The sequence below is a fragment of the Ramlibacter aquaticus genome (genome assembly GCF_015159745.1).
Classification (GTDB): Bacteria; Pseudomonadota; Gammaproteobacteria; order Burkholderiales; family Burkholderiaceae_C; genus Ramlibacter; species Ramlibacter aquaticus.
The window spans coordinates 1-55,097 of record NZ_JADDOJ010000012.1 but is presented as its reverse complement, the minus strand read 5'-3'; the positions used below and the strand labels follow the sequence as shown (position 1 = coordinate 55,097).

Below are 55,097 nucleotides of genomic sequence, written 5' to 3'. Positions count from 1 at the left end.
TTGGCCGGGTAGATGGGCAGGCGGATGCCCAGCGGCTGCACCAGCATGGGCGAGAAGCTGCCCATGGCCATGACGAAGGCGTCGCCGCGCAGGCGCAGGAAGCGGCCGTCCGCGTCGGTGGCTTCCACGTGCTCCAGCCGCCCGCCCTGCTCGCGCAGCGCGGTGACGGTGTGGCTCATGAGGAACTGCACGCCGTCCTCGCGGCAGCGCTGTGCCAGCTCGCGCACGAACATCTGCGCATCGCCGGATTCGTCGGCGGCAGTCCAGGTGGCGCCGGCCAGCTGCGGCCGGATGTGCGCGAGCGCGGGCTCCAGCCGCACTGCTTCGTCGGCCGAGATGACCTGCCGCTCGCAGCCCAGGGCGCGCATCTGCGCGGCCGGCGCCTCGGCGCTGTCGAACTCCTTCTGGCTGGTATAGAAGTGCAGGATGCCCTGGGCGCGCTGGTCGTACTGCAGGCCGCGCGCGGCACGCAGCTCCTGCAGCATGCTGCGGCTGTAGGTGCCCAGGCGCACGATCTGCTCGATGTTGTGGCGGGTGCGGGCCGGCGTGCACTCGCGCAGGAAGGCCAGGCCCCAGAGCCACTGGCGCATGTCTGCGCGCATGCGGAACAGCAGGGGCGCATCCTCCCGGCCCAGCCACCGGAGCACCTTGAGCGGCGCGCTGGGGTTGGCCCAGGGCTCGGCATGGCTGACCGAGATCTGGCCGCCGTTGGCGAAGCTGGTTTCCGCCGCCGGGCTGGCCTGCCGGTCGACCACGGTCACGTCGTGGCCGAGCTGGCGAAGGTAATACGCAGAAGTGACGCCGAGCAGGCCGGCGCCGAGGACCACCACTTTCATGGGAAGACTCCAGGGAAGGTGTTTGCCGCGTGCGTTCACATGCGCACGCGGTTGCCGCTCCCCCTGTCCTTGGTACCTGAGAGATTCAGCACGCCGTGTCTGCGGCGGCCTTGCTCCTTCGGTGCGTCACGCCGGGCGTGACGTCTCTCCAGACGGCGATGGTGATGTGCAGTACGGGCCCTGAGCGTTCATGGGAGTTTGCGCCTTCGGGGGCCGGGCACGCGGCCCGGCACTCTCCTGCTGATCGAGAAAATCGTGGGGCGGGCGCTCAGTCCTCCAGCGCCTGGTCGCGGGTCTCGGGCACGGCCAGCATGGCGATCGCGGTCACCACGCTGGCGGCGGCCACGTACCAGGCCGGCGAGGCGGGGTTGCCCGTCGCGCCCATGAGCCAGGTCACCACGAACTGGGTGCTGCCACCGAAGATGGAGACGCCGATCGCATAGGCGATGGACATGCCGGTGGCGCGTATGCCGCGCGGCAGCAGTTCCGGGATCGCGACGATGGACGCCGTGCCGCTGATGGCCGTGAGCGCGGCCAGGAAGGCCGAGACCGCGATCAGCGTGGTGGCACCGGGCTGCGCCACCAGCAGCATGAAGGCCGGCACCGTCAGCACGGCGGCGGCGACGCGCGGCCACAGCATGGTGCCGCGGCGGCCCCAGCGGTCCGCCATCCAGCCGCCCAGCACCGAGAACACCAGCGTGGACAGGCCCACGGCGACGGTCGCGCCCATGGCCAGCGCGGGCGACAACTTCAGCGCCGTGATGGCGAAGGTGGTCATGTAGGTGCCGAGGTAGGTCGACACGGTGCCGCCGATGACCAGCAGCACCGCCAGGCCGATCACGCCGCGGCGGCGCTTGAGGCCGACGATGCCGCTGTTGGCGGCGACGCGCGGCGCTTCGTGCAGGGTCTCCGGCATGCTGTTGCGCAGGACCATGGCCACGGGCACCAGCAGCAGGCCGACGGCGAAGGGCACGCGCCAGCCCCAGGCCTGCATCTCGGCCGGCGTGAGCGACAGCGTGAGGGCCAGGCCCACCAGGCCGGCGACCAGGCTGGCCGCGCCCTGGCTGGCGAGCTGCCAGCTGGCGTAGAACCCGCGCCGGCCCTGCGGTGCGGCCTCGATGAGGAAGGCGGTGGAGGGCCCCACCTCGCCGCCCAGGGCCAGCCCCTGGACGAGCCGGCAGGCGACCACGATCAGGGGCGCCGCGAGGCCGATGGATTCGTAGGAGGGCGTGAGCGCCAGGCCCAGCGTGCCGATGGTGATGAGCGCGATGGTGAGCAGCAGGGCGGGGCGCCGGCCGGCCCGGTCGGCGAAGGCGCCTATGAGCACGCCGCCCACCGGCCGGGCAAAGAAGCCGACTCCGAACACCGCGACCGAAAGCAGCAGGCTGCCCATGGGCGTGGAGGCCGGAAAAAAGGTCCTGCCGATGTAGACGGCGAAGAAGGCGTAGGTGACGAAGTCGTAGAACTCCAGCGCATTGCCGGCCACGGTGGCCGCGACCACGCGTGCGGGCACGCGCGCGGCGCCGCTGGCGGGCCGGGCCGCGGCGGCGCCACGGCGGGCTTCGGGGGCGTGCGCAGGGCTCGCCAGGGTGTTTGCAGTCATGGGCTTGTCTCCGGTCATCGTTCGTTCGGGTGGCCCGCGGACAGGAAGCGTTCTGCCAGCAGCACCCAGTAGGCACCCCCGACCGCGACGTTGTCGTCGTTGAAGTCGTAGCCGGGGTTGTGCACCATGCAGGCACCGGCGGCATGGCCGTCGCTGCCGTCCCCATTGCCGATCAGCAGGTAGCTGCCCGGCACGCGTTCCAGCATGAACGCAAAGTCCTCGCTGCCGGTCAGGGCCGGGCCCTGCAGGGTCACGCGCTCCGGGCCCAGCAGTTCCAGCGCGACGCCGCGCGCGAAATCGGTCTCGGCCCGCGTGTTCACCAGCACGCTGTAGCCTCGGCGCCAGTCGACCTGCGCCCGCACGCCGAAGCTCTCGGCCTGGGCGGCCGCCAGGGCCTTGATGCGCTGCTCCAGCAGGGCGCGTACCTCGCGGTCCAGGGCGCGCACCGACAGTTCCAGCTTCGCGCTGGCCGGGATCACGTTGTTGGCGCGGCCGGCGTTGAAGGCACCCACGGTGACGACGGCCGCCTGCTGCGGATCCACGTTGCGTGAGACCACGGTCTGCAGCGCCATCACGATCGCGCAGGCCGCGACGACGGGGTCGGCCGCGCGGTGCGGCATCGCGCCGTGCCCGCCCGTGCCCTCGACGGTGATCGTCACGTAGTCGGAGGAGGCCATCATCGGCCCCTCGCGCAGCACCAGGTGGCCCTGCGGATGGCCGGGCATGTTGTGCATCGCAAACACGGCGTCGCAGGGGAAGCGATCGAACAGGCCGTCCTCCATCATGCGCACGGCCCCGCCGCCGCCCTCTTCGGCGGGCTGGAAGATCAGGTGCAGGGTGCCGTCGATGCGGCCCCGCAGGGCCAGGTGCTCGGCAGCGGCCAGCAGCATGGCGGTGTGGCCGTCGTGGCCGCAGGCGTGCATCACGCCGGCATGGGTGCTGCTCCAGGCGGCGCCGCTCGCCTCGTCGATCGGCAGCGCGTCCATGTCGGCGCGCAGGCCCAGGCGCCGCGTTCCCGTCCCGCGGCGCAGCGTGCCCACCACGCCGGTGCCGCCGAGGCCGGTGGCGACCTCGTAGCCCCAGGCGGCGAGTTGGCGGGCGACCACGTCCGCGGTGCGGTGCTCCGCGAAGGCGAGTTCGGGATGGCGGTGCAGGTCGCGGCGCAGGGCCACGAAGGGCGCGGCCTGGGCCTTCAGGGCCTGCAGCAGGTCATCGCGGGTGTCGGCATCGGCTTGCATCTCGTCGCCCCTTCAGCGGCTGGAATGCATGCAATTTATTGCCGCTACACCTGTGCGTCCAATGCATTGTTTTCAGGATTATGATGACTTGAACTCATACACGCGGGTGAACCCTGATGACCCTGGTCCAGCTACGCCACCTCATCGCCCTGGCCGAACACCGCACCCTGGCGGCGGCCGCGGTGGCGGTGCACCTCACCCAGCCCGCGCTCTCGCGCAGCATCAAGAGCCTGGAGGACGAGCTCGGCCAGCCCCTGCTGGACCGGGTGGGACGGCGCCTGGAGTTCACGCCACTGGGCCACGAGGTGCTGGCCCATGCGCGGCAGATGGTGGCCGACGCCGATGACCTGTCGCTGCGCTGCCGCGCCCTGGCCGAGGGCCGCAGCGGCGCCCTGCGCGTCGGCCTGGGCTCGGGGCCCGGGGCACTGCTCATGGACGCGCTGCTGGAGCAGGTGGCGACCCGCCACGCCGGCTGGCAGCTGGAGGTGGCGCGCGGCGGCACCGCGCAGCTGGTCGAGCGGCTGCGGGCGCGCGCCCTGGACGCGCTGGTGGTGGACGTGCGCTCCCTGGTGCCCGCGCCCGACCTGCAGGTCGAGGGGGTGAGCGAATTGGCTGCCGGCTTCCTGGTGCGGCCCGGCCACCCCCTGGCCGGCGCCCGTGCGGTCGGCTTCGAGGCGGTGCGGGCCTATCCCATCGCCAGCACGCCGCTGTCGGACGAAGTGGCCCGTCGCCTGGTGCAGCGCTACGGCCCGCAGGCGCATCCCGGCACCTGCGTCACCCTGCGCTGCGAGGAGATCGCCAGCCTGGTGCGCGCCGTGGAGCGCAGCGATGCGGTGCTGCTGGCGGTGAAGGCCGTGGCGCCGCAGCTGGTGGCGTTGCGCATGGCGCCCACGCTGGACGCCACCGCGCGCTTCGGCCTGGTGACCCTGGCGCGCCGCACGCCGCCGGCCACGCTGGCGCTCTTGCGCGAACTTGTCGATGCGCGCCTGCGCGATGCGGGCGGCACGCCGGCGGGAGAGAAGAGGCGGGCCGCCCCCGGGCGGCCCGCGGCCGGCCTCAGACCCGCTCGAGGATGACGGCGATGCCCTGGCCCACGCCGATGCACATGGTGCACAGCGCGTAGCGGCCGCCAGTCCTGTGCAGCTGGTTCACCGCGGTGGTGGCCAGCCGCGCGCCCGAGGCGCCCAGCGGGTGGCCCAGGGCGATCGCGCCGCCGTTGGGGTTCACGCGGACGTCGTCGTCGGCCAGGCCCAGCATGCGCAGCACGGCCAGGCCCTGGGCCGCGAAGGCCTCGTTCAGCTCGATCACGTCGATCTGGTCCAGGGTGAGGCCGGTCAGGGCCAGCACCTTCTGCGTGGCCGGCGCCGGGCCTATGCCCATCACGCGCGGCGGCACGCCGGCGGTGGCCATGCCGACGACGCGGGCGCGCGGGGTGAGGCCGTGCTTCGCGGCGCTGGCTTCGTCGGCCAGCAGCAGCGCGCAGGCGCCGTCGTTCACGCCGCTGGCGTTGCCGGCGGTCACCGTGCCGTCCGGCCGCACCACGCCCTTGAGCTTGGCGAGCGCTTCCAGGCTGGTCTCGCGCGGGTGCTCATCCTTGCCGACGACGACCGCCTCGCCCTTCTTCTGCGGAATGGTGACGGGCACGATCTCGGCGTCGAAGAAGCCGGCCTTCTGGGCCGCCACCGCCTTCATCTGCGAGGCCAGGGCCATGCGGTCCTGGGCTTCGCGCTCGATCTTGTAGTCGGTCGCGACGTTTTCGGCGGTCTCGGGCATGGAATCCACGCCGTACTTCTCCTTCATCAGCTTGTTGACGAAGCGCCAGCCGATGGTGGTGTCGTACACCGCGTTCGCGCGGCTGAAGGCGGTCTCGGCCTTGGGCATCACGAAGGGCGCGCGGCTCATGCTCTCCACGCCGCCGGCGATCATGAGCGAGGCCTCGCCGGCCTTGATCGCGCGCGCGGCGGTGCCGATCGCGTCCAGGCCGGAGCCGCACAGGCGGTTCACGGTGGCGCCCGGCACGTCGATGGGCAGCCCGGCCAGCAGGCTGGCCATGTGGGCCACGTTGCGGTTGTCCTCGCCGGCCTGGTTGGCGCAGCCGAAGATCACGTCGGTCACGGCCTGCCAGTCGACGCCGGCGTTGCGCTGCATCAGCGCCCGCAGCGGGATGGCGCCCAGGTCATCGGTGCGCACGGACGAGAGCGCGCCGCCGTAGCGGCCGAAGGGGGTGCGAACGGCGTCGCAGATGAATGCGTGTTTCATGGGTGTCTTCCTCGGGTTCCGGATTTGAACAGGCGGGCGGCTTCCAGGTCCAGCACCTCGGTGTCAGCCGGGCGGCAGCGCCGGGGCATGGCCCTGCGGCTCAGGTGGCGCGCAGTGACGTGGCGAAGGCGCACTTTCATGCATTTTCGCCGCCATTTCAGGCCGTGACCGTGCCTTCGCAGGTGCCGAAGCCGATGCGCGCGGCCCCGGGGGCCTCGCACCAGCCGCGCAGGGTGACGCTGTCGCCGTCCTGCAGCCAGGTGCGGGTTTCGCCACCGGGCAGGGCCAGCGGGTTCTTGCCGCCCGAGGTCAGCTCGATCAGCGCGGCCGCCTGGTCCAGCGTGGGCCCGGAGAGGGTGCCGGTGCCCAGCAGGTCGCCCGGCCGCAGGTTGCAGCCGTTCACCGTATGGTGGGCCACCATCTGCGCCACCGTCCAGTAGGCGTGCCGGTAGCTGGTGCGGCTGATGCGCGCCCCCCCTTCGCCGGCGGCGCGCATGTGCGGGGTCTGCAGCAACACCTCCAGCTGGATGTCCAGCGCGCCCTCGCTGCGCACGGCAGGCGCGTCCAGGTAGGGCAGGGGCCCAGGCTCGCCGGCATCGCGCTGCAGCGGCGCGCGGTAGGGCGCCAGCGCCTCCAGCGTGACCACCCAGGGCGACAGCGTGGTGGCGAAGTTCTTGGACAGGAAGGGGCCCAGCGGCTGGTACTCCCAGTCCTGGATGTCCCGCGCCGACCAGTCGTTGAGCAGGCACAGGCCGAACACGTGCTGCTCGGCCAGCTCCACCGGGATGGGCTCGCCGCGGGCATTGCCGCCGCCCACGAAGACGCCCAGCTCCAGCTCGATGTCCAGCCGCTGGCTGGCGCCCAGCTGCGGCTGCGCGGCGCCGGGGGGCATGAGCTGGCCGCGCGGGCGGCCTATGGCCTCGCCCGAGACCACGAGGCTGGAGGTGCGCCCGTGGTAGCCGATGGGCACCCAGCGGTAGTTGGGCATCAGCGGGTTGTCGGGGCGGAAGAGGCGGCCGATGTTGGTCGCGTGGTGGATGGAGGTGTAGAAGTCCGTGTAGTCGCCGACCTGGGCCGGCAGCGCGTGCTGCACCTGGGCCTGCGGCACCAGGCAGGGCGCCAGTGCCCCGGCCTCGCCGGCTCCCTCGCGCAGCGCCCGCGAGAGCGCCAGCCGCAGGGCGGACCAGTGCACAGGGCCCAGCGCCATCAGGGCGTTGAGCGTCTCGCCGGCGGCGGCCTGCAGCGCCTGGCCGGCCGCACCCGGCAGCTGCAGCACGTGCGCGGCGGCCCGCAGGTCCAGCACCTGGTCGCCGATGGCCACGCCGCCGCGCCAGGGCTCGCCGCCACCCGCGCGGCGGAAGACGGCGAAGGGCAGGTTCTGCAGGGGGAAGTCACTGCGGCCGGTGTTGGCGCTGGCCACCCAGCTGCGCAGCGACGGGTCGTGGGTTTCGTTCAGGCTCGGCATGGACGCGGCCTCAGGCGTGGCTGCCGTCGTGCATCCAGGCCGCGTGCTGGGGGGCGCGCCGGGTGCGGCTCCATTCCTCCAGCATCTCGCGCTTGACGCTGTCGAGCTTGTGCAGCATCTCCGGCGTGGCGGTGTCGGCCGCCAGTTCCAGCCGGTGGCCGTTGGGGTCGAAGAAATAGATGCTCTTGAAGATGGTGTGGTTGGTCGGCCCCAGCACCTCGATGCCCGCGGCCTCCAGCTTCGCCTTGGTGGCGAGCAGCGTGTCCATGGAGTCCACCTTCAGCGCCAGGTGCTGCACCCACTTGGGGGTGTTGGCGTCGCGGCCCATGGGCGGCTGGCCGGGCAGCTCGAAGAAGGCGAGCACGTTGCCGTTGCCCGCGTCCAGGAACACGTGCATGTACGGGTCCGGCGCCTTGGTGGAGGGCACCTCGTTCTCGGCGATGGCGAGCACGAATTTCATGCCCAGGTGCTTCTCGTACCACTCGACGGTTTCCTTCGCGTCCTTGCAGCGGTAGGCGACGTGGTGGATCTTCTGGACGAGCATGGGGATCTCCTCGGGGGTTCAGAGGTCGGCCGCGGCCGCCTCCAGGTGCTGGCGGAACAGGGCGGGGTCGCCCAGGGCGTTGGCGTTGAGCAGGGCCAGCTTGACCAGCATCAGCTCGGACTTCTGCGGGCCAGCGGCATCGATGGCGCTGGCCAGCAGGTCGTAGACGGTTTCCAGGCCGGGAATGTCCAGGGTCTGCGTCGGGGTGGGCATCGTCGTCTCCTTGGGGTTCACTGGGGCAGGGCGGCCACGAAGGCGGCGGCGAGGCGCTGGGCGTCCAGCGTCACCCAGCGTGCGCACACGTGCTGGTCGGGGCGCAGCAGGTAGGCCGCGCCGGGCGTCGCCATGCCGTAGCGCTCGCGCAGCCGCCCCTGCGCATCCGCCACGCACGCGTCGGCGCCGGCCACCGGGCCGGGCTGGCCCACGGCGATCACCTTCAGCGGCACGCCGCGCGCGCGCTGCGTGGCCAGGGCGTCCCGCAGCGCGGCGGGCAGGGCCTCGCCCGCTGCGGCGTAGAGCAGCGTGAAGCCCGGGCCCAGGTGGTCCAGCAGGTGGTCGTCGGGGCCCAGGCGCACGTCCTGCGGCGGCGCGCCGTGGGCCGGCCCGCAGCGGAACAGCGCGTTGTCGTCGCCCGGGCTGTTGAGCGCCGAGCCGCTGTACTCGTGCGGCCGCGAGGTGCGCCAGTGGTAGAGCGGGCGCACGAAGTCCTGCGTGAGCGAGAGCGAGAGCACCGCGTTGCGCAGCAGCATGAAGCCGCGCGAGGGCGGCGTCATGAAGCGCGTGCTCTTGCCGGCCTCCTCGATGATCTCGCGGGCCGCGCCCACGCGCTCGGCACTGAAGTTGGCCAGCAGGGATTCGCCCGCCAGGCCCTTGGCCACGAAGGCCAGGTGCCAGGCCAGCGACTGCGAATCCTGGAAGGCGGTGTTGGCGCCGCGCACGCCGAAGATGGGCAGCAGGTGCGCCGCGTCGCCGGTGAAGAGCACGCGGCCGTGGCGGAAGTCGGGCAGCGTCAGGGTGCGCGCCGAGTACACCGAGCACCAGTCCATCTCCCAGGGGGCGCCGGCATGGCCGATCATGGCCAGCTGGGCATCGATGCGCTGCTTCAGCGACTCGGGCCGCAGCGCCTCTTCGGGCGTCTCGCCGGGCGGCAGCTGGTAGTCCACGCGCCAGATGCCCTGCGGCTCGCGGTGCATGAGGATGGTGTTGCCCGGGTTCCAGGGCGGGTCGAAGAAGGCCAGCCGCTCGGTGGGCAGCGGCAGGTCGATGCGGATGTCGGCGATGACGAAGAAGCCCTCGTAGGAGGCGCCCTCCATCTGCAGGCCGAGCTGGCTGCGCAGGCCCGAACGCCCGCCGTCGGCGGCCACCACCCAGTCGGCTTGCAGCGTGTACGCGCCGGCGGGCGTGTCGACGGTGAGCGTGGCAATCTTGTCGTCCTGTTCCAGCCGCTCCAGCTTGTTGCCCCAGCGCAGGTCCACCAGCGGGGACGCGGCGCAGGCGTCCAGCAGGTACTCCTCCAGGTACTGCTGCTGGATGTTGTTCATGGGGAAGAAGCGGTTGTCCTCCTCGTGCGGCGCCTCCATGCGGAACACGCGCTGGCCGCGGTAGAAGGAATTGCCGAAGCGCCAGGGCAGGCCGTTCTCGACCACGCGCCGGGCCACCCCGGCCTGGTGCAGGATCTCCATGCTGCGGCGGGTGAAGACGATGGCGCGGCTGCCCTGCGAGACCTGCAGCTCGGCGCTGAGCACCACGCTGGGCACGCCGTGCGCGGCCAGGCCCAGCGCGGCCACCAGGCCGGCGGGGCCTGCGCCTACGATCACCACCGGCTTGCGCGCGTCGCGCGGGTGCGCCGTGGGCAGCCAGGGCTGGTGGATGCGGTAGTCGTAGTAGATGGAGGCGCGGGGCTCGGTCGTGGGCTGGTGCATGGGCGGGGGCTCCTCAGTGGCCGGCGTGGGCGATCAGGCGGTCGAACAGCTCGCCGAGCAGGCGCTGCTCGTCGCGGCTCAGGCAGCCGAAGATCTGCCGATTGCGTTCTTCGATGAAATCCATGGTGCGGCGCCAGGCCTTGCGCCCTTCGGGCGTGAGCCGCAGCTCCACCCCGCGGCCATCGGCGGGCGACCCGGCCTTGGTGACCAGGCCCAGGTCGGCCAGCGACTGCGCCGAGCGGCTGGCCTGGGCCTTGTTCAGGTTGGCCAGTTCGGCCAGCCGGTTCACGGACAGCGGCTCGAAGGAGCCGATGGCCGACAGGCAGCGGCCGTCGCCCAGCGACAGGCCGACCTCCTGCGGGTACAGCCGCTGGCTGTCCAGGTCGGTCAGCTTGTGCAGCAGGTGCATGCGCCAGGTGAGCATGCGGTCCAGCGGCAGGGCGCGGCTGGCGGGCATCAGTCGACCCGGATGTTGTTCGCGCGGATCACCTGGCCCCACTTGGTGCGCTCGGCCGCCGCGTACTTCGCCATCTCGGCCGGGCTGCCGGGGATGGGCTCCAGGCCCAGCACCTGCAGGCGGGCGCGCACCTGCGTGCTGGCCATGGCCTTCTGCAGCGCCTCGCTGAACTTCTTCACCACCTCGGGCGGGGTCGCGGCGGGCATGACCACGCCCTGCCATGCGTAGGCCTCGAAGCCCTTCATGCCCTGCTCGGACAGGGTCGGGATGTTCTCGAAATTGACCACGCGGCGGGGGCTGGCGACGCCGATGGGACGCAGCTTGCCGCTGGCGATGAATTCCTTGCCGCTGGCCGTGTCCACGAACATGAAGGGCACCTGGCCGGCCACCACGTCCTGCACCGCCGGGGCGGCGCCGCGGTAGGGCACGTGCGTGAGGCTGAGCTTGGCCTGGTCCTTGAAGAGCTCGGTGGCCAGGTGGTGCGGGCTGCCGGCCCCCGGCGTGGCGTAGGTGGTGTTGCCGGTCTTGCGCGCCCAGGCCAGGAACTCGGGCAGGTTCTTCGCCGGCACGCTGTTGTTGACCACCAGGATCATGGGGAAGCGCACCGTCAGGCCCACGGGCGCGAAGTCCTTCTCGGCGTTGTAGGGCAGGTGGCTGTAGAGCGCGGGGTTGGCGGCCAGGGTGGCGGTGTCGGCGGACATCACGGTGTAGCCGTCCGGCTTGGCGCGGGCGGTGTAGTCGGCGCCGATGTTGGTGGCCGCGCCCGGCTTGTTGTTGATGATGACCGGCTGGCCCAGGATCTCGGAGACGGCCTGGCCCAGCGTGCGCGCCACCACGTCGGTGCCGCCGCCGGCCGGGTAGGGCACGACCCATTCGATGGTCCGCGATGGGTAGCCGCCCTGGGCCTGGGCGAAGCTGCTGGCGGCGGCCAGGGCAAGGATGAGGCTGCGGCGCGTGAGTGAATGCATGGGCGGTGTCTCCTGGGCGGGGCGCGGTTGGCGCCGGCGGGTGTGGGAACGGGCAGGCCCTGCGGGGCCGCCCGGCTGTCCTTGATTATGGTCAAGATAGTTGCGTGCGCAACTAAGTAATTCCACGATCGCCTGGGCCCTCCGGCCGGGCCCAGGCTTGACTTTCGTCAGCACGGGCACGGCCCCGCCTGCCCATACTCGTTCGCATCACAACAGCGAAGGGGTGGAGACCATGAGAACGATTGCCTGGGCCGTCGTGACGGCCGCCACGGTGGTGGGCTGCGGCGGCGGGGGTGGTGGTGCCCCGGCGCCCGCGCCCGCCACCGGCATCGCGGAGGGCTACTACCCGGTGGCCACCGGGGCGCGCTGGATCTGGACCCTGGGCAGCGGCGACAGCGCCCAGCTCGACGTGTCCACCATCACCGGCACCCGCAGCGTGGGCGGGGCGCAGGCCTGGGTCTTCAGCGACAGCGACCCCGCCGGTGTCTTCGCACCCGTCGAGAGCTACTACAGCAAGGACAGCCGGGCCTACACCTACCGCGGCACCAACGTGGTGGCGGACTGGGTCAGCGCGGCCATCGCGCCGCTGGAGCTCATGCGCTTTGACGGCCGCTTCAGCGCCAGCCCGCTGTTCGACCAGGCCGGCCTGGACATCGGTGTGGACCTGGACGGCGACGGCGTCAGCGAGCGCGCCGACGTGAAGGTCAACGGCACGGTGGAGTCCACCGACACCCTGGTGACCGACCTGGGCAGCTTCTCGGGCACGGCCCGGCTTCGCTACGACATCGTCGGCACGGTGCGGCTGTCCACGGGCGGCGCCGTGCCCTTCACGCAGACCCTGCGCGAATGGCGCGCGCCCGGCGTGGGCGCGCTGCGCCAGACCGTGGCGACCAGCGTGGCCGGGCAGACCGACACGCAGGCCCTGGAGCTCACCGGCTTCTCGGTCAACGGCGTGTCGGGCGGCGCGGTGCTGCTGGGCGAGGTGCTGTCGCACGTGGCGCCGCCCAATTCCGACACCACGCAGCCTGGTGCGCCCGGCCTGGCCTCGGACGGGTCGGCCTTCCTGCTCGTGGGCAACCGCGCCGTGGGCACGCTGCAGCAGCCCTGGGCGACCCTGCTGGACAGCGCCGGCCAGGCGCATGCCAGCGTCCCGCTGGGCGACCCGGCCTCGCTGTGGGACAGCCCGGCCGTGGCCTGGGGCGGCGCGAACTACCTGGTGCTCAGCGGCGGCTCCAACGGCGCGCCACTGCGCGCGCAGCGGGTCAGCGCCAGCGGCGCCCTGGTCGATGCGCTGCCCGGCATCCCCCTGGCGGCTGACGGATCCGGCTTTGCGCGGGCGCTCGCCGGCGGTGCCGGCGGCTGGCTGGTGGTCTACACCCGCGTGGGCATCGCCCACACGCTGTTCGGCCGCACCGTGGATGGCAGCGGCGGGGTGGGCCCCGAGATCACCCTGGCGACCGACTTCGCCGACATGGACCCGCCCGCCGTCGGCTTCGACGGCAGCAACTTCCTGGTCGCCTGGGAGGCGGGCGCGGGCTCGGTCGATCCCGCCGCGACGGACATCCATGCCCGGCGGGTGACGCCCGCCGGTGGCCTGCCGGACATGGTCCCGCTGGTGGTGAGCGCCGCGCCCGAGGCCCAGCTCTGGCCGCGCGTGGCCTGCGACCCGGCGCGCTGCCTGGTGGCCTGGGTGGACCGTCGCAACGCCCCCGGCCAGTCCTACGGCTTCTCGCCCGGCCCCGGCGACCTGTACGGCAGCTTCGTGGACCCGACGGGTGCCGTGGTCAATCCCTCGGGCCTGGCCCTGGCCACGGGCATTACCGCCAACGCCGGCTACCCGGGTCTCGCCTTCACCGGCAGCGAGTACCTGCTGGCCTGGTCGCGCGGCGCCTATGCCGGCAACCCGGGCGGCCCGACCGGCATCTACGCGGCCCGGGTCGCGCTCGACGGCAGCGCCAGCACGGCGGCGGTGCCGGCCGGGCTTGCGCTGTCGGGCACGCCGGCCTCGTCCACCCGCTACGTGTACCCGGCCGTGGCCGCGGGCGCGACCGGTGCCATGGTGGCCTGGCTCTCCAATTCCGAAATGACCGGCATGGACAAGGCGCTGCGCGCGACCACGGTCTGGCCGCGCCTGGCGCGCTGAACGTGACGAAGCCGGCGCAACTGTGTCGCCAGGGCCGTGCGGGTGCCGGATTGCCGGGCCCGCGCGGCTTCCAACTTTAGAATGGTGCGTCGCCGGCCCGTCCGGCGCCCCTGACATTTCATCCGACCGAGACACTCCCCGTGGCTGCCGAACCCTCCAAGATCATCTACACCCTCACCGACGAAGCGCCCTACCTGGCCACGCATTCGTTCCTGCCCATCGTCCGCACCTTCGCCAGCGCCGCCGGCATCGATGTGGTCGAGTGCGACATCTCCGTGGCCCACCGGATCCTGGGTGAGTTCCCCGATTTCCTGACGGAAGCGCAGCGCGTGCCCAACACGCTAGCCGAGCTCGGCAAGAAGACGCTGGAGCCGGACGCCAACATCATCAAGCTGCCCAACATCAGCGCCTCGCAGAACCAGCTGGTGACGGCGATCCGCGAACTGCGCGCCAAGGGCTTCATGGTCCCCGAGTTCCCGGACAACCCCCAGACCGACGAAGAGAAGGCCATCCGCCAGCGCTACGGCCGCGTGCTGGGCTCGGCGGTGAACCCCGTGCTGCGCGAGGGCAACTCCGACCGCCGCGCGCCGCGCGCCGTGAAGGAATTCGCGCGCAAGCACCCGCACAGCATGGGCGAGTGGAGCCCGGCCTCGCGCACCCACGTCTCGCACATGTTCCACGGCGACTTCTACCATGGCGAGAAGTCGATGACGCTGGACAAGGCGCGCGACGTCAAGATGGAGCTGGTCACCCGCTCGGGCAAGAGCATCGTGCTCAAGCCCAAGGTGCACCTGCTGGACGGCGAGATCATCGATTCGATGTTCATGAGCAAGAAGGCCCTGCTCGAGTTCTACGAGCAGCAGATCGAGGACGCGCACAAGACCGGCGTGATGTTCTCGCTGCACGTGAAGGCCACCATGATGAAGGTCTCGCACCCCATCGTGTTCGGCCACTGCGTGAAGATCTTCTACCGTGAAGCCTTCGAGAAGCACGGCAAGCTGTTCGACGAGCTGGGCGTGAACGTGAACAACGGCATGGCCAACCTGTACGACAAGATCGCCACGCTGCCGCAGTCCAAGCAGGACGAGATCAAGCGCGACCTGCACGCCTGCCACGAGCACCGCCCCGAGCTGGCCATGGTCGATTCCGCCCGCGGCATCACCAACTTCCACTCGCCCAACGACATCATCGTGGACGCCTCCATGCCGGCCATGATCCGCCAGGGCGGCAAGATGTACGGCGCCGACGGCCGCCTGAAGGACGTGAAGGCCGTGATCCCCGAGTCGACCTTCGCCCGCATCTACCAGGAGATGATCAACTTCTGCAAGTGGCACGGCAACTTCGACCCCAAGACCATGGGCACCGTGCCCAACGTGGGCCTGATGGCGCAGCAGGCCGAGGAATACGGCTCGCACGACAAGACCTTCGAGATCCCGGAGGACGGCGTCGCCAACATCACCGACCTGGCCACCGGCGAGGTGCTGCTCTCGCAGACCGTGGAAGCCGGCGACATCTGGCGCATGTGCCAGGTCAAGGACGCCGCGATCCGCGACTGGGTGAAGCTGGCCGTCACGCGTGCGCGCAACTCGGGCATGACCGCCATCTTCTGGCTGGACCCCTACCGCCCGCACGAGAACGAGCTGATCAAGAAGGTCCACACCTACCTGAAGGACCACGACACCACCGGCCTGGACATCCAGATCATGAGCCAGGTGCGTGCCATGCGCTACACCCTGGAGCGGGTGATCCGCGGCCTGGACACCATCTCGGTCACCGGCAACATCCTGCGCGACTACCTGACCGACCTGTTCCCCATCATGGAGCTGGGCACCAGCGCCAAGATGCTGTCCATCGTCCCGCTGATGGCCGGCGGCGGCATGTACGAGACGGGCGCCGGCGGCTCGGCGCCCAAGCACGTGCAGCAGCTGGTGGAGGAGAACCACCTGCGCTGGGACTCGCTGGGTGAGTTCCTGGCCCTGGCGGTGAGCCTGGAGGACGAGGGCATCAAGACCGGCAACCTGCGCGCCAAGGTGCTGGCCAAGACCCTGGACGCGGCCACCGGCAAGCTGCTGGACAACAACAAGAGCCCCTCGCCCAAGACCGGCCAGCTCGACAACCGGGGCAGCCAGTTCTACCTGACGATGTTCTGGGCCCAGGCCCTGGCCGAGCAGACCGAGGACGCCGGGCTGGCGAAGAAATTCGCCCCGCTGGCCCAGGCCCTGGCGGCCCAGGAGGCCCAGATCATTGCCGAGCTGAATGCGGTGCAGGGCCAGCCGGCCGACATCGGCGGCTACTACTACCCCGACCGTGCCAAGGTCAGCGCCATCATGCGTCCCAGCGCGACCTTCAACCAGACCCTGGCCTCCGTCGCCGGCTGACCCGCCCGCGACTCGGGTTCCAGCCCGGCCCGGCGCCCTGCGCCGGGCTTTTTTTTGCCCGTCCTGCGGCCGGCGGCCGCTGCCGCGGGCGCCCGCCGGGGGCCCCCCGGTCCTGCATCAAGGCGTAACTTTTGTGGCTGGGCTGGGCCGGCTGGGCTGCGTGAAGATTTCACACCTCGACCTTGAGCCACGCCGCTGCGCCGCCCAGGGCGGGACCCATGGCTTACCGCTGAGCCAGCGAGGCTGAGGCTCAGCCGTTCGCGGCGTCACGGCGTCCCGGTTGTAACTTCGCCACGCCCCTCCACCCACCGTTTGTAAGTACGCGCTTCGCTTCGCAACACCCGGGGTGAACTCTCCTACAGACCTGTGGGAGACGTCCTACTAGCATCCGCCCCTGTTGCTGAGCCACCGTCCCTGCGCGGGACGCGCGCCGGCGGCGCAGGAAGACCGCGCCGCGGCCGACCGGCTCCCCGCGGCCCCCCGGGCCGCGCCTGCCTCACACGGGACCCCGAATGAAGAGACGTGAATTCAACCAGGCCGCCGGCGCGATGGCGGCTGCCGCACTGACGACCACCGCCTGCGGCGGCGGCGGCGGCGCCGGCCCGGCGCCTATCGCGGCCACCAACCCGCCCTCGGCCAGCAGCGCCACCGGTGCCGGCGCCGGCAGCGGGGCCGGTGCCACCAGCGCCACCCCGGTGCGTCTCAATGGCCTGCCCATGGGCACCAACCTCTCCGGCATGGAATGGGCCAAGCCTGGCCTGCGCTACGGCATGAGCACGCTGCCCAACCTGAACTTCAGCGTGCCGCGCGCCGCCGATGTGGCCTACCTGGCCAGCCAGGGCTTCAACAAGAACCGCCTGCCCATCCAGTGGGAACTGCTGCAGCCCGTGCTGAACGACAGCCCCGCGAACGCCGCGGTGCAGGCCCTGCTGGGCGCCCCCGGCGCGCTGCATGCAGGCTACGCCGCCTACATCACCGGCGTGCTGGACGCGCATGCCGCCGCCGGCACGCGCTGCATCATCGACTGCCACAACTACGGCCGCTACCAGGACTTCGTCTACCAGGCCGACGGCAGCGTCATCGGCCTGACCGCGGCCAGCACGCCCCTGATTCGGCCCTTCACGACGGACGGCTCCCAGGTGATCGAGCGCATCCTGTCGCTGGCCCCGGGGGCCACGCTGACGGTCGGCAACTTCACCGACTTCTGGACCCGCGTCGCCCGGCAGTGGAAGGACCATCCCGGCTTCGGCGGCTACGGCCTGATGAACGAGCCGCACGACCTGCCGGCCGCCGGCGGCACCACGGCGTCCTACGGCAACCAGGACCCGACGATCTGGGCCGCCTTCGCCCAGGCCGCGATCAACGCCATCCGTGCGGTGGACCCGAACGGCGCGATCTACCTGGCGGGCAACGACTGGGAGGCCGCGATGACGCTGGCCACCAACAACCCGGCCTGGCCGCTGAGCGGCAGCAACCTGGTGTACGAGGTGCACATGTACCTGGACGCCTCGTGCAGCGGCTACGCCTTCGACTACGACACCGAGGTGGCCAAGGGCTTCAGCGCGGGCCTGTCGGGCCCCATCAACCTGGACACCGGCGTCAACCGCCTGCAACTGGCCGTGAACTGGGCCAAGGCGCAGGGCGTGAAGCTGGCGCTCACCGAGGTCGGCATGCCGGTGGACGATCCCCGCTGGCAGGAGATGTTCCGCCGTGCGGTGGCCTACGCGGTGGCCAACCAGGTCGAGGTCTACAGCTGGATGGGCGGCAACCACTGGCCGGCGCACAACTACGCGATCAACCACGTGCCCGGCTGGCACCAGAACCGCACGCTGGAGCCGGCGGTGGCCGGCCCCATGAAGGCGGCCGTGGGCCTGGCCAGCGCGGCGGTGTTCGACGACGGCCCGGGCGATGCGAGCGCGGGCCCCGTGACCGTCACCGTCTACGTGCGCGGCAACCTGGCGGCGCCGCTGGTGCTGCAGGTCGCGTCCTCCAACGGCGGCAGCTTCAGCAAGACCACGCTCACCATCCCCGCCGGCGCGAACGGGCAGGACAGCTACACCTTCACGCCCCCGCCCAACAGCGTGAGCACGCTCAGCTACAGCAGCGACGGCCAGCTCGGCGGCCAGGTGCCGCCTCCGCGCAAGGTCTATGCGCTGGCCGACCCGGTGGCCTATGCGGCCACCAGCCTCGCCGACGCCGCCCGGGCCCTGCTCGCGAAGTACAACGCCAGCAAGTGGGAGCTGGCGCAGGGCTACACCGACTACCTGCTGGGCGTGCCCGCCGCGGAAGGCCAGCCCCTGCGCGCGGTGGCCGACTCCGGCTACGGCTCCTCGGCCGGCAACGCGATGGAGATGATCAACTGGGTCAACAAGGAGATGGGCGACGGCGGCGCCATGACCTTCCCGGTCATGCGCAGCGTGAACGGCAAGCCCAGCAGCGACCACTCGGCGCCGCAGACCTTCGGCCTGTGGTGCAAGAAGTCCGAGCCCATCCCCGGGGTGCAGGCCAACCCGCTGAACCGCACGCCCTACGACCTGCAGGACCCGCATTTCGCCATCGCCGCGATCAGCGTGCCCACGGCCGGCAACAGCGGCGTGGTGTTCCAGGCCTCGCAGGCCCAGGCGTCGCATGCGGCGGAGCTGGCCCTGGCCGGCGGCCAGCCGCAGGCGCGCTGGACGGACGCCAACGGCCAGTCCGTGGCCATCACCGCGGCCGCGTCCCTGGCCCCCGGCCAGCCGGCCGTCATCGCCATGAGCAGCGCGCCCGGCGCCCAGGTGCTGCGCGTCAACGCCCAGGTCGCCGGCACCGCCGCGGCCACGCTGGCCCCCTCCGTCACCACCCAGCTGCTGCTGGGCTGGGGCTTCGTCGACTACTACCCGCGCGACGGCTTCGGCGGCAACCTGTTCGCGGCCATCACCGGCCGCGGCACGCCCACGGCCGCCGAGATGGCGGTGATGGAGCGCTACCTCGCCAGCACCGCCGGGCTCTCGATCTGAGCCGCGCGGGCGCGGGCCCGACAGCGCCACGGGCTGCCGGCTGACACGGCCGCGTGGCTGAGGCACCGAGACTGCCGAGGTGAGCACGCTCTCCTTTCCACCTCGGCCGGCCGCTGTCCTGCCGGCCGCCGCGCTCGGCCTGGCGCTGGCCAGCGCCGCGCTCGCCCACTGGCCGGGCGCCATCGAGCTGGCCGCCGTGGCCGTGCTGCTGGCCCGTCGGACGGCGGCCGGGTCCGAGCTCGGCTGGACCCTGGGTGGCGGCCTGCTGGCCTGCGGCCTGGGCGACCTGCTGCTGGCCTCGCAGTTCAAGACGGCGCTGCTGTTGATGGCTTCGGGCCAGGCCCTGGTGGCGCTGGCGCTGTGGTCGGAGGCCGCGGGCCCGGGGCGCCGGCTCTGGCTGGCGGTGGGCGGCGTGCTGCCGGCCTGGGTGGCCGCGGTGCAGGTGCCGCAACTGCCGCCTTCGCTGGCGCTGATCGCGCTGCTGTACTGCCTGGCCAGCGCGGCCATGGCGGGCACGGCGCTCGCACGCGCGCTGCGCTGGGGCGGCGCGCCGGCCTGGGGGCTCGCGGCCGGTGCCGGGCTGTTCATCGCCAGCGACGCCCTTCTCACCTGGGACCGCTACCTCTCTGCGCTGCCCTTGGCGGGCGTGCTGGTGCCCGGCGCCTACTACGCCTCGCAGCTGCTGCTGGCCTGGCACGGGCGCCCGATGCGCCTGCCCGCGGATCAGGTGCCGGTCACCCCGCGCCGCCTGCCCCAGGCATAGGCCAGCACGGCCCCCGCCAGCAGGGCGCCGCCCTGGGTCAGCAGGGCCCACAGGATCGCATCGCGGCGGGCCTGCGCCAGGGGCGCCATCGGCTGGGCCACCCGCACCTGCCAGCCGAAGCCCGGCACCGTGTGCCAGGCGAAGGCCAGGGCCGGGTCTTCATGCGACAGCACCAGGCCCTGGGGCAGGCCCGAGGAGTCGGCGATCACGCGCGACTGCGCGTCCGTGATGCAGACGCGGTCGTCCAGCCCGGTGGTGGAGCCGCTGGCCAGGCGCTGGAAGGTGGCGGCCCCCATGCGCGCGCCCAGCACGTAGGCGATGCGCTCGCCGCTGCGCACGGGCAGGGCCACGGCGACCGCGGGCGCTGGCGTCGCCCCGGCCGCGCCGACGCCCGACAGCGCCGGGCGCCCGGTGGCCACCACCTGCGCGCGCAGCCCGTCCATGACGCTTCGCATGGCCGGCGAGGGTGGGGTGGCCGCGGTGTCCAGCACCGGCGTGCCGCCCGCGTCGAGCAGGAACAGGCTGTCCCAGTCGGGCCGCGGGCGGCCGTGCAGCAGCCGGCCCAGGGCCGTCACCCGGCCCTGCTGGAAGAGCTCCGAGCGCGACAGCACGTCCAGCGCGTCGACGGAGGATTGCAGCTCGCGCGCCACCCGCGCGGCGACGGTGTCGGCGCTGGCGGCGAGCGCGGCCTCCACCTGGGCGCGCTCGGCCCGCAGGCGGCCCACGAGCTGCCCGCCCAGCAGCAGCGCGATGGGCAGCAGGGCCAGCAGGATGAGGGGGGCAAGCACCGCGCGCGGACGGCCTTGCCGTTCCGGTTGGGAGTCGGCCAAGCCGCGCATGGTACGCCGGGCAGCAGCCCATCCGGGGCGTAGACTCGCCCCATGTCGAGCGTCGCGAGTGCCCCAGCAGCTGCCACCGGCGAGTCGGAGTGGGTCGAGTCCCGGCTGGTGGCGAGCCTGATGCGCACCACCTACACCTCGCAGCTGATGGGCATCGCGGTGATCCCCATCCTCTTCGGGGTGCTGGCCGACGACGCACCGCTGCGCTGGCTGGTGGCCTGGGTGCTAGCGGCCACGGCGGCTGCCGCGGTGCGTGGCTGGGTGCTGCACCGCTTCGCCACCACGGTGGTGCACGAGACCGCGGCCGCGCAGCTGGCCTTCTTCCGCCGCTGGCGGATCAGCTTCCCCGCGGTGGCCCTGGTCTGGGGCCTGACCATGCCGCTGTTCTTCGACGACGCGCCGCTGGGTGACCAGTTCGTCTGCTGGCTGATGGTGGCGGGCATGGCGATGTTCGCCACCATCACGATGGCGGCGGAGCTGACGACGCTGCGGCTGTTCCTGGACACGCTGATGCTCAGCTCGCTGGCGCACATCCTGTGGCACATCGGCTTCGAGCGTCCGCTGCACGGGCCCTACCAGTACTGGGTCGCCCTGCTGCTGGTGCTGTTCTGGGCCGTGCTGCGCGAGGCCGGGCGGCGGCTGCACGTCACCCTGAGGCGCAACTTCGAGCTGCAGTACCGCAACGCGCAGCTGATCGAATCGCTGACGCGGCAGACGCAGGCGGCGCTGGATGCCGTCGCCATCAAGAACCGCTTCCTGGCCAGCGCCGCCCACGACATCCGCCAGCCGGTGCATGCGCTGTCGCTGTATGCGGACTGGCTGGGCAGCGAGCCCGAGCTGGTGCGCGAGATCGCGCCGCGCATCGTCGAGTCCACCAAGGCCGTGAACGCGCTGTTCGATTCCCTGTTCGACCTGGCCCGGCTGGAGTCCGGCCAGGTCCACCTGCGCGTGGGCCCGGTGGACCTGGCGCAGCTGGCCCGCGAGCTGGAGCTGCAGCATGGGCCGCTGGCGGCCGCGCGCGGCCTGCGCCTGCGCGTGCACGCGGCGCCGGCCATCGCGCACAGCGACGTGATGATGCTGCGGCGCATCGCCGGCAACCTGCTGTCCAACGCGATCAAGTACACCGCGCGCGGCGGCGTGCTGCTGTCCCTGCGCCTGCGCCGCGGCGTGCCCGTGCTGGAGGTCTGGGACACCGGGCCCGGCATCCCGCCGGGCCAGGAACAGGAAGTGTTCCGCGAATTCGTCAAGCTGCCGGGCCATGGCGGCACGGAGGACGGCTTCGGGCTGGGCCTGTACATCGTGTCGCGGCTGGCGCACGTGCTGGGCCATCCGCTGACGCTGCGCTCGCGCGTAGGCCGGGGCACCCTGGTGCGTCTGGTGTTGGAGCCCACCGATGCCGAAGCCGCGGCCCGGCGGGCCGCGCTGGCGGTCTCTCAGCTGACCAGCATGCCGTGGGTGCGGGCGTAGTGGATGGTCTGGGTGCGGCTCTTCACGCCCAGGCGGCGGAACAGCCGCCACAGGTGAACCTTCACCGTGTGCTCGCTGATGCCCAGCTCGTCGGCGATCTCGCGGTTCGACATGCCGCGGTCCAGCATGACGATGAGCTGCTTCTGGCGCTTGGACAGCTTGTTGTCGCTGGGCGAGAGCTCCTCGAAGCCGCCGTCGGCCGAGAGCAGGGCGCGCAGGGCGTTGCCGATCTCCTGGGCGCCGGACGACTTCTCGATGTAGATGTCGGCACCGGCCTCGATGCAGCTTTCCTCGGCGTCGGCCGCGGGTGAGGCCGAGAGCACCGCCAGCGGGGTCTCGGGAAAGCGCTTCTTGAGTTCGTGCACGCCCGAACTGCCGGTGGTGTCCGGCAGCTTCAGGTCCAGGCAGATCAGGTCCGGGTTGCCGTGCTGGCGCACCGCGGCCTCGAAGCTGCCGATGCGGTCGAGTTCGACCACGTTGGAGCCCGGCCGCAGACGCCGCAGCAGCATGACCACCGCCTCCCGCATCAACGGATGGTCATCGATCACGTACAGAGTGGACTTCGGTGTTGTCTTGGTGTCGGGCATACGTCAAAAAGCATAACCTGAACTGGATCCTGGGCACCGGCGCGGTGTCGCAGGCCCGCTCAGGGGGCGGTCAGGCGGGCCAGGGCGGTGCGAAGGTCCGCCTCGGTGGCGCCGTCGGCCAGGTGGAAGGCGTGGCCCAGGCCGGCCAGGTCGCCGCCCTTGAGCGATGCGACGGCGCGGCCGGCCTCCTGGGGCGAAGGCAGGCCGGCACCCTGCACCAGCAGGCGGCCGTCGCTGTCCACCAGCTTGAAGTAGTGCAGGCCGTCGGCCTCGCGGTACTGCTTGAAGCTGGGCAGCTGGGCCTTGGCGGACTTGGCGCGGGGCTGGGCCTGGGCCGCGTCGGCCAGGCTGCGCAGGCCCACGGCCGCGCGCAGCTGCGCCATGGTGGGCGTCGCCAGGGCGCGGGCCTTCTCGGCGCCGCGGCGCAGCACCTTCTCCAGCTCGGCGGGGTTGGCCATCAGGGCGTCGTAGCGTTCGCGCATGGGCGCGATCTCGCGGTCGATGCGCTCGAACAGCATCTGCTTGGCCTCGGACCAGGCGATGCCCTCGGCATAGGCGCGGCGCAGGGCGGCGGTCTCCTCGGCGCTGGCGAAGGCTTCGTAGATCTGGAACAGGGACGAGCCCTCGACCGGCTTGGGCTCGCCCGGCGCGCGCGAGTCGGTGACGATGGCCATGACCTGGCGGCGCAGCTGCTCGCGCGGCGCGAAGAGCGGGATCACGTTGTCGTAGCTCTTGCTCATCTTGCGGCCGTCGGTGCCCGGCAGCAGCGCCACCGATTCGTCGACCTGCGCCTCGGGCAGCACCAGCAGCTCGCCGTACAGGTGGTTGAAGCTGGCCGCGATGTCGCGGCACATCTCGATGTGCTGCACCTGGTCGCGCCCCACCGGGATGCGGTGGGCCTTGAACATCAGGATGTCGGCCGCCATCAGCACGGGGTACATGAAGAGCCCGGCGGTGACGTCCGTGTCGGGGTCGGCGCCGGCGGCGTGGTTCTTGTCCACCATGGCCTTGTAGGCATGGGCGCGATTGAGCAGGCCCTTGCCGGTGACGCAGGTCAGCAGCCAGGTCAGCTCCGGGATGTCGGGGATGTCGGACTGGCGGTAGAAGGTGACCTGCTCGGGGTCCAGGCCGGTGGCCAGCCAGCAGGCCGCGATCTCCATGGTGGAGCGTTGCACCCGGGCCGGCTCGTCGCACTTGATCAGCGCGTGGTAGTCGGCGAGGAAATAGAAGTTCTCGGTGCCGGGGCGGCGGCTGGCTTCCACGGCCGGGCGCAGCGCGCCCACGTAGTTGCCCAGGTGCGGCGTCCCGGTGGTGGTGATGCCGGTGAGGTAGCGGATGGAGGCCATGTCAGCGCACGGCCGCGAGCAGCGGGCCGATCAGCAGGTTGAGGACGCCGTAGGCGACGTGCATCAGCGGCTGCATCCACAGCGCGTCCAGCACGTGCGCGACCACGAGCGCGAGCACGATGAAGAATCCGAAGGGTTCGACGCGCGACAGCGCGATCGCGGCGCGCATGGGCAGCAGGCCGACCATGACCCGGCCGCCGTCCAGCGGCGGGATGGGGAACAGGTTGAACACCGCCAGCGCCAGGTTCACCTGGATGCCGGCCTTGGCCATGCCCAGGAAGAAGGGCTCGTACACGCCGGCCGCCTGCAGGCCGACGAACAGCAGTGCCCACAGCAGCGCCTGGATGAAGTTGGAGCCGGGGCCGGCCAGCGCGACCCACACCATGTCCCGCTTGGGGCGGCGCAGCTTGCCGAAGGAGACCGGCACCGGCTTCGCGTACCCGAGCAGGAAGGGGCCGCCCGGCAGCGCCGCCGTCGTGAACAGCAGCAGCAGCGGCATGATGACCGTGCCCATGGGGTCGATGTGGCGCAGCGGGTTCAGCGTGACGCGGCCCAGCATCCAGGCGGTGTTGTCGCCCAGCGCGCGGGCCACGTAGCCGTGGGCGGCCTCGTGCACCGTGATCGCGAACAGCACCGGGAGGGCGTAGACGAGGATCGTCTGGACGAGGTTGTTGGTATCCACAGGCGCGGATTCTCTCATTCCAGGCCGAGGGCCCCGAGCGGCCCGCCGCCCTGGCGCACCACCACCGCCTCGCCGCCGGTGCCCATGGGCACCAGGTCCACCACCGTGGTGGGCTGCAGCGGGCAGGGCCCGGCATCGACCACGCCGGCGATGTCGTGCTCGAAGCGCTCGCGGATCGCCTGCGCATCGTTCAGGGTCTCGCCCGTGTCGGGGTCGATCAGGGTGGTGGCCAGCAGCGGGGCGCCGTGCAGGTCCAGCAGGGCCTGCAGCGCCAGGTGCCCGGGCACGCGCAGGCCGATGGTCTTGCGCTGCGGGTGCGAGACGCGGCGCGGCACCTCGCGCGTCGCCTCCAGGATGAAGGTGTAGGGGCCGGGCGTGGCCGATTTCACCAGCCGGTACTGCCGGTTGTCCACGCGGGCGTAGTTGGCCAGCTCGCTCAGGTCGCGGCACAGCAGCGTGAGGTGGTGCCGCTCGTCGACGCGGCGGATCTGCCGCAGCCGGTCCACGGCGGCCTTGTCGTCCAGGTGGCAGGCGAGCGCATAGCTGGAATCCGTGGGCACGGCCAGCACGCCGCCGCGCTCCAGCAGCGCGACGGCCTGCTTGAGCAGGCGGGCCTGCGGGTTCTGGGGGTGCACCTCGAAGTACTGGGCCATGGCTCAGGCCTCCACCGGTTCCAGCAGCACGCGGCTCTCGCGCACGGTGAGCCAGGCCCCGGCCGCGCCGCAGAAGGCGATCATCGCCATCCCGCCCAGGGCCGCGCTGTCGGGCACGTGGCCGAACACCAGCAGCCCACCCGTCATGGCGAAGGCGATCTGCGAGTAGAGGTAGGGCGTCAGCGTGGCCGCCGGGGCGCGCTGGAACCCCAGGATCAGCATGAAGTGGCCCACGGTGGCGGCCAGGCCCATCAGGGCCAGCAGGGCCCACAGCCGCGGCTCGGCCAGGGTCGTCCAGACGAAGGGCAGGGCCAGGCTGGCGATGAGCGCGCCCACCCAGCCGGTGTACAGGTGCATGGTGACCGGGTCTTCCGTGCGCGCGAGCTTGCTGGTGAGCACCTGGAACCAGGCGTTCGTCACCACCAGGCCCAGCGGCAGCAGCGTCGCCCAGTGGAAGCTGTCGCCGCCGGGGCGGATGATGACCAGGGTGCCCAGGAAGCCGCCGGCCACCAGCAGCCAGCGCAGCGGCGAGACCTGCTCCTTGAGCATCGTCGCCGCCATCACCGTGACCGCCAGCGGCGCGATCATCGCGATGGCGGTGAACTCGCCCACCGGCATGTAGCGCAGGCTGGCGAAGGCGAACAGGCTGCTGCCCAGCAGCAGCAGGCCGCGCAGGGCCTGGAATTTCGGGTGCCGGGTGCGCCACACGCGCATGCCGCGCTGCGGCAGCACCAGGGCGGTGGTGGCCAGGGCCTGGAAGGCATAGCGGAACCACAGGGCCATCAGCAGCGGCACGCCGGCGCTCACGTACTTGGTGGTGGTGTCCAGCGCCGAGAAGCAGGCGGCAGCAGCCACCACCAGCGCGATACCGGCCAGCGGGTGGCTGGGGCGCCTCACCGGATGCGCTCTTCGAGCAATTCCCACACGGGCGTCAGGCCGCCCGGCAGCCAGGGCAGGGTGCCCAGGTCGGTATGGCTTTCCTGCGGGCTGTGGAAATCGCTGCCGCGCGAAGCCGCCAGGCCGAATTCGCGGGCCATGCCGGCGTACTGCACGTACTCGGCCGCGGTGTGGCTGCCGGTGACCACCTCCACGCCGCTGCCGCCGTGGGCCTTGAACTCGGAGAACAGCGCGTACTCCTCGTTGGGCGTGAAGCGGTAGCGGGCGGGGTGGGCGATCACGGCCATGCCGCCGGCGCCGGTGATCCAGCCCACTGCGTCGCGCAGCGCGGCCCAGCGGTGCGGCACGAAGCCCGGCTTGCCCTCGACCAGGAAGCGGCGGAACACCTCGCCCGTGTCCTGGCAGGCGCCGCACTCGACCAGGAAGCGCGCGAAGTGGGTGCGCGAGACCAGTTCGGGGTTGCGCACGTAGCGCAGCGCGCCCTCGTAGGCGCCCGGGATGCCAGCCTTCTCGAGCTGGGCGGCGATCTCGCGGGCCCGGGGACCGCGGCCGTCGCGTATGGATTGCAGGCCCTCGCGCAGGGCCTCGTCGTCCGGGTCGAAGCCCAGGCCGACGATGTGCACCGTCTGGCCGGCGAAGGAGACGGAGATCTCGGTGCCCGTGATGTAGGCCATGCCGGCCTCGCGGGCCGAGGCGGCGGCGCGCTGCTGGCCGGCCACCTCGTCATGGTCGGTCAGCGACCACAGCTCCACGCCGTTGGCGGCCGCACGGGCCGCGAGGTCTTCCGGGGTCAGCGTGCCATCGGAGACGACGGAGTGGCTGTGCAGGTCGGCGTTCAGGATGGACACCCCCCGATTTTACGGTTGGGCGAAAGCCCGCGGCGGCGCGCGGGCGACATCCGGTGTCAGTCGAGTGCGCCCGCGCCCTGGCGGATATCGCTGACGTTGGCCAGGGCGGCCTCCAGGGCGAGTTGCAGGCCCTGCACGATCTCGGCCAGCGGCATGGAGGGCTGCCCCTGGCTCGGCAGCCAGGGCACGTGCATGAAGCCGCCGCGCGTGCGGGCCAGCGCGGGGCGCGTGGCCAGTTCGTGCATGAGTGCGTAGAAGACGTGGTTGCACACGAAGGTGCCCGCCGTCTGCGAGACCTCGGCCCGCAGCCCGGCGTCCATCAGGGCGGCCCGCATGGCCTTGATCGGCAGGGTGCTGAAGTAGGCGGCCGGGCCGCCCGGCACCACGGGCGCGTCCACCGGCTGGGCGCCGGCGTTGTCCGGGATGCGCGCATCGTCCACGTTGATCGCGATGCGCTCCAGCGACAGGGCGGTGCGCCCGCCGGCCTGGCCGGTGCACAGCACGAGCTCGGGTCGGAAGTGGCCCAGCAGCTCGCGCAGGGCCGCGGCGGCGTCGCCGAAGGTCGTGGGCAGGCGGGCCGCCACCACCCGGTGGCCCAGCACCAGCCGGCCGTGCAGCGCCTGCGCCGACATCCAGCTGGGGTTCGCGCTGTCACCGCCAAAGGGCTCGAAGCCCGTCACCAGCACGCATGGCGGCCGACGCGGGCCACCCAGGGAAGCGGATACCATCGCGCCACTGTATCGCAGCCGGGAGAACGATCATGCGCTGGGAAGGCAATGCCGAATCCGACAACGTCGAGGACCGACGCGACGGTGGCGGGGGTGGCGGCGGTTTCGGCATCGGCGGCGGCGGCCTGGGCATAGGGGCCATCGTCATCGCGCTCGTCGGCGGCGCGATCTTCGGCATCAACCCGATGACCATCCTGGGCATGCTCAGCGGGGGCGGCGGCCCCGCCCCGGTGCAGCAGCAGGCGCCCGCGCACGCGCCGCCGGCCAACGACGAGGCGGCCAAGTTCGTCTCCGTGGTGCTCAGGAGCACCGAGGACGTCTGGACCCAGCTCTTCCAGAAGGCCGGCGCCACCTACCACCCGCCCAAGCTGGTGCTCTTCCGTGGCGCGATCCCCACCGGCTGCGGCCAGGGGCAGGCGGCCATGGGGCCCTTCTACTGCCCGGCCGACCAGAAGGTCTACATCGACCTGGGCTTCTACGACATCCTGCGCAACCGCCTGGGCGCGCCGGGCGAATTCGCCCAGGCCTACGTGATCGGCCACGAGGTCGGCCACCACGTGCAGGACGAACTGGGCATCACGCGCAAGGTCGACGCCCAGCGCGGCCGCCTGTCCGAGGCCCAGGCCAACGCGCTCAGCGTGCGGGTGGAACTGCAGGCCGACTGCTTCGCCGGCGTCTGGGGCCACTGGTCGCAGCAAAGCAAGCAGTGGCTGGACCCGCAGGACATCCAGTCGGCCATGAACGCCGCGGCCAAGATCGGCGACGACGCCCTGCAGCGCTCCGCCGGCCGCGCGGTGGTGCCGGAGAGCTTCACCCACGGCACCAGCGCCCAGCGCCAGCACTGGTTCATGGCCGGCTACCAGTCCGGCAGCGTCAAGGCCTGCGACACCTTCGGCGCGCGCGAGCTGTAAAAACCCCCGATTTCCGGGCCGCCGGCCGGTCCGGGCGGGGTCTGCGACAATCCGGGGTTGCATGTCTAGTTCCTTCTCCAACCTCCAGCTGGCCGAGCCGCTGGCGCGTGCCGTGGCCGAAATGGGCTACGAGTCCATGACCCCGATCCAGGCCGAGGCCATTCCCGTGGTCCTCACGGGGCGCGACGTCATGGGCGCGGCCCAGACCGGCACCGGCAAGACGGCGGCCTTCTCGCTGCCCCTGTTGCAGCGCCTGCTCAAGCACGAGAACAGCTCGACCTCGCCCGCGCGCCACCCGGTGCGCGCCCTGGTGCTGCTGCCCACGCGCGAACTGGCCGACCAGGTCGCCCAGCAGGTCAAGATGTACGCCAAGTACACCAAGCTGCGCAGCGCGGTGGTGTTCGGCGGCATCGACATGAAGCCGCAGACCGCCGAGCTCAAGCGCGGCGTCGAGGTGCTGGTGGCCACGCCAGGCCGCCTGCTGGACCACATCGAGGCCAAGAACGCGGTGCTCAACCAGGTCGAGTACGTGGTGCTGGACGAGGCCGACCGCATGCTGGACATCGGCTTCCTGCCCGACCTGCAGCGCATCCTCTCCTTCCTGCCCAAGCAGCGCACCACGCTGCTGTTCTCGGCCACCTTCTCGCCCGAGATCAAGCGCCTGGCGAACAGCTACCTGCAGGACCCGGTCACCGTCGAGGTGGCCCGGCCCAACGAGACGGCCTCCACCGTCGAGCAGCACTTCTACAGCGTGGTCGACGACGACAAGCGCCGCGCCCTGCGCCAGATCGTGCGGGCCAAGGGCATCAGCCAGGCCTTCGTCTTCGTCAACAGCAAGCTGGGCTGCGCCCGGCTGGCGCGCTCGCTGGAGCGTGACGGCCTGAAGACCACCGCCCTGCACGGCGACAAGAGCCAGGACGAGCGCCTGAAGGCGCTCGCCGCCTTCAAGGCCGGCGAGGTCGACCTGCTGGTGGCCACCGACGTGGCCGCCCGCGGCCTGGACATCAAGGACGTGCCCGCGGTCTTCAACTTCGACGTGCCCTTCAACGCCGAGGACTACGTGCACCGCATCGGCCGCACCGGCCGTGCCGGCGCCTCCGGCCTGGCCGTGACCTTCGTGTCCGGCGGCAACGACGCCCGCCTGGTGAGCGACATCGAGAAGCTGCTCAAGCGCAAGATCGAGGTCGAGCCCATGGAGTTCGAGGAAGACCGTCCGCGCGGCCGCATCAACGACGGCCGCCGCACCTGGCGCGAGCGCGGCGAGCTGGGCGACCCGCGCGACGTGATGGACGGCACCCCGCCGCCGCCGCGGCCCCGCCCGGCGGCCCGTCCCGCGCCCTCGGCCGACCCCTTCTTCGACCGGCCCTACGAGCCGCCGGCGGCCACCAGCGCGCCCGCCCCTTCGAAGTCCGAGCCCGAGCCGGTGCAAAGCCGCGTCTCGGCCAACATCAAGACCAAGCGCAAGGTCGCCGCGCTGTTCAAGTCGGCGGGCTGAGCGCCCGTCCGCTAGCGGCCCAGTTCGTCCAGGATCGGGCAGTCGGGCCGCCCGTCCCCGCTGCAGCAGTGCACCAGGTGCTGCAGCGCCTTGCGCATCGCCGCCATCTCCGCGATCTTCTCGTCCAGCGCCGCCAGGTGGGTGGCCGCGATCCTCTTCACGCTGGCGCTGGAGCGCCCCTGGTCTTGCCAGAGCGCAAGCAGCCCGGCGATCTCCGCCATGGAAAAGCCCAGGTCGCGCGCGCGGCGTATGAAGCGCAGCGTGTGGACCTCGCGCTCGCCGTACTGGCGGTAGCCGGCGTCGGTGCGCGAGACCACGGGCAGCAGGCCCAGCGATTCGTAGTGGCGCACCATCTTGGCCGAGACGCCCGACAGGCGGGCCGCCTCGCCGATGTTGAAGGGGCCGGCCGGCGTGGCGGCGGCGGGCGCATGGCGTGCGGAGCTTGCCGTGTTCATTTCGCGCTCCCGGTCCAGCGGCGCAGCATCAGCGCGTTGATCACCACGCTCACGCTGCTGAAGGCCATGGCCGCCCCGGCGATGACCGGGTTGAGCAGGCCGAAGGCGGCCAGCGGGATGCCCACCACGTTGTAGACGAAGGCCCAGAACAGGTTCTGCCGGATCTTGGCGTAGGTGCGGCGGGAGATGTCGATGGCGTCCGCCACCAGGGCCGGGTCGCCGCGCATCAGGGTGATGCCGGCCGCGTGCATGGCCACGTCGGTGCCGGTGGACATCGCGATGCCCACGTCGGCGGCCGCCAGGGCGGGTGCGTCGTTGATGCCGTCGCCCACCATGGCGACCAGCGCGCCGCCGGCCTTGAGCGTGCCCACGATGCGGGCCTTGTCTTCCGGCAGCACCTCGGCGCGCACCTCGGCGATGCCCAGCTGCGCGGCCACGGCGCGCGCGCTGCCGGCGTTGTCGCCGGTGAGCAGCACGCTCTTCACCCCCTGGGCCGCGAGTTTCGCGATGGCGCCTTCGGCGCCCGCCTTGACGGTGTCGCCGAAGGCCAGCAGGCCCAGCAGGCGCGGCGGCTGGGCCAGTTCGACCACCCAGGAGACGGTGCGGCCCTCGGCCTGCAGGCCCTGGGCCCGCGCCTGCAGCGCGGCGGTGTCCACGCCCAGCTCGGCCATCCAGCGTGAACTGCCCAGGCGGATCTCGCGGCCGTCCACCTGCGCGGCGACGCCGCGGCCGGCCACGGCCTGCAGCGTGCCCGCGGGCTGGACGGTCAGCCCGCGCCCGCGCGCCGCCTCCACCGTGGCCCGCGCGAGCGGATGCTCGCTGCCCGATTGCAGGGCGGCCGCCAGCGCCAGCAGCGCATCCTCACCCTCGCCCGTCCCTGCCGGGGCCAGGGCGACCAGCCGCGGCCGGCCTTCCGTCAGGGTGCCGGTCTTGTCGAAGCCGACCACCTTCACGTGGTGCGCGATCTCCAGGGCCTGCGCGTCCTTGATCAGGATGCCGTGGCGCGCGGCCACGCCGGTGCCGGCCATGATGGCCGTGGGCGTGGCCAGGCCCAGCGCGCAGGGGCAGGCGATCACCAGCACCGCGACCGCGTTCAGGATCGCCTGCTCCCAGTTGCCGGTCGCAAGGCCCCAGCCCAGCAGCGTGACCACGGCCGCGGCGATGACCACGGGCACGAAGACCTCGCTCACGCGATCGACCAGGCGCTGGATGGGCGCCTTGCGCGCCTGCGCCGACTCCACCAGCCGCACGATGCGCGCCAGCGTGGACTCCGCGCCCACCGCGGTGGTGCGCACCAGCAGGAGGCCCTGCGCATTGACGGCGCCGCCCGTGACCTTGTCGCCGGCATGCTTGGCCACCGGCAGGCTCTCGCCGGTAATCAGCGATTCGTCGACCTCGCTCGCGCCCTCCAGCACCTCGCCGTCCACCGGGATGCGCTCGCCCGGCCGCACCACGACGCGGTCGCCCACGCGCACCTGCGCCACCGGCAGCTCGCGTTCCTGGCCGTCCGCGCCGCGCACGCGGGCCAGCTCCGGCCGCAGCGCGTTCAGCGCGCGTATCGCCTCCGTCGTCTGTCGCTTGGCCCGGGCTTCCAGCCACTTGCCCAGCAGCACCAGCGTCACCACGACGGCGGAAGCCTCGAAGTACAGGTGCGGCATGCCGTGGCCGCTGCCGTGCGCGCGCCAGAGGTAGACGGACAGGCCCCAGCCGGCGCTGGTGCCCAGCGCGACCAGCAGGTCCATGTTGCCGGCGCCCGCGCGCAGGGCCTTCCAGCCGGCACGGTAGAAGCGCGCGCCCAGCACGAACTGCACCGGCGTCGCCAGCGCGAACTGCAGCCAGGCCGGGAGCGCCCAGTCCAGGCCCAGGGGCATGGCCAGCATGGGCAGCACCAGCGGCAGCGAGAGCAGGGCGGCGGCGATCACCGGCCAGGCCGCGCGGGCGCCGGGGGCGGGCTGCGGCACGGGCACGGCCTCCTCGCCGGTCTCCAGCTTCTGCGCGCCCGCGCCGACGGCGTAGCCGGCCTTCTCGATCGCGGCCTGCAGCACGGGCAGCGTGAGCGCGGGCCCGGCCTGCACGCTGGCCGTCTCGGTGGCCAGGTTCACGCTGGCGTCCTGCACGCCCGGCAGCGCCTTGAGCGCGCGCTCGACGCGGCCGGCGCAGGAGGCGCAGGTCATGCCTTCGATGGGCAGGCGCCAGTCGCAGGCGTCGCCGTCGGCCTCGGCCGGGGCGGGAAGTGTGGCGGTGTTCATGGCGTCATCCTGAACCTTCCCATGGTGGGAGAGTCAAGGCTTGACCTTACCACCATGGGAAGGTCCACACTTGCGCGATCCCAACGCTTCGTCGAACAGAAAGGACGCCCATGATCGAATTCAAGCTGCCCCAGATGAGCTGTGGCCACTGCGTGCGCGCCGTGACCGAGGCCGTGCAGTCCGTGGACCCGCAGGCCAAGGTGCAGGTGGACCTGCAGGCCAAGACGGCCCAGGTGGAGTCGCAGGCGCAGCGCGAGCAGATCGGCCGTGCCCTGGCCGAGGCGGGCTACGCACCGGCCTGAGGCTGGCTACTCCCCCGGCGCCTGGGCCTGCTCGCACTGCACCTGCAGCAGCTCGTGCGCGCCATCGGCGGCCAGGCGCAGGGCGCTCAGGCAGCCGCCCCAGACGCAGCCCGTGTCCAGGCAGATCAGCCCCGGCCGCCGCAGCAGGCCCAGGGTGGACCAGTGGCCGAAGGCCACCGTCACGTTCGCGGTGCGGCGGCCCGGCACCTCGAACCAGGGCAGGTGGCCGGGCGGTGCGGCGTCCAGCCCGCCGGAGGCCTTCAGGTCCATGTGCCCGTCGGGGGTGACGAAGCGCAGCCGGGTGAGGGCGTTGACGATCACGCGCAGACGGTCAGCCCCCTGCAGGCCCTCGTCCCAGGCCGAGGGCTGGTTGCCGTACATGCGGGGCAGGAACGCCGCCAGGTCCGGCCCCCGCAGCGCGGCCTCGACCTCGGCCGCCAGGGCCATCACCTGCGCCAGGTCCCAGGCCGGCAGCACGCCGCCGTGCACCATCAGGATGCCGTGTTCGTGCATGGCCATGCGCTGCTGGCGCAGCCAGTCCAGCAGGGCGTCGCGGTCGGGCGCGGCCAGCAGCGCGTCCAGGGTGTCGTTGCGGTGCGGTGCGCGAACCCCCTGCGCGATGGCCAGCAGGCTGAGGTCGTGGTTGCCGAGCAGGCAGCGCGCCGCGTCGCCGTAGCCGGCCAGGCGCCGCAGCACCTGGGCGGATTCGGGCCCGCGGTTGACCAGGTCGCCGAGCAGGTACAGGGTGTCGCGGCTGGGCGAGAAGCCGGCCTGGTCCAGCAGGCGGCCCAGCGGTTCGTCGCAGCCCTGGAGATCGCCGATCAGGTAGGAAGCCATGTGGGGCGGATGATAGGGCGCCGGCGCGGGCCCACGGTCCGCAGGGCCGCGCTGACGGCGGACTGACGGGCCCCTCAGCCATTTCCCTAAGCCGGCCGCCGCGGCCGCGGTTAGCCTGTTCGCATGCCCACGTCCGAGCCGCCGAACCGTCCCGCCCCGCCGCCGCGCGCGGCCAGCGGGCGCTGGCTGGTCGTGGACGACGAGGCCGCCTGGCGCGACTGCGCGGGCCGCCTGCTGCGCACGGCCCTGGGCGCCCAGGTGCACTTCGCCGCCGACGGCCTGGAGGCCATCGTGGCCATGGACAGCCAGGACTACGACGTCGTGCTCATGGACGGCGCCATGCCCTTCATGGACGGCGCCGAGGCCACGCAGCTGCTGCGCCAGCGGGGCCATCGCGCGCTCATCATCGGTGTCGCCGGCGAGGCCAGCCCGGCCCGCCGCGGGCAGGCGCTGGCTGCCGGCATGGACGCCTTCCTGGGCAAGCCGCTGTGCGCCGTGCAGCTCGCGGAGTGCCTGGCCCAGCTCGGGCCCCGGGCACCCGGCGCGCGCAGCCGCGTGCGCACCGGCTGAGCGGCGCTGCACCCCCCGCCGGCCGGGGGCGATCAAGTACAGTCACCCGGTGGCTGACTTCTCTCGTCGCGGATGGAACTGCTGCTGATCGCACTGCTCACGGTGCTGAACGGCGTGTTCGCCATGTCCGAGATGGCGCTGGCTTCCAGCCGCAAGGCGCGACTGATGACGCTGGCCGAGGACGAGGACGCCGGTGCGCGCGTCGCGCTCGAGCTGATGGAGCGGCCGACCCAGTTCCTCTCGACCGTGCAGGTCGGCATCACCGCCACCGGCATCCTCAACGGCATCGTGGGCGAGGCCGCCTTCAGCCCGCCCGTGGCGGCCTGGCTCATCGGCCTGGGGCTGCACCGCGGCGTGGCCGAAGTGCTGGCCACGGGCCTGGTGGTCACCGCCATCACCTTCATCACCATCATCTTCGGCGAGCTGGTGCCCAAGCGCATCGGCCAGCTCTACCCCGAGGCGGTGGCCCGCCATGTGGCACGGCCCATGGCCTGGCTGGCCCGCGCCGCCGGCCCCTTCGTCAGGCTGCTGACCGCCACCACGCTGGCGGTGCTGCGCCTGCTGCGCATCGACGTGGGCAAGGGCCGGGGCATGACCGAGGAGGAGATCGTGCACAGCCTGGAGGAGGGCGTGGACGCGGGCGTGATCGAGCAGCACGAGCACCAGATGGTGCAGAACGTGTTCCACCTGGACGACCGGCCGCTGACCTCCATGATGGTGCCGCGCTCGGACATCGTCTGGCTGCAGTCGGGCACGCTGGCGGTGCACGCCCTGCGCCAGCTGGCCGCGCTGGAGCCGCATTCCTGGTACCCGGTGTGCCGGGGCTCGCTGGACGAGGTGGTGGGGCTGGTCGCCGTCGCCGCCCTGCTTGGCCAGCCCGAGGGCAGCACGGCGACGTTGGACCAGCTGGCCCAGCCGGCGCTCTTCGTGCCGGAGACGCTCACCGGCATGGAACTGCTGGAGCAGTTCCGCCAGAAGGCCGGCCGCATGGTGTTCGTGGTCGACGAGTACGGGGTGGTGCAGGGCCTGATGACGCCGCACGACCTGCTGGAGGCGATCACCGGCGAGCTGCAGCCGGGCGCGCAGACCGACGCCTGGGCCACCCGGCGCGAGGACGGATCCTGGCTGCTGGACGGGCTGATGCCCGTGGCCGAGCTCAAGGCCCGGCTGGACATCCGCGAACTCCCCGAGGAGGACCGCGGCCGCTATAACACCGTCGCCGGCCTGCTCATGGCCGTGTCCGGCCACCTGCCTGCCACCGGCGAGCGCATCGATTGCGGGGACTGGGTGTTCGAGGTGGTGGACCTGGACGGGCGGCGTATCGACAAGGTGCTGGCGCAGCCGCAGGCGGCGCCCGCACAGGCCGGCGCCTGAGCGTGGGCGGCCTCGTGGACGGCAGGCCCCCGCGCCCGGCCCGCTCAGCGCAGCCAGGTCACGGTGGCGATGCCCAGGGCCGTCAGCGCGAAGGAGCCCAGCAGGTGGGTGAAGGCGGTCGCCAGCGCCCAGGCGGTGTGGCCGTTCTGCAGCTGGGTCACCACCTCCGCGGAGAAGGTCGAGAAAGTGGTCAGGCCGCCCAGGAAGCCGGTCACGATGAACAGGCGCCACTGCGGCGGCAGGTCGGGCCACTGGGCGAACACCGCGACCGCGATGCCGATCAGGTAGCCGCCCAGCAGGTTCGCCATCAGCGTGCCCGGCGGCAGGGCCGGGAACAACGGGTTGAAGCGCGAGGACAACACCCAGCGCAGGAGGGCGCCCAGCGAGGCGCCGGCAGAGATGGAAAGCACGGAGCCGATCATGGGCTGTGATTCTAGGATGAGGTGGCGATGAGGAACCTGCAGTTGCGCTGGCGCTGGCTGCGCGGCCAGGCCGGCAAGCTGGGCCCGGGCCTGATCACGGGCGCCGCCGACGACGACCCCAGCGGCATCGCCACCTATTCGCAGGCCGGCGCGCAGTTCGGCTTCTCCATGCTGTGGACGGTGGTGTTCACCCTGCCGCTGATGTCGGCGATCCAGGTCATCAGCGCGCGCATCGGCTACGTCACCGGGCTGGGCCTGGCGGCCAACATCAAGCGCGCCTTCCCGCGGCCGGTGCTGCTGGGCGTGGTCGGCCTGCTGGTGCTGGCGAACACGCTGAACATCGCCGCCGACATCGCCGCCATGGCCGAGGCGCTGCACCTGCTGGCCGGCGGCTCGCTGCACATCTACGCCGTCACCTTCGGGCTGGCCAGCCTGGTGCTGCAGGTCTTCCTGCCCTACCGGGCCTACGTGCGCTGGCTCAAGTGGCTCACCCTGGCCCTGCTGGCCTACGTGGCCGTGGCCTTCTCGGTGCGGCTGGACTGGACCGAGGTGGCGCTGCGCATCGCGTGGCCGCAGCTGAGCGCCTCGCGCGACACCCTGCTCACGGTGGTGGCTGTCTTCGGCACCACCATCAGTCCCTACCTCTTCTTCTGGCAGGCCGGCCAGGAGATGGAGGACCGCTCGGCCGGCCCCGGGCAGCCGCACAGCGCGGCCGAGGTGCGGCACCACCTGCGCCGCATCAAGTGGGACACCAACATCGGCATGGCCTTCTCCAACCTGGTGGCCTTCTTCATCATCCTGGCCACGGCGGCCACGCTGCACGCGGCCGGCATCACCCAGATCCAGACCTCGGCGGAAGCGGCGCAGGCGCTGCGGCCCATCGCCGGCGAGCGCGCCTTCCTGCTGTTCGCCCTGGGCGTGATCGGCACGGGCATGCTGGCCGTGCCGGTGCTCGCCGGCTCCGCCGCCTACGCCATGGCCGAGGCGCTGGGCTGGCGCGGCAGCCTCAGCCTGCGGCTGGAGCAGGGCGAGGGCCGCGGCTTCTACGGCCTGGTGGCGGGCGCCACGCTGGGCGGCGTGGCGCTGTGCTTCCTGCCCGTGGACCCGGTGCGCGAGCTGTTCTGGGCCGCGGTCATCAACGGCGTGATCGCCGTGCCCATCATGGCCGTGATGATGCGGCTCGCCTCGCGCGCCGACGTGATGGGCGCCCACGCGATCTCGCCGCGCCTGCGCCGCATGGGCTGGGCGGCCACGGCCGCCATGGCGCTCACCGTGGCGGCGCTGTGCTTCAGCAGCCTGGGGGGCTAGCGGCCGGAACCCGCGGAGATACTAAACAGGCTTACAATCAGCCTGTTTATGAAAAAGCCGCTGACCCGGCGCTTCGGCTTCCTCGTCAACGAGGTCGGGCGCCTGTATTCCCAGCAGTTCGACCGCCTGGCGCGTGAGCGCCTGGGCCTGTCGCAGGCCCAGTGCCGGCTGCTGTTCGCACTCTCGGCCGCGGGCGAGCCGCTGCCGCAGTCGGCGCTCGCGCAGCGCCTTGGGGTGACGCCCATGGCCATCGCCAGCCTGTGCGACCGCATGGCCGCCGCGGGCTGGGTCGAGCGCCAGCCCTGCGAGGGCGACCGGCGGGTGAACCTGCTGGCGCTGCGCCCGCGCGCCGCCCGCGCCCTGGACGGCGCACTCAAGATCGGCGACGAGCTCACGCGCGAGGTGCTGGGCGGGCTGGACGCTGCCAGCCAGGCCCAGCTGCTGGACATGCTGGGCAGCGTGCGCGACCGGCTCACCGGCGAGGCGGCCCCATGAGCACGGCCGCCCAGCACCCGCACCGCGGGATGATCACCGTGTCCATCATGCTGGCGACCATCATGCAGGCGCTGGACACCACCATCGCCAACGTGGCGCTGCCGCACATGCAGGGCAGCCTGCAGGCCTCGCAGGACCAGATCACCTGGGTGCTGACGAGCTACATCGTCTCCTCCGCCATCGCGCTGCCCATGACCGGCTGGCTGTGCGCCCGCTGGGGCCGGCGCAAGGTCTTCCTGGTCTCCGTCATCGGCTTCACGGTGGCGTCCGCGCTGTGCGGCCTGTCGGGGTCGCTGGGGGCCATCGTCGCGGCCCGGCTGCTGCAGGGCATCTTCGGCGCCGCGCTGGTGCCGCTCTCCCAGGCCGTGCTGCTGGACATCAACCCGCCCGAGCGGGTCGGCCAGGCGATGGCGATCTGGGGTGCGGGCATCATGGTCGGGCCCATCCTCGGGCCGCTGATGGGCGGCTGGCTGACCGAGAACTTCGACTGGCGCTGGGTCTTCTTCATCAACGTGCCGGTGGGCGCCTTCGCCTTCTGGGGCATCGCGCGCTACCTGCCCGAGAGCCGTCCGCCCAGCGGCAAGTTCGACATGTTCGGCTTCATCACGCTCAGCCTGGCGATCGGCCTGCTGCAGCTCTTCCTGGACCGCGGGGAACTGCTGGACTGGTTCGATTCCTGGGAGATCCGCCTGGAGGCGGTGGGTGCCCTGGTGGCCTTCGCCTTCTTCGTGGCCCACACCTGGACCGTGCGCGGCGCCTCCTTCCTGGACCGCGACCTGCTGCGCGACCGCAACTTCGTGACGGGCATGTCCTTCGGCTTCGTGGTCGGCATGGTGCTCTACGGCACCATGGCGCTGCTGCCGACCTTCCTGCAGGGGCTGATGGACTTCCCCGTGGTCTACACCGGCATGGTGACCGCGCCGCGCGGCATAGGCACCATGATCGCGATGATCGTGGTCGGCCGGGTGGTGCACCGCATCGACGTGCGCGCCATCATGGCGCTGGGCTTCGGCCTCACCGCGTTCGCGCTGTGGCAGATGACGCACATCACGCTGCAGATGGACAGCCAGCTGGTGATCGTGTCGGGCTTCATCCAGGGCCTGGGCATCGGCTTCACCTTCGTGCCGCTGTCCACCGCCACCTTCGCCACGCTCGCGCCGCGGCTGCGCGGCGACGGCACGCCCATCTACAGCCTGCTGCGCAACATCGGCGGCAGCGTGGGCATCTCCATCGTGCAGGCCCTGCTCACGCGCCACGCGGCGCAGGCGCACGAGCAGCTGGCCGCGCTGGTGGCGCCGGGCAACCGCGGGCTGGACCTGCTGCCGCCGGGCCTGGGCGCCGGCAGCGAGGCCGGGCTCGCGCTGCTGAACGCCGAGGTGACGCGGCAGGCCGCGCTGCTGGCTTACGTGGATGACTTCCGCACCATGATGATCATCACGCTGGTGACCATCCCGCTGCTGCTGCTGATCCGGCGGCCGGGCCGCGGCGCGGCCGTTCCCGCCGCCGCCGACGCCGCGCACTGAGCGGGCCGCCACGGCCGAGCTGCGGCTTCAGCGGCCCTTGCGCGCCAGCTTGCGGTAGATCGTGGCGCGGCTGATGCCCAGCACCTTGGCCGCCTGCGCCACGCTGCCGCCGGCCTGCGCCACCGCGTTGTGGATGAGCGCGCTCTCCAGGTCGCGCAGCGGCGTGGCCACGCCGGGCAGGTCGGCCTGGCCGGCCGGCATGGGCAGGGCGGCCAGGCGCAGGCCGGACCACAGCGCCATCTCGGCCGGTGCGCTGCCGTGGCGCGCGGCATCGAACAGCGGCTCCCAGGGCTGGGCGAAGAGTTCGCTGCAATGGCAGGCCGGGCCCGGGGCCTGCAGCAGCGGCATCATCTGCCGCGCCGCCCCGTTGGCGCCCCGCACCCAGCCCTCGGCGTCCAGCGCGAGCAGGCCGTCGTCCTCGCTGCCCAGCGCCCGCCCAGGCCAGTTCAGGCGCACCAGCAGGTGGTGCGGCTGCGCGACCGTGAGCGCGTTCTCGATGCTGCGCGCCGACTGGGCCACCAGGTGGCGCAGCTCGGGCCGCTCGGCCACGTCCACGCCGGTCAGGTCCAGCATGCCCACGCACGAGCCGTCGGGGCCGTACAGCGGGGCCCCGGCACAGCTGTAGCAGGCGTTGTCGTCGAAGAAGTGCTCGCCCCGGTGCAGCCACACGGCCTGCTGCTCGGCCAGGGTGACCGAGATCGCCGTGGTGCCCACGGCGCGCTCTGACAGGTCCACGCCGGGGCGCGCGATGAGCGCAGCGCGGCGGTCGCTGCGGTCGATGGCGCCCTGGGCATCCAGCACCAGGCCCTGCGCGTTGACCAGGATGGCGAAGTAGCGGGTGTGCTCCAGCGCGCGGCCCAGGCGCTCCAGCGTGGGCCGTGCGGCCTGCAGCAGGTCGCGGTGCGCCTCGCGCAGGCGCGCCGGCGCGGCCGGCGAGACCAGGTCGAAATGCACCGGCTGGCCGGGCTGCAGGCCCTGCGCCAGGCAGCGCCGCCACGATCGTTCGATCCAGGCCCCGTCGGCGCCCCCGGCCGGGGCGGCGGGGGCCGTGCCGGCCCCGCCCTGCATGACCGCGTGCCGGGCCCGGGCGATCTGCTGCAGGCGCAGCGCGGCGCGGTCGGGGAGGGCGGTCTGGGTCATCGGTGGAGCCGTGAGGCGTAAAGCTGGCAGGACGCTGGCAGGACCTGATCCGTGCATTGTTCCATTTTGAGAATTTCCCCGGGGCCCGCTGAGTCTCCTAGGGTTTCGCCTAGGGTTGGGGCAGGGGGTGCGTCCAACAATGGCCGCTCCAGAGATTCGTTACCCCCAAGGAGACATCCATGCTTGTGCAGTTCAAGGTCAACGGCAAGCCGGCCAGCGTCGAGGTCGCCCCGAACACGCTGCTGGTGCAGGCGCTGCGGGAGCACCTGCGGCTGACCGGGACCCACGTCGGTTGCGACACCGCCCAGTGCGGGGCGTGCACGGTGCTGGTGAACGGCCGTGCGGTGAAGTCCTGCAACACGCTGGCCGCCCAGCATCCCGGCGCCGAGATCACCACGATCGAGGGCCTGGCCCAGGCCGACGGCACGCTGCACCCCATGCAGGCGGCCTTCAAGGAGTGCCACGGCCTGCAGTGCGGCTTCTGCACCCCGGGCATGGTGATGAGCGCGGTCGACCTGTGCAGCCGCCATCCCAACGCCGACGAAACCACCATCCGCGAGCAGCTGGAAGGCAACATCTGCCGCTGCACCGGCTACCAGAACATCGTCAAGGCCGTCCAGATGGGCGCGGCCGGCATGAAGGCCTGAGGAGAACGACATGGGTGCATCCGATTTCGCCAAGCTGCCTCACATCGGTGAGGCTGTCCGCCGCAAGGAGGACCTGCGCTTCCTGACCGGCGCCGGCCAGTACACCGACGACGTGCTGATGGCCAACCAGCGCTATGCGATCTTCGTGCGTTCGCCGCACGCGCACGCCATCATCAAGTCCATCGACGTCTCCGCCGCCGAGGCCATGCCCGGCGTGTCCAAGGTCTTCACCGGCAAGGACCTCGAAGGCAAGATGGGCGGCCTGCCCTGCGGCTGGCTGATCACCAGCACCGACGGCCAGCCCATGAAGGAGCCGCCGCACCCGGTGCTGGCCCTGGGCAAGGCCCGCTACGTGGGCGACCAGGTCGCCATGGTGGTGGCCGACACGCTGGAGCAGGCCCGCAATGCGGCCGAGGCCGTGGTGGTGGACTACGAGCCGCTGCCCGCCGTGGTCGACATGCGCACCGCCGCCAAGGGCCCCGCGCTGCACGACGCCGCACCCGACAACCACTGCTACAAGTGGGCGATCGGCGACAAGTCCGCAGTGGACGCGGCCTTCGCCAACGCCGCGCACGTCACCAAGCTGGAACTGGTCAACAACCGCCTGGTGCCCAACGCGATCGAGCCGCGCTCGGCCATCGGCAGCTACAACCGCGCCAGCGACGAGTACACGCTGTACGTCGCCAACCAGAACCCGCACGTCGAGCGCCTGCTGATGACGGCCTTCGTGCTGGGCCTGCCCGAGCACAAGGTGCGCGTGATCGCCCCCGACGTGGGCGGCGGCTTCGGCTCCAAGATCTTCCTGTACGCCGAGGACGTGGCCCTGACCTGGGCCGCCAAGCAGCTGAACTGCTCGATCAAGTGGACCGCCGACCGCAGCGAATCCTTCCTGACCGACGCCCACGGGCGCGACCACATCAGCACCGCAGAGATGGCGATGGACAAGGACGGCAAGTTCCTGGCCATGCGCGTGCACACGGACGCCAACATGGGCGCCTACCTGTCCACCTTCGCCAGCGCGGTGCCCACCATCCTGTACGCGACGCTGCTGGCGGGCCAGTACACGACGCCGCAGGTCTACGTGGAAGTGGACGCCTGGTTCACCAACACCGCGCCGGTGGATGCCTACCGTGGCGCCGGCCGCCCCGAGGCCACCTACCTGCTGGAGCGCCTGGTGTCGCGCTGTGGCTGGGACATGGGCCTGGGCCAGGACGAGATCCGCAAGCGCAACTTCATCACCACCTTCCCGTACCAGACGCCGGTGGCGCTGCAGTACGACATCGGTGACTACCACGCCTGCATGGACAAGGCCCAGGTGCTGGCCGACGTGGCCGGCTTCGAGGCCCGCCGCAAGGCCAGCGAGGCCAAGGGCCTGCGCCGTGGCCTGGGCTACAGCAGCTACATCGAGGCCTGCGGCATCGCCCCCTCCAACATCGCGGGTGCGCTCGGTGCGCGCGCCGGCCTGTTCGAGTGCGGCGAGGTGCGCGTGCACCCGACCGGCAGCGTGACGGTGTTCACCGGCTCGCACAGCCACGGCCAGGGCCACGAGACCACCTTCGCGCAGGTCGTGGCGGCCCGCCTGGGCATCCCGGTCGAGAACGTGGACGTGGTCCACGGCGACACCGGCCGCGTGCCCTTCGGCATGGGCACCTACGGCTCGCGCTCGATCTCGGTCGGCGGCGCGGCCATCATGAAGGCGCTGGACAAGATCGAGGCCAAGGCCAAGAAGATCGCCGCCCACCTGATGGAAGCCGGCGACGGCGACATCGAGTTCAGCAACGGCGAGTTCCGCGTCAAGGGCACGGACAAGAAGATCCCCTTCGGCCAGGTGGCGCTGACGGCCTATGTGCCGCACAACTACCCGCTGGACAAGCTGGAGCCGGGCCTGAACGAGACCGCCTTCTACGACCCGACCAACTTCACCTTCCCCGCGGGGACCTACATCTGCGAGGTCGAGGTGGACCCGGCGACCGGCGTGGTGCGCATCGACCGCTTCAGCGCGGTGGACGACTTCGGCACCATCATCAACCCGATGATCGTCGAGGGCCAGGTGCACGGCGGCGTGGCGCAGGGCATCGGCCAGGCCATGATGGAGAACTGCGTGTACGACAAGGAGACCGGCCAGCTGATGACCGGCTCCTTCATGGACTACGCGATGCCGCGCGCGACCGACGTGCCCTCGATGAAGCTGGACCACGTGGTGACGCCCTGCACGCACAACCCCCTAGGCACCAAGGGCTGCGGCGAAGCCGGCGCGATCGGTTCGCCCCCGGCCGTGATCAATGCCGTGCTGGACGCGCTGCGTCCGCTGGGCGTGAAGGAGCTGGACATGCCGGCCTCGCCCCCGCGGGTGTGGGACGCCATCCAGGCCGCGGGCGCTGCATGACGGATGACGCCTGACGCGTGATGCCGGGCGGCGGCGCGAGCCGCCGGCCCCGCATCACCCGAAGCGAAGCGAAGTCATCGTCATCATCCAAGGAGATACAACCATGTACGCATTCCAATTCGAGCGTCCTTCATCCGTTGCCGACGCCTCCCGCCTGGCCGGCAACAGTGCCGCGCGGGTGCTGGCCGGCGGCCAGACCCTGCTGGCTTCCATGAAGCTGCGCCTGGCCAGCCCCGAGACCCTGGTCGACCTGGGCGCGATCGGCGACCTGTCCGGCATCCGCCGCGAGGGCAATGCCATCGTCATTGGCGCCATGACGCGCCATGCCGAGGTGGCCTCCAACGCCGAGGTGAACGCCGCGATCCCCGGCCTGGCCGACCTGGCCGGCGGCATCGGCGACCGCCAGGTGCGGGCGCTGGGCACGCTGGGCGGCTCGGTGGCCAACAACGACCCGGCCGCCTGCTACCCGTCCGCGGTGCTGGGCCTGGGCGCCACGGTGCACACCACGAAGCGCAAGATCGCCGCTGACGACTTCTTCCAGGGCATGTTCGCCACGGCGCTGGAAGAGGGCGAGCTGATCACCGCGGTGAGCTTCCCCATCCCCAAGCGGGCGGCCTACATGAAGTTCCGCCAGCCGGCCTCGCGCTTCGCGCTGATCGGCGTGTTCGTCGCGCAGACCGATGCCGGCGCGCGCGTGGCGGTCACCGGCGGCGGCAACGGCGTGTTCCGCCATGCCGGCCTGGAGCAGGCCCTGTCCCAGTCCTTCACGCCGGATGCGGCCAAGGGCGTGAAGATCGATGCCTCGGACCTCGCGAGCGACCTGCACGCCTCGGCCGCGTACCGCGCGAACCTGATCAGCGTGATGACGCAGAGGGCCGTCGCCAAGGCGCTGGGCTAGTGTTCGACAGCATCGATTCGCTGCAGCAAGGCCTGGAAGCGGTCGGCTACTGGGCCGACCGGCGCCTGGCCACTGCCGTCTTCCTGGCCCTCAAGCTGCAGCGCCCGCTGCTGCTCGAGGGCGAACCCGGCGTGGGCAAGACCGAGCTGGCCAAGTCGCTGGCGCAAGCGCTCTCGCGCAGCCTGCTGCGCCTGCAGTGCTATGACGGCCTGGAGCAGCGCGAGGCGCTCTACGAGTGGAACTACGCGGCCCAGCTGCTGCACATGCGCGCCGCCGAGGGCAAGGCCGACGCTGCGCAGGTGGAGCGCGAGGTCTACCAGGAGCGCTACCTGATCCGGCGCCCGCTGCTGCAGGCGCTGGAGACGCCCGCGCCCGGCGCGGTGTTGCTGATCGACGAGGTGGACCGCGCCGACGAGCCCTTCGAGGCCTTCCTGCTGGAGTACCTGGGCGAGTACCAGGTCAGCATCCCGGAGATCGGCACCATACGCGCGAAGGCGCTGCCGGTCACCATCCTCACCAGCAACCGCACGCGCGACCTGAACGACGCCGTCAAGCGGCGCTGCCTCTACCACTGGCTGGACTACCCCGACCGCGAGCGCGAGCTGGCCATCGTGCGGGCCCGCGTGCCGCAGGCCGGCGAGGTGCTGTCGGAGCAGGTCGCGCACTTCGTGCAGCGCCTGCGCAGCCAGCCCTTCGCCAATGCCTTCCAGCGCGCGCCCGGCATCGCCGAGAGCGTCGAGTGGGCCAAGGCGCTGGTTGCCCTGGACACGCTGGCCCTGGACCCCGAAGTGGTGGCGGACACCGCCGGCATCCTGTTCAAGCAGCGCGACGACGTGGCTGCCCTCAACCGCGACCTCGCGGCGCAGCTTCTTGCGCCCGAGGACACGCTCTCCTGAACGCGCGGGGGCCGTCCCGTGCTCCTGGGCGACGCGCGCACCGGCAAGCTGGCCGACAACATCACCGGTTTCGGCCGCGCGCTGCGGCGCGCGGGCGTGCCGGTGGACAGCGCCCGCATCGCCCTGGCGCAGGAGGCCGCTCGGCTGGTCGGTGTCGCCAGCAAGGCCGACCTGTGTGCCGCGCTGGAGTCCGTCACCGTCAGCCGCGAGCAGGACCGGCTGGTCTTCCGCGAGCTCTTCGACGCTTACTTCCGCGACCCGGAGGTGGCCAACAAGCTGCTCTCGCAGATGCTGCCTTCGGCCGAGGGCCGGGCCGAGGCGTCCAAGCGCAGGCCGCGGGTGACGGAGGCGCTGCAGCCGCAGAAGACCTTCGGCAAGAACGCACCGCCGCGCAAGGACGACACCATCGACCTGGACGCGGCCATGACGGCCAGCGACGTGCAGCGCCTGCGCCACGCCGACTTCAACGCGCTCACGGCCAGCGAGTTCGCGCTGGTGGAGCGGCTGGCGCGCGAGATTCCCCTGCCGGTGCCGCAGGTGCCCGGGCGCCGCACGGCGCCGGGCACGCGCGGTGCCCGGCCGCATTGGGGGCGCATGCTGCGCCACGCCGCGCGCACGGGCGGCGAGCTGTTCGACCTGCCCCGCCTGGAGCGTGTTCCGCAGGACCTGCCGCTGCTGGTGCTGGTGGATGTCTCGGGCTCCATGGAGCGCTACGCGCGCCTGCTGCTCGCCTTCCTGCACTCGGCCACGCGCCGCCTGCGCCAGCGCGACGTGTTCGCCTTCGGCACGCAGCTGACCGAACTGTCGGGCCCCTTCCGCCTGCGCGACCCGGACGCCATGCTGGCGGCCGCCAGCGCCGCGATCAGCGACTTCGCCGGCGGCACGCGGCTGGGCGATTCACTGGCCACGCTGCATGCGCAGCACGCGCGCCGGCTGGTCGGGCGCCGCACCCTGGTGCTGGTGATCAGCGACGGGCTGGACACCGGCGAGCCCGAGGTGCTGGACCGTGAACTGGCCTGGCTCAAGCGCGGTTGCCGACGGCTGCTGTGGCTCAACCCGCTGCTGCGCTTCGACCAGTACCAGCCGCTGGCGCAGGGTGCGGCGGTGCTGCACCGGCATGCCGACGCGATGCTGGCCGTGCACAACCTGGAGCGCCTGCAGGACCTTGCTGCGAAAATCGGCGCCTTGATGAAAACCCCGAACCGTTGAAAAGAAACTGACATGGACATGCAAGGCAGCCGCGCGCTCGCGGTCACCCAACAACAAGCCTGGGACGCCCTGAACGACCCGGAGGTGCTGAAGGCCTGCATCCCGGGCTGCGACAAGGTCGAGGCCACCGGGCCCGACCAGTTCGCGGTCGGCGTCTCGGTGCGCATCGGCCCGGTGTCGGCCAAGTTCGCCGGCAAGATCACCCTCACCGACATCGTGCCGCCGCAGAGCTACGCCATCAATTTCGAGGGCCAGGGCGGCGCGGCCGGCTTCGGCAAGGGCGCGGCCCAGGTGCACCTGACGCCGCAGGGCACGGGCTGCGAGCTGCGCTACGCGGCCCAGGCCCAGGTCGGCGGCAAGATCGCCCAGGTCGGCCAGCGGCTGGTCGACGGCGTGGCACGGTCCATGGCCGAGGATTTCTTCAAGCGCTTCGACGACGAGATGGCCCGCCGCTTCCCCGCCGCGGTGGCTGCGCCGGCCGCCGTGCCCGCCGCGCCTGCCGAGGCTCGCCCCGCACCCGTGCCGGTGTGGCTGTGGGTCGCCGGTGCCGCGCTGCTGGCCGGGGTGTTGTACATCCTCACGCGCTGAGACGGCGCCAGCGCGCGGCGCTCGCCGCGGGCGGCCGGCTCCACTATGCTCTGCCGATGGGCTTTCGATTCCACAAGAGCATCCGGCTGCTGCCGGGCCTGCGCCTGAACCTCAGCAAGTCGGGCGTGAGCGCGTCCATCGGCGAGGCCGGCGCCACGATCAACATCGGCCCCCGGGGCACCCGCGCGACCGTGGGCCTGCCCGGCACCGGGCTGAGCTACTCCGAACAGCTGGGCAAGCCGGGCGCCGAGGCGCCGGCACCGGCCGATGCCGGTGTGGCCCCGCGCCGTCCCCGGCCGGCGCTGTGGCTGCTGGTGATCGTGGTGCTGGCCGTGCTGGCGGTGTTCCTGCTGCGCCACTGACAGCGGCGCCAGCGCCGGGCCGACTCGCCGGCGTCGCCTCCCGCATGTCCCCGCAGCCCATGCGGCAGAGGGGCTGGGCTATCATGAAACTGATTCTCATTTGCATCGTTTCATGACCCCGCCACCGGCTCCCGTTCCCAATTCCCGGCCCGTTTCTCCCCGCTGGCGCCTGCTCAGCGTGCTGGGTCCCGGCCTGGTGGTCATGCTGGCCGACACGGACGCCGGCAGCATCATCACGGCCGCGCAGAGCGGCGCGCAATGGGGCTACCGCCTGCTGGTGCTGCAGCTGATCCTGGTGCCCATCCTCTTCGTCGTGCAGGAGCTGACGCTGCGCCTGGGGCTGGCCACCCAGCGCGGCCATGGCGAGCTGATCCGCGAGACCTTCGGCCGCGGCTGGGCCTGGCTGTCGGTGTCCACCCTGTGCGTGGCCTGCGTGGGCGCGCTGCTGACGCAGCTGAGCGGCATCGTCGGCGTGGCCCAGCTCTTCGGGCTGCCGGAGGTGCCCACCGTGGCAGCTGTCATCGTGGGCATCCTGGTGATGGTCATGTCGGGCTCCTACCATTCGGTGGAGCGCGTGGCCATCGCCTTCGGCCTGTTCGAGCTGGCCTTCATCTTCGTCGCCTGGCGCGCCTCGCCCGACCTGCACGCCGTCGGCGCGCAGTTCCTGGCGGCGCCGCTGGCCGACCCCAAGTTCCTCTACCTGGCGGCGGCCAACATCGGCGCGGTCATCATGCCCTGGATGGTGTTCTACCAGCAGTCCGCCGTGGTCGACAAAGGCCTGGACCTGCGGCACCTGCGGCTGGCCCGCGTGGACACTGCCGTCGGCGCGCTGGTGACCCAGCTGATCATGGCGGCGGTGCTGATCGCCACGGGCGCGGTGCTCAGCGGCGCTGGCGGCGACACGCACCTGGACAACGTGCCGCAGATCGCCAACGCGCTCACGCCCTCGCTGGGCTTCACCGTGGGCCGCATCGTGTTCGCGCTCGGGCTCGCCGGGGCTGCTCTGGTGGCGACCGTCGTGGTGTGCCTGACGGCAGCCTGGGGCCTGGGCGAGGTCGCGGGCTACAAGCGTTCGCTGGAGCACCACCCGCGCGAGGCGCCGTGGTTCTATGCGGTGTTCGCGCTCACGCTGGTGGCGGGCGGCGTGCTGGTCACTTCCGGCGCCGACCTGGTGAAGCTGTCGGTGGCCGTGCAGGTGATGAACGCGCTGCTGCTGCCGGTGGTGCTGGGCTTCCTGTTCCTGCTGGCACGCCGGGCGCTGCGCCCGCCGCACCGGCTGGCCGGCTGGTACGCGTGGGTGGCGGGCGCGCTGATCGCACTGACCAGTGCGTTCGGGGTGTTCGCCGCGGTGTACGGGCTGGTGGGCTGAGGCGCGGGCCGCGCTGCGGCCGCGGCCCGGCCTGGCGCCGCCTTGGGCGCGACGGCCCCGCCGAGGCCGCGTGCGCCTCAGAGCGGCAGGGTGACGCCGGCGCCACCCTGCACGCCGGCGGGCGCACGGCGCCAGGTGTCCGCCGGCAGGCGGCGCACCTGCGCGACGCGCCGGTTCAGCACGCGCGCGCCGATGGCGTAGAGGATGCCGTGGCTCCAGCCCTGGCCGGCCTGTTCGTGGTGGGCCTGGAAGTGGGCCACGTCGTGGAACACGCCGTAGGTCTTGCGGATGTCGCGCGAGCGGAACTGCTGGAAGCAGGGCTTTTCGCCTTCCCACTGCGGCTGCGCATCGTTCACGATGCCCCAGCCGGAATCCAGGCCGTGCAGCCGCAGCTGGCGCTTGGCCTGCGCGAACAGCAGCGGGTCCACCACGTAGCCGTCGGTGCTGTGCCAGTGGCCGTCCACGAACACCTGGCCCACGGCGTGCGGCATGCTCTGCGGGCCATGCGACAGCACGCCGCGCAGGAAGTTGGTGCGCACCTCGACGAACATCAGGCGGGCCGGAAAGCCGGCCGCACGGCACAGGGCCACGAAGACCAGACCCTTGGTGTGGCAGTCGCCGCCGCCGCGCCGCAGCACCTCGCTGGCCGTGATCGAGCCGGGGTCGGGAATCGCGGCGAAGGGCATGCGGCGCACGAAGTCGTGGATAGCCACCGCGCGCTCGCGGAAGGTCTGCAGCGCCTGCGTCAGCTTCTGCGCCGTGATGTGCACCTTGGGATGCGTGATGTCCAGCTGCCGGGTCTCGCCCAGCCACGAGGGCGCCGTTTCGGCGTCGATGATGGAAATGGGATCGCGTTGCATGGACTTACCTCTGGGCCACATGGGCCACTTTCTGGCTGCCATGGGTGTCTTCGTGCAGCGCCACGGTGGGCGAGGTGGCGAGCGTGGCGCCCGTCGCGTTGTCGATGAACTCCAGCCGCAGGCGCCAGTCGCCCGTGGGCGGGCGGATCCAGGCTTCGGTTTCCCCGCCGCGGAAGTCCATCACTTCGGGCCGCGCCCCGTGGCCCTCGGCCGCCAGCCGGAAGTGGCCGGTGCCGGGGACCTGCGCGGCCGCGCTGGAGACATTGAATCCGCTGGCGTGGAACGCCACGCGGAAGGCGTCGTGCAGTTCGGCGCGGTCGGCCGGCTCGACGATCTCGACCCGCTGCGGCCCGGTCAGGCTGGCCGGGGCCACGCCGCTGCGTCGGTGCGCCACGTGCACGTGCACCGGCTTGCTGTAGACGAAGAAGGGGATGTGGCCCTTGTCGGCCAGCAGCAGGCGCAGGTCGTAGTCACCGGGCGGCAGGTCCAGCACGGTCTCCATCTGGCCCTTGCCGAAGTGGATGTAATGGTCGGTGAAGGGCAGCGGCTTGCTGAAGTCCAGCGGCAGCGACTGGTTCACCAGCAGGTGGTGGTGGCCGTTGGTGCCGGCCTCGTGCCCGGCCGGCACCAGCCCGCGCAACGCCAGCCCGAAGCGTGCCACGAAGGGCGAGTCCAGGGTCTGGCCGTCGGTCAGGTTGGTGAAACGCGCGGCGGGCTGCAGGTCCGGCGGCGGCACGACCCAAGGATGGACCGGGGCGAGCGGCTGCGCCACAGCCACTCCGGGCAGGAGTGCCAGCAGAAGTCTCGACAAAAAACTACGCATGTGAGCCTTTGGACAACAATTTCTTGGCGCTCCCTGCGTCTTTGAATAGAATTTGTGTCGGAATTGTATCTCGCGTCAAGGTTTGTTGCTCGTTAAACTTCTCACACTTCGTCAGCTTCATGTCAAACCTCCGCAATGAATCTACTCATCCATTGGTGCTGCACCGCATCGGTGCCGTGTCGCGGCTGTCCGGCGTGCCGGTGTCGACCCTGAGGATCTGGGAACAGCGCTACGGGGCGTTCGAGCCGGCGAAGACCGCCGGCCAGCACAGGCTGTACGGCGATGCGGATGTCGCGCGGGCGCGGCTGATGCGGCAGCTGACCGAAGCCGGGCACAGCATCTCTTCGGTGGCGCGGCTGGATGCGCGGGCCATGCAGGCCCTGCAGGGCGGCGCGCCCGGCGGCAGCGCGGAGGTGTCAAGCGCGCAGCCCGCGCCGGGGCCGCTGCGGCTGGTGCTGGTGGGGCCGGCGCTGGTGGCCCGCCTGGAGGGACGGGCCTGGCAGGCGCTGCGGCTGCCCTCGGCGCTGGAGACCGTGGCCGCCCATGCGGACCTGGATGCGCTCATGACCGCGCCGGCCCCCGAGGGCGGGGTGGACCTCCTGCTGGTGCGGCTGGACATGCTGCACGCGGACACGGCGGGGCGCCTGGCCCAGGCGATGGCGCGGGTGGGCGGCCGGCGCGTGCTGGTGCTGTACAACTTCGCGCGCACGGCGACGGTCAGCCAGCTGGGTTTGCAGGGCGTGGAACTGCGCCGCGAACCGGTGCCCGACAGCGAGCTGGCCGATCTGCTGCTGCCGCGCCTGCGCGCGGACGCGCCACTGCCGGGCCCGCTGGCCCGGGTGCCGCAGCGCCGCTACAGCGATGAGACGCTGGTGGAGGTGGCGGCGCGGCCCAGTTCCATCCTGTGCGAGTGCCCGCGCCACATCGCCGACCTGATCGCGCAGCTGGCGAGCTTCGAGCAGTACAGCGAGACCTGCCTGAGCGAAACCGCCGAGGATGCGGAGGTGCATGCCTACCTCAAGTCCATGTCCGGCACCTGCCGGGCCATGATGGAGGTAGCGATGGACAGGGTGCTGGCCCACGCGGCGGCGGCAGGGGCTGAAGCGGCAACTTGAGTTGGGCAGCCCAGCCTGGGTTGTCGCCTTCAGGACCGGTTTCTGCTTCGGTCTCCGCTGTGCGACATCGCCGGGGATCAACTGGGGGATTTCGCTTCCGTCGTGGCAGGGGACGTTGAGATCGCGGGCATCCCGGCGGCGGGCACGGCGGCTGCGCAATTCTTGGCGATGGCCGCCTGCTGAAGCGCATCGGCCTCGCCTTTCAGGCGGCGTACTCCGCTTCTTGCTGCTTGGTGCCGCCGAGTGCGAACAATGCCGGCCAGAACAGAATGATGCCGACGCCTGCAATGGCCTTGTCGTTGCTGGCTGCCTCATCCAGGCGCCCTCCGAGTTGCTGCACACGCTGTGTCAGCCGATTTGCCTCAGCGCCCAACTGCTCACAGGAGTAGCTCTGGTACTGAATGGGCGGAACGTACTGCGTGGCCACGTCCTTCGAGGCCGTCGCGCACCCCGTCACCTGAAGCAAGATGGATACAGCAAGCGCTGTCGTGCCCAATTTTCGAATCTGCAAGGTCCTCTCCTTCGCCGCGTTCTGCGGCGTGGGGATCACGCTAGCAGTGACGGCTTGTGAATGGATGAGATGCGTGGCAGCCGCGCAATTCCGTCGCCTTCGGGAATTGGCACGGTGCGGCCGGCTCGCCGGCACATCAGCACGGAGCCCGCCATGCGCCCAGGTTCAGGAAGAGCTCGACTTCCGCACCACCCGAAGGTGTGTACCAGACACGAAAAAGCCCCCTGGCCATGAGAGCCAGGGGGCTTTGAATGTGGTGCCGGAGAGAGGAATCGAACCCCCGACCTTCTCATTACGAATGAGCTGCTCTACCGACTGAGCTACTCCGGCATCGGGTACAGCCATCCATTATAGCCCGGCGGCTGCGGCCTCCGGCGCGGCGCCGGGTGGCCCCAGGCGGGCCCGCTTCTTGCGACCGTGAGCGCGCCGATGCCTGCGCCACAGGGAAAACCATCAATGCCCCGGTGCGGTGCACCACACGGACTCGACGGTTACGCTCCTACAATCGCGGCTTTTGGCAAAGCTTGAGGCGTTGATCATGACCTACCCGGCATGAAGTACGCCCGAGCCTTGGATCCACAACCCCACAAAGGACCTTATCCGTGCGGACCCTATCCCTGGCCCCAGTGCGCATCGCTGCAGCTTCCATCGTGCTCCTGGCCTCATCGATCCTCGCCGTGCCTGCCGCGGCCCAGGCCCCCGCAGCATCCGCCCCGGCGGCCGTCGCGCCCGCTGCAGCCGCGGCACCCGCTGACGCGGCCCCCGCCAAGAAGCCCGAGGCCAGCACCGACAACCCCTATGGCATCGAGGCGCTCTGGAAGGGCTCCGACAACATCGCCCGCGGCGTGCTCGTGCTGCTGGGCATCATGAGCGCGGGCAGCTGGTACATCCTGATCACCAAGCTGCTCGAGCAGACCAAGATGAACCGCCACGCCAAGAGCGTGGACCAGAAGTTCTGGGCCGCGCCCACGGTGAGCGCCGGCGCCAACCTGCTGGAGAAGACCAGCGCCTACCGCTTCATCGCCGAGACCGGGGCGTCCGCCACGCACGACCACGGCGGCCTCAAGGGCCACATCCCCATGAACGACTGGATCCCGATGAGCATCACCGCCGCCGTGGACCGCGTGCACGCCACCACCCAGTCGGGCCTGGCCTTCCTGGCCACCGTGGGGTCGACCTCGCCCTTCGTCGGGCTGTTCGGCACCGTCTGGGGCATCTACCACGCCCTGACGGCCATCGGCATTTCCGGCCAGGCCTCCATCGACAAGGTGGCCGGCCCCGTGGGCGAGGCGCTGATCATGACCGCCATCGGCCTGGCGGTCGCGATCCCGGCCGTGCTGGCCTACAACTGGCTGTCCCGCCGCAACAAGGCGGTGATGGACGAGGTGCGCGAGTTCGCCGACGAACTGAACGCCGTCATCGTGGGCTCCGCGGGCAAGGCCGCGTAAGCGGCTTTACCCGCCACCCACAAGGAGCGAAGCCATGGCAATGGCTGTCGGCCCGGCCTCGGACGACGAGGTCATGTCCACCATCAACACCACGCCCCTCGTGGACGTGATGCTGGTGCTGCTGATCATCTTCCTGATCACCATCCCGGTGGTCACCACCTCCATTCCCGTGCAGCTCCCCAAGGAGCGCGTGGAAGTGCGTGAAACCAAGCCGGAAAACGTCATCATCTCGGTGGATCCGGCCGGTAATATTTACTGGTACGAGGCCAGGCTGCCCAACGTCGACGCGCTGGTGGCCAAGCTGAAGACCGTGTCCACCAAGCAGCCGCAGCCCGAAGTCCAGATCCGGGGCGACCTGGCGGCGCGCTACGAGGGCGTGGGCAAGGTCCTGCTGGCCTGCCAGCGTGCGGGCATCACCAAGGTGGCGTTCATCACCGAACCACCACCGCTGGGAGGCTGACCATGAAGAAATCGAGCATGGGCCTCAAGCCCCGACGCTTCGGCGGCGGCGGCGACCCGGAAGTGATGATGGACATCAACACCACGCCGCTGATCGACGTGATGCTGGTGCTGCTGGTGATGCTCATCATCACCATCCCCATCCAGCTGCACGCGGTGAACCTGGAGATGCCGGTGGGCACCCCGCCGGTCAACAACATCAAGCCCGAGGTCATCCAGATCGACATCGACGACAAGAGCGTCGTGTACTGGCAGGGCCTGCCCGTCTCGGGCGAGGACCTCGCGCAGAAGATGGCCACGATCGCGGCCCAGGTGCCGCAGCCCGAGGTGCACATCCGGCCGAACAAGCTGTGCCAGTACGCGGTGTTCGCCAACGTGCTGTCCACTTCCAAGCGCAAGGGGCTCACCAAGATGGCCGTCATCGGCCACGAGCAGTTCGTCCAATGAGCATCATCGCCAAGCAGAACCGTGCCTACGGCACGGCAGACCCCCGTCGCCGTGCGATCGGATGGGGCATCGTCGCCCTGGTGCATGCGCTCATCCTGTGGCTGCTGATCACCGGCACCGCGCGCGACGTGCTGAAGATCGTCAAGAAGCCGCTGGAGGCCGCGGTCATCCAGGAGGTGATCATTCCACCGCCGCCACCGCCGCCGCCCAAGGAGATCAAGCCGCCGGAGCCCAAGACGCCCAAGGTGGAGGCGCCGCCCCCGCCCTTCGTGCCGCCGCCCGAGGGGACGCCGCCGCCGACCACGGCGCCGGCCATCGCGGCCGTGCCGGCCCCGCCGCCGGTGATGGCGCCGATCGCCCCGCCGCCGCCGCCGGCCCC

Annotated in this window: 52 protein-coding genes, 1 tRNA gene, 1 pseudogene and 1 riboswitch (1 of these 55 running past the window's edge); of the genes and pseudogenes, 27 read left to right on the top strand and 27 right to left on the bottom strand. The window is 71.5% G+C overall.

The genetic code is table 11. The annotated features are described in order from the left end of the window. The 3 genes from IM725_RS04845 to IM725_RS04835 form a co-directional block, all read right to left on the bottom strand. Window positions 1–836: the 5' portion of a D-amino acid dehydrogenase gene (locus IM725_RS04845; protein ID WP_193779446.1), read on the bottom strand. It extends 457 nt beyond the left edge of the window; 836 of the gene's 1,293 nt are visible here — the first part of the coding sequence; it begins with the start codon at window positions 834–836; its stop codon lies off the left edge, out of view. 53 nt (window positions 837–889) lie between these two features. Further along, window positions 890–998: riboswitch (glycine riboswitch) on the bottom strand. 106 nt (window positions 999–1,104) lie between these two features. Beyond that, window positions 1,105–2,439 carry an MFS transporter gene (locus IM725_RS04840; protein ID WP_193779445.1) on the bottom strand — a complete coding sequence of 445 codons (1,335 nt, stop codon included), beginning with the start codon at window positions 2,437–2,439 and terminating at the stop codon, window positions 1,105–1,107. Between the two features lie 14 nt (window positions 2,440–2,453). Further along, the gene (locus IM725_RS04835; protein ID WP_193779444.1) at window positions 2,454–3,677 is read right to left on the bottom strand and encodes a M20 aminoacylase family protein; all 1,224 of its coding nucleotides are present in this window, start codon (window positions 3,675–3,677) and stop codon (window positions 2,454–2,456) included. A gap of 116 nt (window positions 3,678–3,793) precedes the next feature. On the opposite strand from IM725_RS04835, the gene IM725_RS04830 reads away from it, so the two are divergent. Beyond that, window positions 3,794–4,753 carry a LysR family transcriptional regulator gene (locus IM725_RS04830; RefSeq protein ID WP_193779443.1) on the top strand — a complete coding sequence of 320 codons (960 nt, stop codon included), beginning with the start codon at window positions 3,794–3,796 and terminating at the stop codon, window positions 4,751–4,753. On the opposite strand, the gene pcaF is transcribed toward IM725_RS04830, so the two are convergent. The 7 genes from pcaF to IM725_RS04795 form a co-directional block, all read right to left on the bottom strand. Next, a complete protein-coding gene (gene pcaF / locus IM725_RS04825; RefSeq protein ID WP_193779442.1) occupies window positions 4,734–5,936 on the bottom strand; it encodes a 3-oxoadipyl-CoA thiolase in 1,203 nt (400 codons plus the stop codon). The genes IM725_RS04830 and pcaF overlap by 20 nt on opposite strands. 157 nt (window positions 5,937–6,093) lie before the next feature. Continuing rightward, a complete protein-coding gene (fahA, locus tag IM725_RS04820) occupies window positions 6,094–7,401 on the bottom strand; it encodes a fumarylacetoacetase (protein WP_193779441.1) in 1,308 nt (435 codons plus the stop codon). A gap of 10 nt (window positions 7,402–7,411) precedes the next feature. Beyond that, window positions 7,412–7,945, bottom strand: a complete 534-nt coding sequence (locus tag IM725_RS04815) for a VOC family protein (RefSeq protein WP_193779440.1) — start codon at window positions 7,943–7,945, stop codon at window positions 7,412–7,414. Window positions 7,946–7,963: 18 nt separating this feature from the next. Beyond that, window positions 7,964–8,158, bottom strand: coding sequence for a DUF2783 domain-containing protein (locus IM725_RS04810; RefSeq protein WP_193779439.1), 195 nt, complete (start codon window positions 8,156–8,158; stop codon window positions 7,964–7,966). 17 nt (window positions 8,159–8,175) lie between these two features. Continuing rightward, window positions 8,176–9,867: an FAD-dependent monooxygenase gene (locus IM725_RS04805; protein ID WP_193779438.1), complete on the bottom strand. Its 1,692-nt coding sequence runs from the start codon at window positions 9,865–9,867 to the stop codon at window positions 8,176–8,178. Window positions 9,868–9,880: 13 nt separating this feature from the next. Further along, on the bottom strand, window positions 9,881–10,324 hold the full coding sequence (locus IM725_RS04800) for a MarR family winged helix-turn-helix transcriptional regulator (RefSeq protein WP_193779437.1): 444 nt from the start codon (window positions 10,322–10,324) through the stop codon (window positions 9,881–9,883). Further along, window positions 10,324–11,292 carry a Bug family tripartite tricarboxylate transporter substrate binding protein gene (locus tag IM725_RS04795; RefSeq protein WP_193779436.1) on the bottom strand — a complete coding sequence of 323 codons (969 nt, stop codon included), beginning with the start codon at window positions 11,290–11,292 and terminating at the stop codon, window positions 10,324–10,326. Before IM725_RS04795 ends, IM725_RS04800 begins: the two co-directional genes overlap by 1 nt. Before the next feature lie 232 nt (window positions 11,293–11,524). Between IM725_RS04795 and IM725_RS04790 the strand changes: the two genes are divergently transcribed. The 4 genes from IM725_RS04790 to IM725_RS04775 all read left to right on the top strand — a co-directional run bounded on the left by IM725_RS04790 (window position 11,525) and on the right by IM725_RS04775 (window position 19,572). Continuing rightward, entirely contained in the window at window positions 11,525–13,435 is a 1,911-nt protein-coding gene (locus IM725_RS04790; protein ID WP_193779435.1) for a hypothetical protein, read from the top strand. A 140-nt stretch (window positions 13,436–13,575) separates the two neighbouring features. Then, a complete protein-coding gene (locus IM725_RS04785) occupies window positions 13,576–15,813 on the top strand; it encodes an NADP-dependent isocitrate dehydrogenase (RefSeq protein WP_193779434.1) in 2,238 nt (745 codons plus the stop codon). Between the two features lie 512 nt (window positions 15,814–16,325). Beyond that, window positions 16,326–18,809, top strand: coding sequence for a glycoside hydrolase family 5 protein (locus IM725_RS04780; RefSeq protein WP_193779433.1), 2,484 nt, complete (start codon window positions 16,326–16,328; stop codon window positions 18,807–18,809). Between the two features lie 79 nt (window positions 18,810–18,888). Continuing rightward, window positions 18,889–19,572, top strand: a complete 684-nt coding sequence (locus IM725_RS04775) for a lysoplasmalogenase family protein (RefSeq protein ID WP_193779432.1) — start codon at window positions 18,889–18,891, stop codon at window positions 19,570–19,572. Here IM725_RS04775 and IM725_RS04770 read toward each other — a convergent pair. Beyond that, window positions 19,533–20,402 (bottom strand): cache domain-containing protein, encoded by an 870-nt coding sequence (locus IM725_RS04770; protein WP_193779431.1) that lies wholly within the window; start codon window positions 20,400–20,402, stop codon window positions 19,533–19,535. The two genes, IM725_RS04775 and IM725_RS04770, sit on opposite strands and share 40 nt — an antisense overlap. Before the next feature lie 51 nt (window positions 20,403–20,453). Here IM725_RS04770 and IM725_RS04765 point away from each other — a divergent pair, with 51 nt between their 5' ends. Beyond that, window positions 20,454–21,878, top strand: coding sequence for a sensor histidine kinase (locus IM725_RS04765; protein ID WP_193779430.1), 1,425 nt, complete (start codon window positions 20,454–20,456; stop codon window positions 21,876–21,878). On the opposite strand, the gene IM725_RS04760 is transcribed toward IM725_RS04765, so the two are convergent. From IM725_RS04760 to pcp, 7 genes are read right to left on the bottom strand one after another with little or no spacing between them, the layout of a single operon-like run. Next, window positions 21,845–22,465 carry a response regulator transcription factor gene (locus IM725_RS04760; RefSeq protein ID WP_193779429.1) on the bottom strand — a complete coding sequence of 207 codons (621 nt, stop codon included), beginning with the start codon at window positions 22,463–22,465 and terminating at the stop codon, window positions 21,845–21,847. The two genes, IM725_RS04765 and IM725_RS04760, sit on opposite strands and share 34 nt — an antisense overlap. Before the next feature lie 59 nt (window positions 22,466–22,524). Next, window positions 22,525–23,811, bottom strand: coding sequence for a tryptophan--tRNA ligase (locus IM725_RS04755; protein WP_193779428.1), 1,287 nt, complete (start codon window positions 23,809–23,811; stop codon window positions 22,525–22,527). 1 nt (window position 23,812) lies between these two features. After that, on the bottom strand, window positions 23,813–24,493 hold the full coding sequence (locus IM725_RS04750) for a site-2 protease family protein (protein WP_193779427.1): 681 nt from the start codon (window positions 24,491–24,493) through the stop codon (window positions 23,813–23,815). Window positions 24,494–24,507: 14 nt separating this feature from the next. After that, window positions 24,508–25,146: an L-threonylcarbamoyladenylate synthase gene (locus tag IM725_RS04745; RefSeq protein ID WP_193779426.1), complete on the bottom strand. Its 639-nt coding sequence runs from the start codon at window positions 25,144–25,146 to the stop codon at window positions 24,508–24,510. Window positions 25,147–25,149: 3 nt separating this feature from the next. Then, window positions 25,150–26,043, bottom strand: coding sequence for a DMT family transporter (locus IM725_RS04740; RefSeq protein WP_287067590.1), 894 nt, complete (start codon window positions 26,041–26,043; stop codon window positions 25,150–25,152). Continuing rightward, complete coding sequence (locus IM725_RS04735; protein WP_193779425.1) at window positions 26,040–26,891, bottom strand: 3',5'-nucleoside bisphosphate phosphatase; 852 nt, start codon at window positions 26,889–26,891, stop codon at window positions 26,040–26,042. Before IM725_RS04735 ends, IM725_RS04740 begins: the two co-directional genes overlap by 4 nt. A gap of 56 nt (window positions 26,892–26,947) precedes the next feature. Further along, a complete protein-coding gene (gene pcp, locus IM725_RS04730; RefSeq protein WP_193779424.1) occupies window positions 26,948–27,619 on the bottom strand; it encodes a pyroglutamyl-peptidase I in 672 nt (223 codons plus the stop codon). Between the two features lie 32 nt (window positions 27,620–27,651). Between pcp and ypfJ the strand changes: the two genes are divergently transcribed. Beyond that, window positions 27,652–28,530: a KPN_02809 family neutral zinc metallopeptidase gene (gene ypfJ / locus IM725_RS04725; protein ID WP_193779423.1), complete on the top strand. Its 879-nt coding sequence runs from the start codon at window positions 27,652–27,654 to the stop codon at window positions 28,528–28,530. Between the two features lie 61 nt (window positions 28,531–28,591). Next, window positions 28,592–30,025, top strand: a complete 1,434-nt coding sequence (locus IM725_RS04720) for a DEAD/DEAH box helicase (protein WP_193779422.1) — start codon at window positions 28,592–28,594, stop codon at window positions 30,023–30,025. Between the two features lie 11 nt (window positions 30,026–30,036). Here IM725_RS04720 and cueR read toward each other — a convergent pair whose 3' ends face one another. Together cueR and IM725_RS04710 are read right to left on the bottom strand one after the other, a co-directional pair. Further along, the gene (gene cueR / locus IM725_RS04715; RefSeq protein WP_193779421.1) at window positions 30,037–30,480 is read right to left on the bottom strand and encodes a Cu(I)-responsive transcriptional regulator; all 444 of its coding nucleotides are present in this window, start codon (window positions 30,478–30,480) and stop codon (window positions 30,037–30,039) included. Continuing rightward, window positions 30,477–32,729, bottom strand: coding sequence for a heavy metal translocating P-type ATPase (locus tag IM725_RS04710; RefSeq protein WP_193779420.1), 2,253 nt, complete (start codon window positions 32,727–32,729; stop codon window positions 30,477–30,479). Before IM725_RS04710 ends, cueR begins: the two co-directional genes overlap by 4 nt. A gap of 110 nt (window positions 32,730–32,839) precedes the next feature. On the opposite strand from IM725_RS04710, the gene IM725_RS04705 reads away from it, so the two are divergent. Beyond that, complete coding sequence (locus tag IM725_RS04705) at window positions 32,840–33,031, top strand: heavy-metal-associated domain-containing protein (RefSeq protein ID WP_193779419.1); 192 nt, start codon at window positions 32,840–32,842, stop codon at window positions 33,029–33,031. A gap of 6 nt (window positions 33,032–33,037) precedes the next feature. On the opposite strand, the gene IM725_RS04700 is transcribed toward IM725_RS04705, so the two are convergent. Continuing rightward, a complete protein-coding gene (locus IM725_RS04700) occupies window positions 33,038–33,868 on the bottom strand; it encodes a symmetrical bis(5'-nucleosyl)-tetraphosphatase (protein ID WP_193779418.1) in 831 nt (276 codons plus the stop codon). A 123-nt stretch (window positions 33,869–33,991) separates the two neighbouring features. Here IM725_RS04700 and IM725_RS04695 point away from each other — a divergent pair, with 123 nt between their 5' ends. Beyond that, window positions 33,992–34,438, top strand: a complete 447-nt coding sequence (locus IM725_RS04695; RefSeq protein ID WP_193779417.1) for a response regulator — start codon at window positions 33,992–33,994, stop codon at window positions 34,436–34,438. Between the two features lie 72 nt (window positions 34,439–34,510). Then, on the top strand, window positions 34,511–35,812 hold the full coding sequence (locus tag IM725_RS04690) for a hemolysin family protein (protein ID WP_193779416.1): 1,302 nt from the start codon (window positions 34,511–34,513) through the stop codon (window positions 35,810–35,812). Window positions 35,813–35,856: 44 nt separating this feature from the next. On the opposite strand, the gene crcB is transcribed toward IM725_RS04690, so the two are convergent. Further along, the gene (gene crcB / locus IM725_RS04685) at window positions 35,857–36,234 is read right to left on the bottom strand and encodes a fluoride efflux transporter CrcB (RefSeq protein ID WP_193779415.1); all 378 of its coding nucleotides are present in this window, start codon (window positions 36,232–36,234) and stop codon (window positions 35,857–35,859) included. Between the two features lie 27 nt (window positions 36,235–36,261). On the opposite strand from crcB, the gene IM725_RS04680 reads away from it, so the two are divergent. From IM725_RS04680 to IM725_RS04670, 3 genes are read left to right on the top strand one after another with little or no spacing between them, the layout of a single operon-like run. Next, window positions 36,262–37,542: an NRAMP family divalent metal transporter gene (locus IM725_RS04680; RefSeq protein ID WP_193779414.1), complete on the top strand. Its 1,281-nt coding sequence runs from the start codon at window positions 36,262–36,264 to the stop codon at window positions 37,540–37,542. Between the two features lie 48 nt (window positions 37,543–37,590). Beyond that, window positions 37,591–38,037 (top strand): MarR family winged helix-turn-helix transcriptional regulator, encoded by a 447-nt coding sequence (locus tag IM725_RS04675; RefSeq protein WP_193779413.1) that lies wholly within the window; start codon window positions 37,591–37,593, stop codon window positions 38,035–38,037. Further along, on the top strand, window positions 38,034–39,560 hold the full coding sequence (locus IM725_RS04670; protein ID WP_193779412.1) for a DHA2 family efflux MFS transporter permease subunit: 1,527 nt from the start codon (window positions 38,034–38,036) through the stop codon (window positions 39,558–39,560). The genes IM725_RS04675 and IM725_RS04670 overlap by 4 nt, the downstream gene beginning before the upstream one ends. Window positions 39,561–39,587: 27 nt before the next feature. On the opposite strand, the gene IM725_RS04665 is transcribed toward IM725_RS04670, so the two are convergent. After that, window positions 39,588–40,700: a helix-turn-helix domain-containing protein gene (locus tag IM725_RS04665; protein WP_193779411.1), complete on the bottom strand. Its 1,113-nt coding sequence runs from the start codon at window positions 40,698–40,700 to the stop codon at window positions 39,588–39,590. Between the two features lie 179 nt (window positions 40,701–40,879). Here IM725_RS04665 and IM725_RS04660 point away from each other — a divergent pair, with 179 nt between their 5' ends. From IM725_RS04660 to IM725_RS04625, 8 genes are all read left to right on the top strand, one after another. Continuing rightward, window positions 40,880–41,347 (top strand): (2Fe-2S)-binding protein, encoded by a 468-nt coding sequence (locus tag IM725_RS04660; RefSeq protein ID WP_193779410.1) that lies wholly within the window; start codon window positions 40,880–40,882, stop codon window positions 41,345–41,347. Between the two features lie 10 nt (window positions 41,348–41,357). Next, entirely contained in the window at window positions 41,358–43,733 is a 2,376-nt protein-coding gene (locus IM725_RS04655; RefSeq protein ID WP_193779409.1) for a xanthine dehydrogenase family protein molybdopterin-binding subunit, read from the top strand. 103 nt (window positions 43,734–43,836) lie between these two features. Continuing rightward, entirely contained in the window at window positions 43,837–44,631 is a 795-nt protein-coding gene (locus tag IM725_RS04650) for an FAD binding domain-containing protein (protein WP_193779408.1), read from the top strand. Then, complete coding sequence (locus IM725_RS04645; RefSeq protein ID WP_193779407.1) at window positions 44,631–45,527, top strand: AAA family ATPase; 897 nt, start codon at window positions 44,631–44,633, stop codon at window positions 45,525–45,527. The genes IM725_RS04650 and IM725_RS04645 overlap by 1 nt, the downstream gene beginning before the upstream one ends. A gap of 18 nt (window positions 45,528–45,545) precedes the next feature. Further along, a complete protein-coding gene (locus IM725_RS04640) occupies window positions 45,546–46,736 on the top strand; it encodes a vWA domain-containing protein (RefSeq protein ID WP_193779406.1) in 1,191 nt (396 codons plus the stop codon). A 12-nt stretch (window positions 46,737–46,748) separates the two neighbouring features. After that, the gene (locus IM725_RS04635; protein WP_193779405.1) at window positions 46,749–47,324 is read left to right on the top strand and encodes a CoxG family protein; all 576 of its coding nucleotides are present in this window, start codon (window positions 46,749–46,751) and stop codon (window positions 47,322–47,324) included. Window positions 47,325–47,380: 56 nt separating this feature from the next. Beyond that, window positions 47,381–47,686, top strand: a complete 306-nt coding sequence (locus tag IM725_RS04630) for a DUF4236 domain-containing protein (RefSeq protein ID WP_193779404.1) — start codon at window positions 47,381–47,383, stop codon at window positions 47,684–47,686. Window positions 47,687–47,798: 112 nt separating this feature from the next. Further along, window positions 47,799–49,055: an Nramp family divalent metal transporter gene (locus IM725_RS04625; protein ID WP_193779403.1), complete on the top strand. Its 1,257-nt coding sequence runs from the start codon at window positions 47,799–47,801 to the stop codon at window positions 49,053–49,055. 77 nt (window positions 49,056–49,132) lie between these two features. On the opposite strand, the gene IM725_RS04620 is transcribed toward IM725_RS04625, so the two are convergent. Together IM725_RS04620 and IM725_RS04615 are read right to left on the bottom strand one after the other, a co-directional pair. Further along, a complete protein-coding gene (locus IM725_RS04620; RefSeq protein ID WP_193779402.1) occupies window positions 49,133–49,915 on the bottom strand; it encodes a transglutaminase-like domain-containing protein in 783 nt (260 codons plus the stop codon). A 4-nt stretch (window positions 49,916–49,919) separates the two neighbouring features. Next, window positions 49,920–50,687 (bottom strand): DUF4399 domain-containing protein, encoded by a 768-nt coding sequence (locus IM725_RS04615; protein WP_287067570.1) that lies wholly within the window; start codon window positions 50,685–50,687, stop codon window positions 49,920–49,922. A 170-nt stretch (window positions 50,688–50,857) separates the two neighbouring features. Here IM725_RS04615 and IM725_RS04610 point away from each other — a divergent pair, with 170 nt between their 5' ends. Next, complete coding sequence (locus IM725_RS04610) at window positions 50,858–51,853, top strand: MerR family transcriptional regulator (RefSeq protein WP_193779400.1); 996 nt, start codon at window positions 50,858–50,860, stop codon at window positions 51,851–51,853. Between the two features lie 202 nt (window positions 51,854–52,055). Here IM725_RS04610 and IM725_RS04605 read toward each other — a convergent pair whose 3' ends face one another. Both IM725_RS04605 and IM725_RS04600 read right to left on the bottom strand, forming a co-directional pair. After that, entirely contained in the window at window positions 52,056–52,364 is a 309-nt protein-coding gene (locus IM725_RS04605; RefSeq protein ID WP_193779399.1) for a hypothetical protein, read from the bottom strand. 254 nt (window positions 52,365–52,618) lie between these two features. Further along, a tRNA-Thr gene (locus IM725_RS04600) sits at window positions 52,619–52,694 on the bottom strand. 272 nt (window positions 52,695–52,966) lie between these two features. Between IM725_RS04600 and IM725_RS04595 the strand changes: the two genes are divergently transcribed. The 4 genes and pseudogenes from IM725_RS04595 to IM725_RS04580 form a co-directional block, all read left to right on the top strand. Then, the gene (locus IM725_RS04595; RefSeq protein WP_193779398.1) at window positions 52,967–53,812 is read left to right on the top strand and encodes a MotA/TolQ/ExbB proton channel family protein; all 846 of its coding nucleotides are present in this window, start codon (window positions 52,967–52,969) and stop codon (window positions 53,810–53,812) included. Window positions 53,813–53,846: 34 nt separating this feature from the next. Continuing rightward, window positions 53,847–54,272, top strand: coding sequence for an ExbD/TolR family protein (locus tag IM725_RS04590; protein ID WP_193779397.1), 426 nt, complete (start codon window positions 53,847–53,849; stop codon window positions 54,270–54,272). A gap of 2 nt (window positions 54,273–54,274) precedes the next feature. Then, window positions 54,275–54,718, top strand: coding sequence for an ExbD/TolR family protein (locus IM725_RS04585; RefSeq protein ID WP_227753582.1), 444 nt, complete (start codon window positions 54,275–54,277; stop codon window positions 54,716–54,718). After that, window positions 54,715–55,097 (top strand): annotated as a pseudogene (locus IM725_RS04580) (hypothetical protein); the annotation flags it as partial. The gene IM725_RS04585 and the pseudogene IM725_RS04580, both read left to right, overlap by 4 nt.

What these genes read in the sequence shown, in the direction of transcription:
- IM725_RS04840 (WP_193779445.1), bottom strand. Translation starts at nt 2,439, where the DNA reads ATGACTGCAAACACCCTGGCGAGCCCTGCGCACGCCCCCGAAGCCCGC.
- IM725_RS04835 (WP_193779444.1), bottom strand. Translation starts at nt 3,677, where the DNA reads ATGCAAGCCGATGCCGACACCCGCGATGACCTGCTGCAGGCCCTGAAG.
- IM725_RS04830 (WP_193779443.1), top strand. Translation starts at nt 3,794, where the DNA reads ATGACCCTGGTCCAGCTACGCCACCTCATCGCCCTGGCCGAACACCGC.
- pcaF (WP_193779442.1), bottom strand. Translation starts at nt 5,936, where the DNA reads ATGAAACACGCATTCATCTGCGACGCCGTTCGCACCCCCTTCGGCCGC.
- fahA (WP_193779441.1), bottom strand. Translation starts at nt 7,401, where the DNA reads ATGCCGAGCCTGAACGAAACCCACGACCCGTCGCTGCGCAGCTGGGTG.
- IM725_RS04815 (WP_193779440.1), bottom strand. Translation starts at nt 7,945, where the DNA reads ATGCTCGTCCAGAAGATCCACCACGTCGCCTACCGCTGCAAGGACGCG.
- IM725_RS04810 (WP_193779439.1), bottom strand. Translation starts at nt 8,158, where the DNA reads ATGCCCACCCCGACGCAGACCCTGGACATTCCCGGCCTGGAAACCGTC.
- IM725_RS04805 (WP_193779438.1), bottom strand. Translation starts at nt 9,867, where the DNA reads ATGCACCAGCCCACGACCGAGCCCCGCGCCTCCATCTACTACGACTAC.
- IM725_RS04800 (WP_193779437.1), bottom strand. Translation starts at nt 10,324, where the DNA reads ATGCCCGCCAGCCGCGCCCTGCCGCTGGACCGCATGCTCACCTGGCGC.
- IM725_RS04795 (WP_193779436.1), bottom strand. Translation starts at nt 11,292, where the DNA reads ATGCATTCACTCACGCGCCGCAGCCTCATCCTTGCCCTGGCCGCCGCC.
- IM725_RS04790 (WP_193779435.1), top strand. Translation starts at nt 11,525, where the DNA reads ATGAGAACGATTGCCTGGGCCGTCGTGACGGCCGCCACGGTGGTGGGC.
- IM725_RS04780 (WP_193779433.1), top strand. Translation starts at nt 16,326, where the DNA reads ATGAAGAGACGTGAATTCAACCAGGCCGCCGGCGCGATGGCGGCTGCC.
- IM725_RS04765 (WP_193779430.1), top strand. Translation starts at nt 20,454, where the DNA reads ATGTCGAGCGTCGCGAGTGCCCCAGCAGCTGCCACCGGCGAGTCGGAG.
- IM725_RS04760 (WP_193779429.1), bottom strand. Translation starts at nt 22,465, where the DNA reads ATGCCCGACACCAAGACAACACCGAAGTCCACTCTGTACGTGATCGAT.
- IM725_RS04755 (WP_193779428.1), bottom strand. Translation starts at nt 23,811, where the DNA reads ATGGCCTCCATCCGCTACCTCACCGGCATCACCACCACCGGGACGCCG.
- IM725_RS04745 (WP_193779426.1), bottom strand. Translation starts at nt 25,146, where the DNA reads ATGGCCCAGTACTTCGAGGTGCACCCCCAGAACCCGCAGGCCCGCCTG.
- pcp (WP_193779424.1), bottom strand. Translation starts at nt 27,619, where the DNA reads ATGGTATCCGCTTCCCTGGGTGGCCCGCGTCGGCCGCCATGCGTGCTG.
- ypfJ (WP_193779423.1), top strand. Translation starts at nt 27,652, where the DNA reads ATGCGCTGGGAAGGCAATGCCGAATCCGACAACGTCGAGGACCGACGC.
- IM725_RS04720 (WP_193779422.1), top strand. Translation starts at nt 28,592, where the DNA reads ATGTCTAGTTCCTTCTCCAACCTCCAGCTGGCCGAGCCGCTGGCGCGT.
- cueR (WP_193779421.1), bottom strand. Translation starts at nt 30,480, where the DNA reads ATGAACACGGCAAGCTCCGCACGCCATGCGCCCGCCGCCGCCACGCCG.
- IM725_RS04710 (WP_193779420.1), bottom strand. Translation starts at nt 32,729, where the DNA reads ATGAACACCGCCACACTTCCCGCCCCGGCCGAGGCCGACGGCGACGCC.
- IM725_RS04705 (WP_193779419.1), top strand. Translation starts at nt 32,840, where the DNA reads ATGATCGAATTCAAGCTGCCCCAGATGAGCTGTGGCCACTGCGTGCGC.
- IM725_RS04700 (WP_193779418.1), bottom strand. Translation starts at nt 33,868, where the DNA reads ATGGCTTCCTACCTGATCGGCGATCTCCAGGGCTGCGACGAACCGCTG.
- IM725_RS04695 (WP_193779417.1), top strand. Translation starts at nt 33,992, where the DNA reads ATGCCCACGTCCGAGCCGCCGAACCGTCCCGCCCCGCCGCCGCGCGCG.
- IM725_RS04690 (WP_193779416.1), top strand. Translation starts at nt 34,511, where the DNA reads ATGGAACTGCTGCTGATCGCACTGCTCACGGTGCTGAACGGCGTGTTC.
- crcB (WP_193779415.1), bottom strand. Translation starts at nt 36,234, where the DNA reads ATGATCGGCTCCGTGCTTTCCATCTCTGCCGGCGCCTCGCTGGGCGCC.
- IM725_RS04680 (WP_193779414.1), top strand. Translation starts at nt 36,262, where the DNA reads ATGAGGAACCTGCAGTTGCGCTGGCGCTGGCTGCGCGGCCAGGCCGGC.
- IM725_RS04675 (WP_193779413.1), top strand. Translation starts at nt 37,591, where the DNA reads ATGAAAAAGCCGCTGACCCGGCGCTTCGGCTTCCTCGTCAACGAGGTC.
- IM725_RS04670 (WP_193779412.1), top strand. Translation starts at nt 38,034, where the DNA reads ATGAGCACGGCCGCCCAGCACCCGCACCGCGGGATGATCACCGTGTCC.
- IM725_RS04665 (WP_193779411.1), bottom strand. Translation starts at nt 40,700, where the DNA reads ATGACCCAGACCGCCCTCCCCGACCGCGCCGCGCTGCGCCTGCAGCAG.
- IM725_RS04660 (WP_193779410.1), top strand. Translation starts at nt 40,880, where the DNA reads ATGCTTGTGCAGTTCAAGGTCAACGGCAAGCCGGCCAGCGTCGAGGTC.
- IM725_RS04655 (WP_193779409.1), top strand. Translation starts at nt 41,358, where the DNA reads ATGGGTGCATCCGATTTCGCCAAGCTGCCTCACATCGGTGAGGCTGTC.
- IM725_RS04650 (WP_193779408.1), top strand. Translation starts at nt 43,837, where the DNA reads ATGTACGCATTCCAATTCGAGCGTCCTTCATCCGTTGCCGACGCCTCC.
- IM725_RS04635 (WP_193779405.1), top strand. Translation starts at nt 46,749, where the DNA reads ATGGACATGCAAGGCAGCCGCGCGCTCGCGGTCACCCAACAACAAGCC.
- IM725_RS04630 (WP_193779404.1), top strand. Translation starts at nt 47,381, where the DNA reads ATGGGCTTTCGATTCCACAAGAGCATCCGGCTGCTGCCGGGCCTGCGC.
- IM725_RS04625 (WP_193779403.1), top strand. Translation starts at nt 47,799, where the DNA reads ATGACCCCGCCACCGGCTCCCGTTCCCAATTCCCGGCCCGTTTCTCCC.
- IM725_RS04620 (WP_193779402.1), bottom strand. Translation starts at nt 49,915, where the DNA reads ATGCAACGCGATCCCATTTCCATCATCGACGCCGAAACGGCGCCCTCG.
- IM725_RS04610 (WP_193779400.1), top strand. Translation starts at nt 50,858, where the DNA reads ATGTCAAACCTCCGCAATGAATCTACTCATCCATTGGTGCTGCACCGC.
- IM725_RS04590 (WP_193779397.1), top strand. Translation starts at nt 53,847, where the DNA reads ATGGCAATGGCTGTCGGCCCGGCCTCGGACGACGAGGTCATGTCCACC.
- IM725_RS04585 (WP_227753582.1), top strand. Translation starts at nt 54,275, where the DNA reads ATGAAGAAATCGAGCATGGGCCTCAAGCCCCGACGCTTCGGCGGCGGC.